Annotated in this window: 34 protein-coding genes, 1 tRNA gene and 4 pseudogenes (1 of these 39 running past the window's edge); 29 read left to right on the top strand and 10 right to left on the bottom strand. The window is 42.8% G+C overall.

The features are described 5' to 3' along the window. The first annotated feature begins 588 nt into the window (after positions 1-588). The 9 genes and pseudogenes from IEY34_RS15530 to IEY34_RS15490 form a co-directional block, all read left to right on the top strand. Positions 589-1,461 (top strand): HAMP domain-containing sensor histidine kinase, encoded by an 873-nt coding sequence (locus tag IEY34_RS15530; RefSeq protein WP_308423021.1) that lies wholly within the window; start codon positions 589-591, stop codon positions 1,459-1,461. 69 nt (positions 1,462-1,530) lie between these two features. Then, on the top strand, positions 1,531-3,300 hold the full coding sequence (locus IEY34_RS15525) for a sensor histidine kinase (RefSeq protein ID WP_189012784.1): 1,770 nt from the start codon (positions 1,531-1,533) through the stop codon (positions 3,298-3,300). Next, positions 3,293-4,702, top strand: coding sequence for a response regulator transcription factor (locus IEY34_RS15520; protein ID WP_189012783.1), 1,410 nt, complete (start codon positions 3,293-3,295; stop codon positions 4,700-4,702). Before IEY34_RS15525 ends, IEY34_RS15520 begins: the two co-directional genes overlap by 8 nt. Before the next feature lie 191 nt (positions 4,703-4,893). Then, on the top strand, positions 4,894-5,844 hold the full coding sequence (locus IEY34_RS15515; RefSeq protein ID WP_189012782.1) for an ABC transporter permease: 951 nt from the start codon (positions 4,894-4,896) through the stop codon (positions 5,842-5,844). Positions 5,845-5,860: 16 nt separating this feature from the next. Then, positions 5,861-6,748, top strand: a complete 888-nt coding sequence (locus tag IEY34_RS15510; protein ID WP_229757664.1) for a carbohydrate ABC transporter permease — start codon at positions 5,861-5,863, stop codon at positions 6,746-6,748. Between the two features lie 39 nt (positions 6,749-6,787). After that, the gene (locus IEY34_RS15505; protein ID WP_189012781.1) at positions 6,788-8,434 is read left to right on the top strand and encodes an extracellular solute-binding protein; all 1,647 of its coding nucleotides are present in this window, start codon (positions 6,788-6,790) and stop codon (positions 8,432-8,434) included. 21 nt (positions 8,435-8,455) lie between these two features. Next, the gene (locus IEY34_RS15500) at positions 8,456-10,525 is read left to right on the top strand and encodes a family 20 glycosylhydrolase (RefSeq protein WP_189012780.1); all 2,070 of its coding nucleotides are present in this window, start codon (positions 8,456-8,458) and stop codon (positions 10,523-10,525) included. 571 nt (positions 10,526-11,096) lie between these two features. After that, on the top strand, positions 11,097-13,955 hold the full coding sequence (locus tag IEY34_RS37545) for a family 16 glycosylhydrolase (RefSeq protein WP_189012779.1): 2,859 nt from the start codon (positions 11,097-11,099) through the stop codon (positions 13,953-13,955). A gap of 244 nt (positions 13,956-14,199) precedes the next feature. Further along, positions 14,200-14,361 (top strand): annotated as a pseudogene (locus IEY34_RS15490) (RNA polymerase subunit sigma-70); the annotation flags it as partial. A gap of 752 nt (positions 14,362-15,113) precedes the next feature. Here IEY34_RS15490 and IEY34_RS15485 read toward each other — a convergent pair. Genes IEY34_RS15485 through IEY34_RS15475 form a run of 3 tightly spaced genes read right to left on the bottom strand, consistent with a single transcriptional unit; the run spans position 15,114 to position 18,378 of the window. Beyond that, positions 15,114-17,150, bottom strand: coding sequence for a serine hydrolase domain-containing protein (locus IEY34_RS15485; RefSeq protein WP_189012778.1), 2,037 nt, complete (start codon positions 17,148-17,150; stop codon positions 15,114-15,116). Between the two features lie 59 nt (positions 17,151-17,209). Further along, a complete protein-coding gene (locus IEY34_RS15480) occupies positions 17,210-17,893 on the bottom strand; it encodes a zf-HC2 domain-containing protein (protein ID WP_189012777.1) in 684 nt (227 codons plus the stop codon). Continuing rightward, positions 17,878-18,378, bottom strand: a complete 501-nt coding sequence (locus IEY34_RS15475) for an RNA polymerase sigma factor (RefSeq protein WP_189012776.1) — start codon at positions 18,376-18,378, stop codon at positions 17,878-17,880. The genes IEY34_RS15480 and IEY34_RS15475 overlap by 16 nt, the downstream gene beginning before the upstream one ends. Before the next feature lie 683 nt (positions 18,379-19,061). Between IEY34_RS15475 and IEY34_RS15470 the strand changes: the two genes are divergently transcribed. From IEY34_RS15470 to IEY34_RS15460, 3 genes are all read left to right on the top strand, one after another. Then, positions 19,062-19,139, top strand: a tRNA-Ala gene (locus tag IEY34_RS15470). 316 nt (positions 19,140-19,455) lie between these two features. Continuing rightward, on the top strand, positions 19,456-19,968 hold the full coding sequence (locus IEY34_RS15465) for a hypothetical protein (protein ID WP_189012775.1): 513 nt from the start codon (positions 19,456-19,458) through the stop codon (positions 19,966-19,968). 490 nt (positions 19,969-20,458) lie between these two features. Further along, complete coding sequence (locus tag IEY34_RS15460) at positions 20,459-24,445, top strand: S-layer homology domain-containing protein (protein ID WP_189012774.1); 3,987 nt, start codon at positions 20,459-20,461, stop codon at positions 24,443-24,445. A gap of 558 nt (positions 24,446-25,003) precedes the next feature. Here the strand turns inward: IEY34_RS15460 and IEY34_RS36825 are convergent. Both IEY34_RS36825 and IEY34_RS36820 read right to left on the bottom strand, forming a co-directional pair. Further along, positions 25,004-25,225 (bottom strand): S-layer homology domain-containing protein, encoded by a 222-nt coding sequence (locus IEY34_RS36825; RefSeq protein ID WP_229757672.1) that lies wholly within the window; start codon positions 25,223-25,225, stop codon positions 25,004-25,006. Further along, a complete protein-coding gene (locus tag IEY34_RS36820) occupies positions 25,225-25,422 on the bottom strand; it encodes a hypothetical protein (protein WP_229757674.1) in 198 nt (65 codons plus the stop codon). Before IEY34_RS36820 ends, IEY34_RS36825 begins: the two co-directional genes overlap by 1 nt. Here IEY34_RS36820 and IEY34_RS36815 point away from each other — a divergent pair. The 6 genes and pseudogenes from IEY34_RS36815 (at position 25,348) to IEY34_RS15435 (ending at position 28,696) form a co-directional block, all read left to right on the top strand. Next, a complete protein-coding gene (locus tag IEY34_RS36815) occupies positions 25,348-25,674 on the top strand; it encodes a recombinase family protein (protein WP_229757671.1) in 327 nt (108 codons plus the stop codon). The two genes, IEY34_RS36820 and IEY34_RS36815, sit on opposite strands and share 75 nt — an antisense overlap. Beyond that, the gene (locus tag IEY34_RS36810) at positions 25,652-25,798 is read left to right on the top strand and encodes a hypothetical protein (RefSeq protein WP_229757673.1); all 147 of its coding nucleotides are present in this window, start codon (positions 25,652-25,654) and stop codon (positions 25,796-25,798) included. Before IEY34_RS36815 ends, IEY34_RS36810 begins: the two co-directional genes overlap by 23 nt. Positions 25,799-25,860: 62 nt before the next feature. Beyond that, entirely contained in the window at positions 25,861-26,814 is a 954-nt protein-coding gene (locus tag IEY34_RS36805; protein WP_229757663.1) for a hypothetical protein, read from the top strand. A 110-nt stretch (positions 26,815-26,924) separates the two neighbouring features. Then, positions 26,925-27,128: pseudogene (locus tag IEY34_RS15445) on the top strand (RNA polymerase subunit sigma-70); the annotation flags it as partial. 434 nt (positions 27,129-27,562) lie between these two features. Beyond that, complete coding sequence (locus IEY34_RS15440) at positions 27,563-28,141, top strand: hypothetical protein (RefSeq protein WP_189012773.1); 579 nt, start codon at positions 27,563-27,565, stop codon at positions 28,139-28,141. Between the two features lie 261 nt (positions 28,142-28,402). After that, positions 28,403-28,696: a glycoside hydrolase family 25 domain-containing protein gene (locus IEY34_RS15435; protein ID WP_189012772.1), complete on the top strand. Its 294-nt coding sequence runs from the start codon at positions 28,403-28,405 to the stop codon at positions 28,694-28,696. A 60-nt stretch (positions 28,697-28,756) separates the two neighbouring features. Here IEY34_RS15435 and IEY34_RS15430 read toward each other — a convergent pair. The 3 genes and pseudogenes from IEY34_RS15430 to IEY34_RS15420 all read right to left on the bottom strand — a co-directional run bounded on the left by IEY34_RS15430 (position 28,757) and on the right by IEY34_RS15420 (position 30,436). After that, positions 28,757-29,495: pseudogene (locus tag IEY34_RS15430) on the bottom strand (IS6 family transposase). Next, positions 29,420-29,671, bottom strand: coding sequence for a hypothetical protein (locus IEY34_RS15425; RefSeq protein WP_189012771.1), 252 nt, complete (start codon positions 29,669-29,671; stop codon positions 29,420-29,422). The pseudogene IEY34_RS15430 and the gene IEY34_RS15425 overlap by 76 nt, the downstream one beginning before the upstream one ends. A 36-nt stretch (positions 29,672-29,707) precedes the next feature. Further along, positions 29,708-30,436 carry a hypothetical protein gene (locus IEY34_RS15420; RefSeq protein ID WP_189012770.1) on the bottom strand — a complete coding sequence of 243 codons (729 nt, stop codon included), beginning with the start codon at positions 30,434-30,436 and terminating at the stop codon, positions 29,708-29,710. Between the two features lie 226 nt (positions 30,437-30,662). On the opposite strand from IEY34_RS15420, the gene IEY34_RS15415 reads away from it, so the two are divergent. Further along, complete coding sequence (locus IEY34_RS15415) at positions 30,663-31,283, top strand: type 1 glutamine amidotransferase family protein (protein WP_189012769.1); 621 nt, start codon at positions 30,663-30,665, stop codon at positions 31,281-31,283. 22 nt (positions 31,284-31,305) lie between these two features. Here the strand turns inward: IEY34_RS15415 and IEY34_RS15410 are convergent, their stop codons facing one another. Next, positions 31,306-31,887, bottom strand: coding sequence for a TetR/AcrR family transcriptional regulator (locus IEY34_RS15410; protein WP_189012768.1), 582 nt, complete (start codon positions 31,885-31,887; stop codon positions 31,306-31,308). A 571-nt stretch (positions 31,888-32,458) separates the two neighbouring features. After that, entirely contained in the window at positions 32,459-33,394 is a 936-nt protein-coding gene (locus IEY34_RS15405; protein WP_189012767.1) for a glycoside hydrolase family 43 protein, read from the bottom strand. Between the two features lie 191 nt (positions 33,395-33,585). Between IEY34_RS15405 and IEY34_RS15400 the strand changes: the two genes are divergently transcribed. The 10 genes and pseudogenes from IEY34_RS15400 to IEY34_RS15355 all read left to right on the top strand — a co-directional run. Further along, complete coding sequence (locus IEY34_RS15400; protein WP_189012766.1) at positions 33,586-34,266, top strand: FadR/GntR family transcriptional regulator; 681 nt, start codon at positions 33,586-33,588, stop codon at positions 34,264-34,266. A gap of 145 nt (positions 34,267-34,411) precedes the next feature. Further along, complete coding sequence (locus IEY34_RS15395) at positions 34,412-35,758, top strand: ABC transporter substrate-binding protein (RefSeq protein WP_189012765.1); 1,347 nt, start codon at positions 34,412-34,414, stop codon at positions 35,756-35,758. Between the two features lie 70 nt (positions 35,759-35,828). After that, positions 35,829-36,731 carry a carbohydrate ABC transporter permease gene (locus IEY34_RS15390; RefSeq protein WP_189012764.1) on the top strand — a complete coding sequence of 301 codons (903 nt, stop codon included), beginning with the start codon at positions 35,829-35,831 and terminating at the stop codon, positions 36,729-36,731. Between the two features lie 3 nt (positions 36,732-36,734). Further along, positions 36,735-37,574, top strand: a complete 840-nt coding sequence (locus IEY34_RS15385) for a carbohydrate ABC transporter permease (protein ID WP_189012763.1) — start codon at positions 36,735-36,737, stop codon at positions 37,572-37,574. Between the two features lie 45 nt (positions 37,575-37,619). After that, complete coding sequence (locus tag IEY34_RS15380; protein ID WP_189012762.1) at positions 37,620-38,786, top strand: trans-sulfuration enzyme family protein; 1,167 nt, start codon at positions 37,620-37,622, stop codon at positions 38,784-38,786. Positions 38,787-38,885: 99 nt separating this feature from the next. After that, positions 38,886-40,570: pseudogene (locus IEY34_RS15375) on the top strand (glycoside hydrolase family 2 protein). A 92-nt stretch (positions 40,571-40,662) separates the two neighbouring features. Beyond that, positions 40,663-41,400 carry an IS6 family transposase gene (locus IEY34_RS15370; RefSeq protein WP_189012816.1) on the top strand — a complete coding sequence of 246 codons (738 nt, stop codon included), beginning with the start codon at positions 40,663-40,665 and terminating at the stop codon, positions 41,398-41,400. 181 nt (positions 41,401-41,581) lie between these two features. Beyond that, positions 41,582-42,472: a hypothetical protein gene (locus IEY34_RS15365; protein WP_189012761.1), complete on the top strand. Its 891-nt coding sequence runs from the start codon at positions 41,582-41,584 to the stop codon at positions 42,470-42,472. A 138-nt stretch (positions 42,473-42,610) separates the two neighbouring features. Further along, entirely contained in the window at positions 42,611-42,784 is a 174-nt protein-coding gene (locus tag IEY34_RS15360; RefSeq protein ID WP_229757662.1) for a DUF5131 family protein, read from the top strand. Positions 42,785-42,966: 182 nt separating this feature from the next. Beyond that, on the top strand, positions 42,967-43,228 hold the 5' portion of the coding sequence (locus IEY34_RS15355; RefSeq protein WP_189012760.1) for a hypothetical protein. Its footprint extends 2 nt past the window's final position; the window shows 262 of its 264 coding nt (coding positions 1-262); it begins with the start codon at positions 42,967-42,969; the stop codon is cut by the window's right edge — 1 of its three bases falls inside, at position 43,228.

The raw sequence follows: 43,228 nt of genomic DNA, 5'->3' as shown, positions 1-43,228 counted from the left end.
GGAGATTTAATGAACTGAATTGGCGCTATCGAGCAGATTTTAGGCGGAAAGGTGGTCGTTTGCTTGTAATAGAGCTTCTGGGGTTCATTAGATTTTCAGAATGGGCGATTTTGAGCGAATAAAGGGCATTGAGTTCGTAAGGGGTTGGGGCTTGTCCCAAGGTTCGTTGACTTGGCCCGGCTTGACTTGACTTGACTTGATGACCTAGCCGCCAGGCTAGGTTTTTTCTTATTGGCGTCCACGGCAGACTTCTCTGCTGTGGCGGTTTTCGGTTTCAGAAGGCCTAATGAACTGTAGGATGCTTATACAGGAGAAATTGGCTACTTTGGAGATTTAATGAACTGAATTGACGCTATCGAGCAGATTTTAGGCGGAAAGGTGGTCGTTTGCTTGTAATAGAGCCTCTGGGATTCATTAGATTTTTTGAATGGGCGATTTTGAGCGAATAAAGGGTATTGAGTTCGTTAGGGGTTCGGGCTTGTCCCAAGGTTCGTTGACTTGGCTTGACTTGATGACCTAGCCGCAGGCTAGGTAGATAGTTCTCCTGAATTTTTGTTTGTTGGACTAGGCTATGTGCTCCTTTATAGTGTGACAATAGTTCCTTTTGCATACAAAAGGCTAAGCCTGTCCCAACAGATCATCACAGGCGTCCAGCAGATGGCTGCCGGTAATTTGCACGATGTCATTCCGGTGAAAGGACGGGGCAGCATGGCTGATCTAGCTGGGCATTTGAATCAGATGCAGATTGGCTTCAAGACGCTTCTGGATAAGGAAATGCGAATCGAGCGCTTGAAAACGGAGCTCATTGCCAACGTCTCCCATGATCTCAAAACACCGCTCACCTCCATCATCAATTATGTGGATCTGCTGAAACAGAAGGATTTGCCGTCGGATACAATAGAGTCCTATGTCCAAGTCGTAGATCGAAAAACACAAAGGCTTAAGGTGCTAATTGACGATTTATTGGAGGCTTCCAAAATGTCGAGCGGCGCCGTCGAGCTGCACATGGAAACGGTTAATGTGTCTTCCTTGCTGAGCCAGGCGTTAGCCGAATTCAGCGACAAAATAGAAAACTCGGAAGTGTCTTTCCGCGTCCAAATCGAGCATCCTCAGATTACTGCGGCTTTGGACGGTCGGAAGACGTGGCGCATTTTTGAAAATTTGCTCTCCAACGCTTTGAAATATGCTATGCCGCATACCCGGGTGCATCTCAATTTGCGCGAGGATCATGATCATGTTGTCTTCACAATCAAAAACGTGTCCGCGTACGAGATCGATTTTGAAGTGGAGGAATTGTTTGAGCGCTTCAAGCGCGGGGATCAATCCCGGCATACGGAAGGCTCTGGCCTAGGACTGTCCATTGCCAAAAGCATCGCCGAGCTTCAAGGGGGAGACCTGCAGATTGAGATGGATGGGGACTTATTCAAAGTGACGGTTAGGTTCAAACGTAAACCAGACTGATTGTATTGCGTCATCACATCTTGAACTGTTAACATGATAGTTGAAATAACTGTGAAAGGGGGAGTGAGGGTGCAGTGGTTTAGTAAATTCACAATCAGGAATCAGCTCGCGGTTCTGGCAGCTTCAACGCTTATTCTGCTCGTCCTTATTTTTAGTGTGTTTTATGCCCTAAACAAAGATATTAGTAAGAAGAAAAATAACGAATACACATTAAATCTCCTTTCCCAATTCCAGCAAGATGTGGCTGCCAATAGTAATGGCATGCTTAAAATACTGATGAATATTGCCTATAATCCTGACATGCAGTCCTACATGCTGGAGAATGAATACGATAAAAGATATGAAAATAGCAAAAAAATTAGCACGGTCTTAAATAATGCTAGATTAATGAAAGACGGGATTGTCGATGTGATTGTTGTGGGAAACTCAGGTTCTTTCTTCAGCACGTATGGAGGGAATGAATATGTGAACAGGTATCAAAACTTATTTGGCAGTCTCCCCTTTATCACAGGTCTGAAAGAAATTAATTATGGGTCCAATATACCGGGGAACCAATTTTTTATTGCCGGTGTATCTGTTTATGGTATTTATGATCCCGATTCTATCGGCAAGCAAATAGGTTATTGCTATTTAGTCATAGACGCCCAAAAAATCACTTCACTTTCCTTCCCTAAGCTAGGTAAAGAAGAAATGAAGTTTTATTTCTTAGATCGCGATCAGCAGATATTCTCATCGAATGATCCAGCTTCTGTGGGAGGGAATGCTAACTTTCTTGAAGCAGCGGCAGCATTAGATGAACCCTCCACGCTCACATTACACGGTGAAAGACAAATTGTTCAAACAAAAAAGCTTCCAGAAATTGGGGGTACCCTTATTAGTACGATCCCTGAGAAAGTCTTATATACGGAAATTAGAGATTTGCGATTAAAAGTGCTCTATATGCTGCTCACCGCTATATTCATCCTCATCGTTCCCTTTACACTTATCATGAACAACCTGATTAAACCGATTCGCCAAATGACGAATTTCATCTTAGGCATTCGAACCCAACAAACCGTAACGCCTAGACAAGAGATTAAGCTCAACGGCTATTTCGAAATGACGATTCTTTCTTCCAAATTAAATAGGATGTTCGATGAAATCGACTCTCTAACGCAAGATCTGATCGATGCGGATGTGCAGCTATATAAAGCTGAGCTCGATAAAAAACAAGCGGAGTTGGCTTTTTTGCAAAGCCAGATCAATCCGCATTTTCTGTATAACACGTTTGAAACGATTAAAGGAATGGCGTCTATCAAAGGCGTTCATGAAATCAAAGACATCGTACAGGATTTAAGCCGTATTTTTCGCTACAGTATCAAAGGTTCAGAGGAAGTTTCGCTCCGGGAGGAGCTGGATATGGTAGGCGCGTATTTGCGCATTCAAAAAGCCCGCTTTAAAGATCGATTTGATATTGAAATGGATATTGTCCCCCTTGCGATGAAAGGCAAAGTACCCAAGATGATCCTTCAGCCCATCGTTGAGAATGCGATTATCCATGGTCTAGAGCCCTTATCCGCCAAAGGTAAGCTGCTTATCAAGGCTGAAATTGATGCCTATAAGAGACTGGTTATTACTGTCAAAGATAACGGGGTTGGCATGAGGGATGAAGTGCTTGAAGCAATGAACAAGAATCCAGACGAGACGAACAAGCTTAATCAACATTTAGGCATGAATAACGTGGCGAATCGGATTAAATTCATATATGGCGAACCCTATGGCCTAAGTCTCCATAGTGAGGAAAATCAAGGTACAGAGGTGATTTTTCATCTACCTTTTAAGGAGGAAGCTTATGTTTAAAGTGTTATTAGTGGACGATGAAGAGTGGGTTGTACAGAGCTTGAAGCATAGCATAAACTGGGAGGAATTCGGGTTTCAAATTATTGGAGAAGCGAATAGCGGGGATGAGGCGCTTGATTTCATAGAAACGAATAAGCCGCATTTGGTCATTACCGATATTAAAATGCCTGGCATGAATGGTCTTGAATTGATCAAAAAAGTAATAAGCAAGGATTCGGCGGTACAATTCGTTGTGGCCAGTGGACATGCGGAATTCGTGTATGCACAGAAAGCGCTTCGTTATGGAGCAATCGGCTACTGCTTAAAGCCGTTTGAAGAACATGAAATCGGTGAGTGTTTAGTAAAAGCGAGATTAAATCTCGAAGCTAGAAGAAAAAACGATGATCTGGAATTCATCGATCTACTGTTTGGACAAAGCGAGCCCGACTATGAGAAAGTGAAGGGCATCTTGCACAGTGAAGGCGTACAGGCAGATAGAAATGAAATGGCTGTTATTCAAATTTTAGACAAGAAACTTGTCCCCCTTGAAGTGAAAGTTCCATTTTGCAGTTTGAAAACAGGACCCCGCAAAATGGTTTTTGTAATCAACCAATCCGATTTTCAGGCTTTTATGGAGACTGTGAAATCCTTCCCGCATAGCGGAGCAGGCTATTCAACCAACATTAAGCTGCATGAACTCAAAGACGCCGTGCAGGCAGCCAATATCTCTGCGTTCCATCATTTTGTAACTGGCTCTAAGGACTGCTATCACATTGTGCCAACTTCTACTAACTTCCGAGGCTATTTGAGCGATATGGCAGATGCCATGGCGAAGAAAGATCTGAAATTGATTGATTATGCTTTTCAGGAACTAACGCATTGTTTTGCAGGAGGGCAGTGTACGGTCAAAGATGCTTATTGGGTCTATTGTCAAATCGTGTATTATGCGAATGACAGACTTGCCATGCAAATAGAGGTGGAAATTGATAATTTCGAGCAGCTTTGCTCTGTTTATATGAATGTGAATGACATGCTGGCCGATCTTGGGCGTCAAGTAAACCAACATATTATCTCCTTCACGCAAGCTGTCCATATGGAAATTGAACATCAAACGATCCGTGAGATTGCTCAATATGTGAATGAAAACTTTTATAAAGACATCAATTTGAGCGAGATTTCTAAATTATTTTATGTAACGCCGAATTATGTAAGTTATTTATTCAAAAAAGAAATGGGCGTTAATTTCACGGAATATATAAGCAAATTGCGAATTGATTACGCGGGAACGCTACTGCATAATGCCAATCTAACCATTCAACAGGTGAGTGAGAAGTCAGGCTTTAATGATTATTTTTATTTCACTCGCATATTTAAGAAAGTGACAGGCTTGACCCCGTCTGAATTCAAAAAGAAAAATAAATAACTGTTTCTGAACAAATCCAAAATGATATGAACGATTTCATGATTTGATATGTAGGAATCTACGAATAGGAAATAGGGATTTCCTGGAACCTGAAACTGTCTATAGGATAGTTGGAAATCGTCTATACTTCCTTTGCGTTTCTTATATTAAAGTTATGTTAAGAAAACGTTTGCATCTTGAGGAGGGTTCCTATGGAAACAACAACGAACTTAGTCGTGAACAGGCAGGTTCGTAAACGATCCAACTTATGGGAAAGGATACGTTACCATAAGTATTTTTATATCATGTTAATACCAATAATTGCATGGTATATCATATTTTGTTATGTTCCGATGTATGGTGTGACGCTAGCGTTCAAGACCTACGATTTTAGCAAAGGCATTACAGGAAGTCCCTGGACCGGTATTCAGAACTTTAAGGATATTCTGAATGACAGTCAGTATCTAAGTTCTCTAAAGAATACGATCATCATAAGCTTTGGCAAATTGATTTTTCATTTTCCTATTCCGATCCTGCTCGCTTTTCTCATCAATCAGATTGCCGGGCAAAAAATGAAAAAGCTGTACCAGACTGTATTTACGTTTCCGCATTTTATTTCTTGGGTCGTATTAGGAGGCATTATTACTAATATCTTGGGCTCACAAGGTGTTTACAACCAAATTATCGGTCTTTTCGGATTCGAATCTTCATCGCTGCTGACGAGCCCGTCGTTCTTCCGTCCGCTCATCTATATCACGCATATTTGGAAAGAAATCGGATGGGATTCAATCATTTATTTGGCAGCGCTTGCAGGCATCAATCCAGAGCTGTATGAAGCTGCTGATATGGACGGGGCTAGTCGGCTCCAGAAAATAGGCCATGTCTCTTGGCCTGGCATTAAATCGACGGTGGCTATCCTATTTATTTTAACCGTAGGTCTCATGATGAATGTTAGTTTCGATCAAATCTACAACTTGTACAGCTCGCCTGTTTACGATGTAGGCGACACCGTGGACACCTATATTCTAAGAACAACGATGTCCGTTGGAAGCAATTTTGGATTATTAGCGGCAGCTGGTCTTATCAAGTCCGTTGCGAGCATGTTTCTACTGCTGTTTGCGAATTTTGTTGTGAAGAAATTTGGGGAGCAAGGTCTTTTTTAAAGGAGGAGAAGAAGCAGTGAGGGCATCACCCACTTCAATGAGTCAACGATCATGGTCGAGTATGATACCGAATATTATTTTAGGATTTTTTGCAATCCTCTCGATATTTCCTTTTTATACGGTTCTTATTTCCTCTTTCGCATCCTTTGATGCGATTACAAGCAAGAAGGTTTATCTATTTCCAACATCTTTTGTTTTGAGCAATTATAAAACGATTTTGAGTCAGGAACAATTTTTCAGCTCCCTAGGCGTTACTGTATTTATTACCGTGGTTGGCGTCTCGCTCAATATGTTCCTTTCCGTAACTGGCGCCTATGCGCTCTCCAAAAAACAACTGCCTGGCCGCAATTTATTTTTATCTATGATTATCTTCACGATGTTTTTCAACGGAGGCTTGATCCCGTGGTATTTGCTGGTTAAGAACTTGGGCTTAATTGACAGCCTATTCGCGATGATTTTGCCGGTTGGCATCAACACGTTCTATCTCATCATTATGAAAAACTATTTCAACTCGCTGCCTGAAAGCTTAGAGGAATCAGCCAAAATAGATGGTGCCAATGATATTTACATTTTAATCAAAATTATTATTCCCATCTCGGCGCCTTTCATGGCTACTTTTGCTTTATTTTACGCGGTAGAACGATGGAATGAGTGGTATAACTCCTTATTATTCATCCATTCGCCTTCTAAAGTACCTTTACAGATCCTGCTTAGAGAGCTGTTGATTAATTTCAATACGGATATCGGCTCTATCGGCGCAGCCATCAGGGACAGCAAAAGCATCTATGTACAGGGTGTACAGATGGCATCTGTCGTGGTGACAAGCTTACCCATCCTGTTCGTCTACCCGTTTCTTCAGAAACATTTTGCCAGCGGTATTATGGTAGGGTCCTTAAAAGAATAGGACGACAATTCGTATAAAAAATACAGGGAGGCTTTAACGATGAAAATGTTGAAAAAGAATGCTGCTTTTTTGATGGCGGCTATGCTGGTCACCACTTCGCTAACTGCATGCAGTAAATCGAATACCGAGCAAAAAGCAGCAACCCCAGTACCGACTGCTGAAGCTGGAGCAAGTACGGCAAAGCCTGATGAAAGCAAGTACAAAGACACAATCGAACTCTCACTTGCTCTATGGGATGTTGAATCCGGCTTGGCCAAAGCGAAGGACGATGCCATCTATCAATATTTGTCCAAGAAATTTAATGTAACTTTCAAGCCGGTGGGAATTACTTGGGATGACTACGCCCAGAAAATTAATCTGTGGGCAGCTTCCGATTCACTGCCGGATATCTTCTCCATAGATGCGATTGGAACGCCAACGTTCTATAACTGGGTCAATCAAGGCATTGTTAAGCCGATTCCAAAGGATTTAACGAAGTATCCGAATTTGTCCACCTACTTGGACGTTAAGGATATTCGAGCTACGCAAATCAACGGCCAATATTATGGGATTCCTCGCCGTACGTATTCATCACTGGATTATAATGCCAATGACCGGGTCATCTTCTACCGCTGGGACTGGGCTCAGGCCGCTGGCGTAACCAAAGAGCCGGAAACCTTTGACGAGTACAAAGACATGATGGTGAAGATCGTTGCTTCGAATCCCGAAGGGAAAAAGCCGGTTGGCTTAACGGGGCTCGCCAAAACAGCGCCGGATGTTCTATGGACCTACAGCAATCCGTTAGCTTCATCCGATGGCAGCGGAGCGGACTCCAAATGGATCAAGGAGGACGGGAAATACATCCCTGCTATTTTTAGCAAAACGTCCATCCCGACCTTGAAATTAGCACGAGACTGGTTCGCATCCGGAATTATAGATAAGGATTTGCCGTTGTTAAAAGGAGAGCAGCATTATGAGAAGTTCGCATCCGGTAAAGCAGCTTCTATTGTTGTCAGCGGTGGTTATGTGAACGGCTATAAGAAAATCGAGAAAGACAGATTCAACAAGGTGTATCCAGATAAAAAGTTTACGGATGTCGTGAAGTCGTTGAAACCATTGGTAAGCTTGGATGGCAACCGCTATCACCCGGTATTTAAAACGTATTGGTCGGAAAGTTACTTTAACGCGAAAATAGATGATAAGAAATTGACGCGAATTTTGGATTTATATGACTATCTGCTGAGTCCAGAAGGTAAACGACTTGTGAATTATGGATTTGAAAATGTGGATTATAAATTGGACGGGCAAAAAATCATCCCGACTGATCCGAAAACGGTTATTGGCGAGAAATATCCAAGCACATTAGTCTTTAACACGCTAGCTACCTGGGAAACACCTTATGCGATGGACGATGCTAATGATCAAAGCTGGTTGAATAAGGATCTTCAAAAGGATGCCATCGCTTACATGAAATTTGTGAAAGCAAACACCAAAATTCCTGAATTTTCACCGGAGCTAACCCTTGTATCCACACCAGCCAAAGATAAATTCTCCGTCATTAATTCGGATTTGCTGATCAAAATTATGGCGGGTAAAGAAGATGTAGAGCAAATGTTCAACAAAGAAGTGGATGCTTACAAAGGCAAGGGACTAGATAAAGTGATCGAAGAAGTCAATGCCAAGGCCCAACAATTGGGCATGAAGTAAGGTTCTGAGGAGCGATAGATCATGAGTAAAGCAGACAAACGGCCGTTTTTCCCAGAAGTTAAGCAAGTGCAGCAGAATCCGGGAGCTTGGATTATTCCTGAAAAAGGGCTTGTCATTTACGCGGGTGCAAATGCCATGCAGGCAGCGAAATTCATGAAGGAAGCTCTAACGGAAAGCTGCAGTTGGGATATTCAGCTTGTCGAGGATGAATATGAGCGAATTCTATTAACTTGTTCAGGTGTGGATATGCAGCACCAAATCCTCGATGTTCCCCAAGAGGCCGAAGGGTATGCTTGCTCTGTCAGTGAACAGGGCATGCTGATTCAAGCAAATGCGTATCGCGGATTTCTCTATGGCTGGTTTGCTATGGAACAATGGCTGAAAGCCATGAGCGAAGAGAAGGAAGGCAAGCTTGCTTTACCTTATGTGACGTGCAGGGATTGGCCTGATGTTGCTGTTCGCGGGCATCACTTTGATTTCAAGGGCAGCGTCCCCCTCATGTCCTATGTCCAAGAAACCATGGAGAGGCTGGCGCGATTGAAAATCAACACCCTTTTAATCGAATATGAGGACCAGTTCCCTTACGCAAGCATCCCTCATGTTCACAAAAAAAATGGCTACACATCAGCAGAAATCAGAGACATGCTTGATTATGTGGAGCTTTATGGGATGGAAGTAATCCCCTTTATACAATGCTTGGGCCATGTTGATTACATGCTTAAACATCAAGAATATGCCCATCTGCGTGAAGATGGACTGACGTTTCAGCTATGTCCTTGTCATCCAGGGTCACTTGAACTTGTGAAGAAGATGATCGATGAGATTGTGGCATGGCATCCCGCAAGCCGTTATATTCACATTGGTGTTGATGAAGCGATGGCTCTAGGTAGATGTGAGAGGTGTCAGGGTTGGCTGCAAGAAACAGCTTCGGCTAGGGGGCGGGAAGATCGCTCCAAGGTGGATTTGTTCATCGACTATGTGAGCCAAGTAGCCGACTATGTGGTGTCCAAAGGGAAGAAGCCCATGCTTTGGGATGATATGTTTCATTCGGAGAAATGCGTGTATCGACTGAAGGAGCTGCCGGAAGGAACTGCAATCTGCTCATGGAGCTATTATGATAACGGCAGAAGCAATTGGGTGTGGTGGGCAGGGAGCTACTACTCGTCCAAACAATGGCTGGAGAAGGACCCCGGAGCGATTCCCAAATTGAATTGGTTGGAAGATTTGCCGGAACTCGAGCAGGACAAAATTCGTGCCTACTGGGACGCCGGAGAGTATCCCTTGTATGGAACGAATAATATCCCATGGATTAGGGAGTACCAGGAGCTTGGTGTTGAAGTTTTTGGAGCGTCCTGCGCAAGAGGAGCAGATCATTCGAATCAATGGTTTGCGAATCAAAATGAAAGAATCGAGAACGTATTATTTTGGGCGAAATATGCCAAGGATTCAGGGTTATCCGGGGTTATTTCTTCCGCATGGACCCGATTTTATTCGCTGTCCCCCTCTATTGAGCCGTGGGAAACCGGTTGGCTGCCGCAGGCCGCACATGCGTGTTGTGCTTGGCAGACATCAACGAGCCGGGATGACTTTGAAGCGCTGTGGACATACCTGTACGCCGAGGGAGATCCCAACTTGCTGAAAGCGATACATCTGATGGAGCAAGGTGTGAATTCGCTTAAATCACACTATTACTTTGCTGCGCAGCTGCTGCTTCATCAGTGTGAGATGAAGAATCCCCAGATGCAGCGCTATGTGGCATTTCTTAAATCGGCAGCGAAGTTCTCAGAGCTTGTGATTCTGCTCGACATTGCGCTCAGGGAAGTGGAATGGGTGATGTATGACTTGACCAACCAACCTTTGGGCTCGGATGTGATTATACAGCGCGGAATGAAAGCGTTGGATGGCTTATTGGCGGATGTAGGGAAATGGGAGCAGCATGCGCTGGCGATTTGTTCAGATTGGATGCTGCGCTCAGAGGCGGAAGAGATGGTTATGTCCAAGCTGCATCCATTCAAAGTGCGAGCGCAAGTCGTCAAAAAGCACAGAAGTGGGCAATTGCAAGTGGAAGCAGAAACGCTTGAAGTGCGTTAGACCATAGGCTGTAGAAAGTATAAGTTTTATACTTTTGCTTCGCATCTACCTGGACAAACGCGTTCGTCCTCAAAGGACGATGAAGTCGTTTATCCTTGAAATATAAGAGCTTATATGTTTTGGAGTGAACGCGGAGTTGCTCGAGCTGCCTCACGCGGAGGGAACTACGGTGCGCTATTCTAGTCAAAAGTGTCATTTTCGGGAGGGTGAGGGAACTACAGGTCTCTATTTTGCTGTTTCATGGAAATTTCAGCGCTTTTGTGGAAATAAGACCCTGTAGTTCCGCTAATACCCTCGCATCCCTACTTTTTGCCTATTTAGCGTCCCCTAGTTCCCTCTTACTAGGTTTTGCCGCTAAGAAGAGACTGATGTATCAGAGCAGCGATGCCGTTTTTCTAATCATGAAATTTGTTTAACAAAAGTTTAGGCCTATTGGGAAGGGAGGCGGTTATCACGTAAAGAGGCGTGGTGTTGATTAGGAAAGGTGGCATCTCAGTAAATGATGGGTGTACGAGTTAAATTCACAAGCAGAAAGGGACGATAATTGATGATGCGGCAGGTTTTAAAGAAGATGACTACCAAGAAAGTGACTGCAGAGAATACGATTGCAAAGAAAAGAGTTACAGAGAAAACGATTGCAAAGAGAGCGACTGCTAAGAAAGCAGCTTTACTTGCTCAAGCAAGCTTACTAGTCATGCTATCTTCGTTATTCAGCAGCCTGCTTCCGCAAGAACGTGCGCATGCTTACGACTATTACGGGCACGAAAGCACCGACATATTCAGGGAAGATTTTAATGGGAATACGTTGGATCCTAAGAAATGGCTCATCGCCGCTAAGCAATGGGGCGGGATGAATAACAACGGCGTCGTGCCTGAGAATGTTAAAGTTCAAAACGGCAACCTAATTCTTGAAGCGCACGGTGATTTGTACAATGGTCCGGTCAAGGGCTTATACAAACCAAACAAAAACAAGGAAGACATCACCCCCTATCATCTCCCTTACAATGTCGATACGGTGGAGCGAAGCAATAAAAGGGTGGGTGCAGCCATAGCTAGCAAAGCTTATTTGGGCTCAGGCAGATATACGATGTCCGCGAAGATTGTGCCTGATCTCGGCGTAGCTTCTACCATGTGGAGCTTTCATTATCAGGAATATTACGGATCGGTAGCCAATAAGAATGGCGTCAATGTCGCGAGTGGGGATCCAGAATACATTCGAGCCTTTAATGAAGGTCGACTGCTGCCAGAAGCTGGTGGTACCTATCCGGAATACTACGCTTATAATCATGAAATTGATATTGAACTTCCGGGCAGGCCGGGAGGGGCTCATACGGGGCAAACTTACGACAGAGCGCTTTTGAATACATTTACAGGCGAAGCAGACAATGAATATACAACAATTTATGCCAATCTGGGCGCCAAAGGGATTCATGTTGCGGACGGCAACTACCACAAATTTGAATATCGTTGGCATACGGGAGGCAACGGAGAAACGCCTAGGGTTGACTACTATATTGATGATCAATACATCGCAACCAATACTACAACACTTCCAACGAATGCAGGACGTCTATGGTTGGGAGTTTGGTTCCCTGACGCCTGGGCTGGCGCTTCGGCCAACTTCGATGTGAAGCAAATGGCTGTCGATTATTTTGAATTCGAGCCCTACCATGAACCTAACGACACGTGGGCGCCAGAAACATTTGCTGACGACGGCTGGGAGGATTCTGATTTCCGCCCGATGACAGCGAATGCTATTAACACGAGATGGGGCACCACTACAGGTGAGTTCCGTGACAACTTCGATGGCTCTTGGCTGGACAGCAGCAAATGGAAAGTTGCCAAAAAGAACTGGGGAGGCATGCTCGGCAATTCCAGAGTGAACGGGCAAAGCTGGAACGGCGGAGTACATCCAGACAACGTTAAGCTCGACGGTCAAGGGCACTTGGTGCTCGAGGCTCATGGTGACTATTACAATGGACTGCCTTTAGGCATAAACAGCAATGGCGTTCCGCGAAATGACGGTAAACGAGTGGGTGCAGCGATTGCTACCTCTCATTACTACGGCTCTGGCGAATACGAGATTCGCATGAAAATTCCAAAGGTGATTACAGGGCCAAACAATGAAGGCTTGCCGCATGGCGCCGTACCTGCTCTGTGGACCTTCCACTACCAGGAGATGGATGCTACGAGTCCCGAAGCCCAGCAATTTCACGCAGATCCTAATGCGGACTATTGGGTAAGCAATAACGAAATTGACATGGAATTCCCGGGACGTCCTGGGCCAGCGCATACAGGAATGACATTTAACAAAGCATTGTTCAATACGTGGCAAGGTGAAAATGAGACGGAATATCATACGAATTACACAGATTTAGGTTTGAATGTATCGGATGATCAATGGCATACGTACAAAATTATTTGGCAGATTGCCGACCCGGCTCATCAAGTTGCTCCCTATGTGCAATTCATGGTTGATGGCGTTACCAAATATACGGCAGCTGCACAGAATTTCATTCCCACCAAGCCAGGGCGCTTATGGTTAGGGTATTGGTTCCCCAAAAATTGGGGTGGAAAAGCGAATTTTGACAAATCCCAGTTGCTCATTGACTATGTGAATTTCAAACCGTACAGCACGTCTGGTGCCATGACCCAACAAGAGTCTTATCCGATGACGGGGTGGGCGGCGAACGAAGAGTATCCCGGATATTGCGTTTTTCCATGCACGTCAACTCAAGGACCAGTGTTAGATTCGCAAGCGCCGACAGCACCTACGAACCTGACAGCCACTTCAACGACGAATACGAGCGCCAACTTGTCATGGACGGCTTCGACGGATAATGTAGGCGTAACGGCATATGAGGTATATCAGAACAATGCCTTATATGCGACAGTGACGGGAACAACCTATGCGGTTTCTGGCTTGACTGCGAACACGACGTATAGCTACTATGTGAAAGCCAAAGATGCGGCAGGCAACACCTCCCCAGCCAGCAGCACGGTGAGCGTCACGACCTCTGGCGGAGCAATAGTGAACTTGCTTCTAAACGGCAATTTTAGTTCTGGACTTGTCAATGATTCCACGCAAGGATGGAAAACGATTCAAACGGGTGTTGCGGATGTTATTGGAGGAACGTTGAATTTACATCCTACCCCCGCGGATATTGCCGAAGTGGAGCAGCTCGTAACTGTTACGCCTGGCCAAGCCTACAAGCTAACGGGTAATATCTGGAGCACAGGCGACCCGACATATGGCTACATTTATGTGTACAGTGGGTCACAAATCATTGCCCAGGATTATACGAATTCCTCCAAAATACTAAATCTTATCCTGACTCCTTCGAGTAGTCAACTGCGCGTTGTGCTTAGTACGTATAAGCAGCAAACAGGAATCATCCATGTTGATAATCTAAGCTTAGCAACAAATTAAAAAAGCACGTATTGGGAATGAAAATAAGTAGAAATAGGCCATTGGGGGTTACCCCGTGGTCTATTATACGCCTCGTGGGAGGACTAGCTTAAGCAGTATGTGTGAGCCAGACTCCATCGAGGAATTCATCTAAAGTAATACGTACATGCACTTCTAGGCATCCACCCACATAGACTAATACTAATCACTAAGCGGAGGCTTCCAAAACAGCAATGATCCGCAAACACTGAAGGGGGTGGCTGGAGTGCCTGGAATTTTTAGTGCAATTGCAATCTTGATTAAGCAGCTGACCTTGCTCGTATCCTATGTGAAGAATAATGCCTTTCCACAACCTCTCACCAATGATCATTCGAGGAATAAATTAATTGAGCACAATTTAAGATTAGTTGCCCATATAGTAAAGAGGTTGTGAACACGAAGCTATGTAGATTTGTGGGACAGGCAATGTTTACACTATTTAATAATTTGGAATAATACTCATTAATTGTCAGTAAAGACTAAAAAGTGAATAGATTTAACTGTGCATGATCTTTATTGGACAGGGGTTCGACTCCCCTCACCTCCATACTGAAAACCCGCTCACAGAGCGGGTTTTTTGCTTTTAAGGGGCAGGAAAATAGACATCTTGTAGACAAGCAAAGAGTTAGGTCTTCTTTTCATGGAGATATGGTAGACATTTTGTCTATTATCAAGCCTATTCTTTATGTTCTGACTAAACGTGGGGAATGTATAAAGCTAACCTAGTTACTTACTCGAAACATGTGGAGTGCTTAATATTGATGGTTTTAAGAGAATAACAGAGATGTGACAGTTTGCTCAAAAGTATTGTTTATGTTAGTAGGCGGCTTAACTCAGTTGGTAGAGCGCTTCGCTGGCAGCGAAGAGGTCAGGGGTTCGATCCCCCTATTTTCCATAAGAGATTGGCGAGAAAACGACAGGAATGTCGTTTTTTTTGTTTTTTTATCCACTACTTCACACGTTTCCAAACATGTGGAGTGCATAAAGAAACTAGCAGCTATTTTTAACTAAAGATCACTCCTCAGTCATATCTCCACACTACTCAAGCAAAATCTCCCCCTACACAGCTCCCTTACTGCTGTTCTTCGCGGTCAGTAAAAAAAGATCACCCGAAAAAAGCTTCGGCGTGATCTTTTTTGTCTAAACGTTCGGTACCAGCATGTTGTACAGCATGGCGGATTCTTCTTGTTTCGTCAAGGCTCGTTTTGAACCAAAGTCGATTGTACCATCGATTGTTGTCACTTCGGGACCATACAGCTTTAATGCAAGTACTGTCTGAATATCAGCAAGAGCCCAGTCATCCGTACCAGACGTTAATTGCAAGGCCGCAGTTGGCACCTTGATATCAGATAAATGATGAATGATACGTGACAAGATGACGGCAGCTTCCTGCCTTAGGATAGGGCGATTCGGTTCGAATAAATCAGTACTTACTCCAACGACTAGTCCAAGATTGGCTGCGGACAGGATGTCATCTTGATAGACGGAAGCGCTGATATCTGTAAAGGATGCTTTTTGACTTGAATGGCGAAAATGGAACTGTTGCACAATGTCATGGATGAACTGTCCACGAGTAACCGTCTTCAACGGCTGAAAGGGTTGAGACGCAACATCACTTAACAACGACAACGATTGCAAGCCCTGAATATATGCCGCGTAAGGATGATCATTAGTGATATCGGGATATCCTAATGCCTCAGGGACCTTTGCCGAATAACTGAGGGGATTGTTGTATTTCATATAGGTAATATTGTCCTGTGAATCGGTTTGGAAGGCGAGGGGACGGCCTTTCACATCTACGAACAGCTTATCGTCTACTTGTGTGACTTGCTCATGGTCAACCCATGGCGTGTACACATCCAATCGGCCATCGCCAACAACGCTTACTTTTATGATGTCCGAATCGGTTCTTAGATCGGTATACAGCCCGGCAAATTTATGTAATTCGCTCGCGGATTGGAGCATGAAGTCGGCCTTCCCGAATTGCGTTTTTTGACTGGGATAATAGTGATCCATGAAAGCGGTAAAAAAATCATCGCGCAAACCGCCAGTCGCCGTGTACGAAATAAAGACTCCGGTCTGGCTGTCAGGCAGCATCCATAGATACGAACTGAAGCCGGGGATATCTCCGCCTTTGGCAATGACGTGTTGTCCGTTCGTGTCCTTCAGCATAAAAGGAGCTTCAAAGCCGTAACTGACATCCGCAACTTGCGGGTGGATCGCCACCTGGTAGGTTTCCATCGCTTTAATGGAAGCAGGGGACACAATCGATGTGCCATTCGGTAACTTTCCGTCGTTCAGGAATGCTTGCATGAAACGAACTATGTCATCCGAGGTGGTGACCATACTGCCCTGAGGGATGATTTCCGGTGATAAGCGGTAGACAGGACGGGGTTTTCCTGACGCATCGTAAACTGTAGCAAGACGTTTGGCCAGATCCGTCGGCAGCCTAAAGCTGCTGGATGTCATACCCAGTGGTTGAAAAACGTGCTTCTCCATATAAGCGTCAAAAGCTTCGCCGCTCACTTGTTGCACGATGTAGCCTAACAGAGCATAAGCGAAATTATCGTACATATAGGAGCTTCCGGGCTTGCGTTTGACAGGCGGAAACTGTTTAAAGACTTCATCTTTCAAAGAAATAGGGGTTAGACTGGCATCGATCATAAAACTGTTTGAAGACGGATCGCGAACTTCAAAGCCCGTCGAATGCGTTAATAGCATTTCGACCGTAACGGGAGTTGCAAAGGGATTGTTGACTTTGTACCCATCCAAATAGTTCTCGATATTGTCCTGTAAACCTATCTTTCCTTGATCGACCAACTGCATGATGGCCAGTGCCGTAAACACCTTGGAGACCGAAGCGACGCGGAACACGGTTTGATCGGTCTGGACGGGGGTGTTGGTGCTTCGATCCGTAACACCATATCCCTTCCTGGCCAGCACTTGGCTATTCTGTACGACGGCGACAGTGAGTGCGTTTATTTTCTTTTTGATTGGATCTTGGGAAAAATAATCGTCTAGGAACTTTTCCACCTCCGTAGCAGATTGCGGACCTCTGAACGTATTTGCTAGGGCTGAGGCTGTTGTTCCCGCAGTCGAGGCTGCTAGATTAATAGACGTACTTAAAAAGAGAAGGGTTAGCATGAGAATGGAATACTTGAGGATCAATTTCTTCATCAATCGTAGGCCTCCTTTTGAAACATTTGTCAAGATTTCATCATGATACACCTAATTTCCTACTTACTATCTCGGAAGTTTTTATAGTTGGCTTCTTGCTCCGCAGTCGCCTTGGGAATATCCATGCCTTTCATCCAAACAATAATCTTGTCATTCTTATCTGTCCCTTCGTAATAGATAACTGTTTTTTCTTTATTCGCATTAGAATCAGGCAACGACGACCATTTCTCTGGCAATAAGACAATGCCTTTACTTTGATTTGAAAAAAGCCGCCTATGCTCATAAATGCGGATTATTTCCGACTCTCCATCACCTGAGGGGAATATGCGGCTTATATAGCTTATATAGCCTTTCACGTTGGCAGAGACACTGTAATGAATTGAACCGTCATTCATTTGATACACTTGGCTGATCGTGACGTTAGTACTTGAAACGGGGAAGTCTCTGTTACTAACGAAATATAATGCGCCAAACAAAACGATGACTGATATAAACACGTTAATGCCAGCTATCTTCCATTGTTTGCGTTTGATTTTTTTTAGAAAGTTGATCTGTTTTTGCTGGACTACTTTCATTCCTTTCGTCTCTTGCATCTCTCTCGTCATGCTATCCAATGCCTTCCTGCAATCAACGCAAGTAGCAAGGTGTTCTTGGATGGCCTTGTTCGTTATATCGCTTGTCAAACCTTCAATATAGTTGGGGAGGATATCCTGCACGAAATTGCAATTTAATCTTTGTTCCATTCGGATCTTCCTTTCATCATTTGTTGTTTGCCGCGATAAAATGTCACACGGGCCCAAACTTCGCTCTGACCCAGAATTTCTCCAATTTCGGAAAAACTCAATTCACCGGATAGGCGCAAATACATGACCTCTTTTGTTTTCTCTTCTAATCGATTCAGCATGCGATACAAGGAAAGTTTTTCTTCATTCTGTAAAACATCGTTTTCTAAATTTCTTCTTGCACTTATCGGGATATCAAAATCATCCATAGACACGGATTGCGTTTTCTTATTCTTATTGAGTTCTCTATACCACGTTCGTTTAGCGATTTGGCATAACCAGACGGAAATTTTACATTCGCCACGGAAGTTATGGATGGAATTCATAGCTTGATAAAACGTTTCCTGGGTAAGCTCCTCTGACATATCGGCATTTTGCGTTATGCTGAATAAGTATCGGTAAACCGTTTGAGCATATGTTTCGTAGAGCTGCTCAATACTTTCCATTTATACACCTCCTACTACATAAGTACAAAAAAGCAGAATTTCGTTACATAGTAATGACAAATATTTTAATTGGCGTTTTTGTGGTTCCTTCAATAGAAAAATCCTTATCAACGAAAAGGAAGTTGGTACTTGTCCATATTCCACTGAAAAGGGATCACTGCAAGCTAAGGATACCCTACTATTGTAAAGCGGTAAATGTCTTGCCCAAATGTCGTGTAAAATGTGCGAGTGACACCATCAGCAATAAGTACCATTCTTACCTTGCTCTGCTGCACTCGCTCACCAATAGGAGATTAGCTAGATAGCAGCATTTGATTGCAACAGGAATTCAGAAATTATCAAGGATTTTTTGCTGCAGCTAGCGTTTATAGCAACTTTAATATTTACTTTTCAACTGTTTTTTGCAGAGAAGTCTGAGAGGCGTTTTTTTAAAACGCTCATAGTGGAAGGTTAACAGAGCAGGGAACTTAATTGTGATTTTATGTAAATTAAATCCGTTTGTGCTCTGTTTTGCGGTAGTGTAATACCCCAACGCGGGAGTACGAGCTGGTTGGTTACACACCCAAAAGAATTGCATACCTGAGGAATTAGAATTAGCACGGGGGCTTAGCTCAGCTGGGAGTCCGTGGTTGGGTATTTAACAACCCCAAAAGAATTGAATACCAGAGGATTAGATTTATCACGGGGAATTAGCTCAGTCTGGGAGAGCGCTTCGCTGGCAGCGAAGAGGTCAGGGGTTCGAGCCCCCCTATTCTCCACCATACTTTAAATCAGAAACGGCAGAGATGCCATTTTTTTTATTGTTTGATTGTGTTGTAGCACACTAGACATGTGGAGTGCTTAATATTGATGATTCTAAATCAATAGATGAGATGTGACAGTATTGCTCAAATTGTTTTTGATTGTAGGTGAGTTAGCTCAGCGATTCTATCCCACTAGCCCCAGCAACATCTTAAATGAAAACAGCAGAGATGTCGTTTTTTTTCTTTTCACCTTAAGGTAGACTTCCTGAAAAAAAAGTATTAACAATAAAATAGTAGTATAATAATGTAAAAATATTTATTTACCGGAGGTAAAATGTTCAAAGAGATAAACATTTGGGAACCGATTTCTTTTGATGAAAATTGGTTAAAAGTTTCCGTAATTAAGTTTGATAACATTGCTCCGTCATGGTATAGAAGAAGAGAGGTTCTTAAGAGTAACGAAACCGAATATCAACAATTTTTGGATCGTATCAAAAGGCAACAAGCAATTGAGACGGGGGTTATTGAACGATTATATGATTTAAAAGAAGGAATTACAGAGACGTTTATTAAAGAAGGTTTTGTTGAATCGTATTTGCAGCATGGAGACACAAATATTGAACCGACTCATTTAATGAGTTACTTAAAAGATCATTTTGATGCAATTGATTTCATATTCGACTTTGTCAAAAATAATCGTAGTATTTCTAAAAGCTTTATTCTTGAGTTACACCAGCTTATAACGTCTCATCAAAATCATACGGAAGCCTTAGACCAGTTTGGAAATATAATCCAAGTTAAACTACTAAAGGGTCAATTTAAGCAGTATCCTAACTGGTTACAATAGTCGATGAAATCAAACGCAATCTACTTCCCGTCCGTAAAGACCGACACTATCCAAGAACGAAAGGACTACTCGCAGGAAAATACTCTAACTGGATTTACTATGTTCAAATATCAGAATTCCAAAACTATCACTAACTACATAAAAGCAAATATCTTTAAAAAACAGCGATTGCCCCTTTGTCAAATCTTCCAAAGGGGGCAATCGCTGTTTTTTAACCCGTTAAGTTAATGACATTGTGATAAATAAAGTTTTTTTATGTCGTGGGAGATTCTTGTCTTTTTTTTGCGACAAGAATCTCCCTTATTAGCTAACTCAGAAGTTAAGCAACTAGTAATAAATAGACAATAATTGACGTTAGATAGTACAAATTCTCTTTACAATAATGATATTTGGAGGTGATTTTGTGAAAACAAAATTACGCTATATTAATATATGTGACTTATCTTTTACAAGTCAATAACATTTTAGCTTCAGAGGAGAGTGAAGGTTTGTGAATGATCATCAACTATTTATTAAGAGAATTTTGATCGGAATATTGGTAATGGCGTTTGTTATCCCGTTCATACCAGTATCCCTTTCATCCTCGTCCATCGTTTATGCCACTCCCGTGATTCCTGCGAATCCTAGCGGTGTCGTCATGGTGGAAAATTTCGAAAATGTCGACTTGAGCGAATTATACTTGGACAGTATACGCAATAAAGGCGTCACTCTCGCGCTTGAAACGAATCCGAAATACGTTCGCAATGGGGCAAAGTCCTTACGATTTGATTATGATTTTATTGGAGTTACAGATAATCCCTCTCAATTTGCTGTGGGTGATAAAACTCAAGTAGTACCGTTGCCAGGCGGCAGGGTTCCCAAGAAAATCGGTATGTGGGTATATGGCAATAACGAAGGACATGGTTTAACCGTTAAGTTTCGGAATGCAGGTGGTTCGACTAGAAATTATGATATAAGGGATGAGTATACAGGTATAGACTGGAATGGTTGGAAATATGTAGAAGCTATAATAGGGCCGGATATGTCAGTGCCGGGCTCTCTGTGGTTTTACTTCCAGGTTAAGCAAAGACAAATGAGCAAAAAGAATAAAGGTTCGCTTTGGATTGACGACGTCAGGCTCATTTATGATGAACCGGTTGGTGAAGATATGACCGTGCCCGTGGTCACTCCGACTTCACCAACGCCAAATCAGACTTTGAACGCACCGCTATCTGATATGACCCTGTTTGCGGACGATGTTGGATTGGGCATCGATCCAAACTCGATCCAACTGACCGTGAATGGAAAGTCTGTCACATCGGCGACCTACGCCTATGATCCGGTCAAAAAATTGATTACGTATCATCCAGATGCACCGCTTGATGGCGGCTATTATGAGGTTAATGCGGCAATTAAAGATATATCCGGTAATCCTGCAACGGCAGATTATTCTTTCAACATAGAGCATGGGGCACGGCTTACCATGGAGGCACCGGAAGAATCACTTAGCAGCGACATTTACCGATTACAGCTCGGAGCGAAGGGTGTAGGCGCGGCAAAGAGCGTACATACCAAGCTCAAGTTCGACCCGGCGACTCTGCAGGCGAAAGTAATAACCGGGCGTTCCGACCTGAGCAACGTGCAGACCACTATCGATAATGTAGGCGGTTATGTTGAGTTTAGCGCAGATGGTTTGCAAGGAGACAACGTGAATCCTTTGGCAAGTATCGATTTCGAATTCACTAGAACGGCCAAGATGGAACGCGGCGAGACATTTAAGCAAATTCGCATGGCTGAAGGCAGCTTCGGTTATACAGGCGGCACTTCGGTGAGTTCCTTTGCAGCTCCGGTAAAGTATAAGATCGCGTTTCCGTACAACTTGGCAATCAAGGGAACGGGTTTGCAAACGCAGAGCATAATCACCGTTACCAATCATGCTGGAGCACCTGTGGCAGGAGCGGCGATCGAGTACATCGATGCAAACGGTCCTCAGACATATGTGACCGTGACAGCAGCGAATTCCAATATATATAGAAACGCCGACGGCACGACATCTTTGCTATCGGTAAAGAAAGATCAGCAATTTATCGCAACAACAGGAAGCACCTCCGGATTTGTAACTGTGTATATGCCTGATGGATCCAGGAAAGGTTATATATCTACTGCTGATGTTCAGCAGAATGATCTTAAACTAGGCATTGGCTTAACGGATTCAAAAGGAGAAATTCATACGCCGCTCTTAACCCTTGGGATAGGCACTTGGACACTGCAAGCGGTCAAGGACGGCAGCACCACCGAGAGTATGAACATGGAAATTGTTAATCAGTTTGGTAATGACGATCCGCAATATGTGCAAACCTTTGTTGCCGAAGATATGAGAACAATGATGAACGTAGGATGGCAGACGGCACCTAGAGTTCAACAAACCTCTATTCAGTACATGAAGGAAAGCGAGCCCACGAAATCCATCGTGCAGGACGCGCTTACGGAAGTGCAAGTGATCCATCGTGAAAAGAATGGACCCTTAGTCGAAATTAAGTTCCATCAGGCATCGGTTACTGGTCTTGAGCCGGGTACGAAATATCGTTACAGGGTTGGTTACGAAGGACATTGGAGTACATGGTACGATTACAAGACAGCGGATCCCGCGCAGGATAAGCCCACTTCTTTCGTATTCATATCCGATTCGCATGCCAATAGTGATAATGGCATTGCAAACTTCCAAAAACTGATGAAAGACGCTTTTACAAATTATCCGAACACCCAGTTCATTATGCATGGCGGTGACATTGTTGACGACGGAAATTACTTAGATGAGTGGACCCAGATCTGGAAATCTACGTCGATCTACGCAACCTCGATTCCTTCGGGTTACACGATGGGTAATCATGATGTTGGAGGTGATGGCAAAGGGATTTTCGCCAAGGGATGGGAGCTTCCTAAAAACGGACCGGATTTCATGAAAGAATACGCCTATTCCTTCGATTCAGGCGAGGTGCATTTTATCGTGATGAATTCCGAAGGTGACGAAGTAACCATGGCCAAGCAAGCAGAATGGCTGCGCGAGGATATTCAGAAGAGCAACAAAAAATGGAAAGTCGTTATGTTCCATAAGCCTGTTTATCATACCGAAAAGGGACGCGGGGATTTGATCGAAAATACAAAAACCTATTTCGGACCCATACTAGAACAATTGGAAGTAGACTTGGTGCTGGAAGGCCACGATCACGTCTACTCGCACACGTATCCGATGAAAGCGGGTAAGCCATTGAAGAATGGAGAGCGTGGGACTGTCTATTTGGCAGGAGGAACATCTGGTTGGAAGTTCTACGATGGAACAAAGTATGATTATCTCGATTTCATGTATGATGAACACGTTCCGATATACTCTGCAATTCAAGTTAGCCATGATAAGATCTCGATTCAGGCTCGTACGGAAAGCGGAGAATTGGTTGACGACTACTCGATTGAGAAGAAGGATGCTGCAGTAACAGAAGTAAACGTAAGTCCAATAACAGCAAATGTGGTTCAAGGAGCAACGCAACAATTGACAGCTACAGTAACAGCAGTAGGTGGAGCTGACCAAACCGTAACATGGACAAGCAGTAATTCGAAAGTAGCTGTTGCTGCGAATGGATTAGTGACGGTAGCAGCAGATGCAGTGCCAGGTAACTATACCATTACAGCAACATCAACCTTTGATTCAAGTAAAAAAGGTACAGCAACGATTAAGGTAACATCAACATCAACGGGAACACCATCAACACCAAACAATGAAACACCAACAACACCAACAACACCAACAACAACACCAACAACAACACCAACAACAACACCAACAACAACACCAACAACACCAACAACACCAACACCAACAACACCTAAGCCATTCTATAATGGAAAGGTAAATATCGATGTAATCAAGATTCTAGTTGAAAAAGCAAAAGCAGCACCTTCCGTAACATTCATGGATGTACCCACAGATTCTCCAGTTGTTAAAACAATCGAGTTAGCAACTAAGCTTGGAATCGTAAAAGGGTATGAGGATGGTTCATTCCGTGCTAATGCTATGGTAACTAGAGCAGAATTTGCAACAATGCTAGTTAAAGCCCTTGGTTTAACGTCCACAGGTAATTCCAGTTTTATGGACACCAAAGGTCACTGGGCGGCAGACGCAATTGCTTCATTACATGCAAGCGGTATTATTAATGGTTACGAGGACGGAACGTTCAAACCCAATCAGACAATCTTCAGAGCGGAGATCGTGGCTATGCTTTCCAAAGTAATAAACACTACTTTTGTGAAAAATAGTAAGTTCAAGGATGCTTCGGGTAACTGGGCAGAGGCTGAGATTGATAGATTATCCGAAATGGGTATCGTAAAAGGTGCAACAGATGATTCATTTAAACCAAATGCTAAGGCTACGAGATCTGAGTCGTTACTTATGATTTTGCGTATGCTGAATGTCAGTCTTGGTCTTTCATTGGATGTAGAATAGAAATTTAAAGTTACTTGAAAACGGTAGGTACTGGTAAAACAGTATCTGCCGTTTTGTGGCTTCTTTTGAAAGTGCTCACAACTCTATTCAATCATGTGAAGTCAACATTTCGTTATCCTCGGAAATTAGTCATAAGGACTCTATACACCTCTCGCTTAATCCGATTCATGGACATGGATAGGGTAGTCGCGAAGTTGTAGGTCAGGTGTGCATGAGATGCGAGGGGATAAAGCATACAATTGGCTGTAAGGGTTTACGTTGCAAATAAACGTGTTCTTCGAATCGAGCAAGTAAGAACTGCCGCTGGTAGCAATAATAATATTGAAAAAGTTCCTAAGACACCCAAGAGTAGAAGGTCATTATATATTGTTGATGGGATCTATGATATCTTATCGGCACATAAAGTGAATATCCAGAATGGATACGTTTCGCCTTTTTTTTCTACAACTAACTAATTAACATTAAATACTTTTTTTCAGCCTCAGTAAGATACTTTTGTGGTTCTCAACAAAAGCGACTAACTAGTAGAACTAGACTCAATCTTTTAGGATAGAAAATTTAATTTAAGAAATCAAACAACGTTTTGATGTCGGGGTTAAGGTTCAAAGCATTAAGGATGACTTGCAGAGCTTCCGCACGGGAAGAGTCTGCTTTAGGGTCAAACTCGGAAGCGTCCTTCGTTACTGCGTTGAGGTTGATTACTCGGGACAAGATGATTGCCATTTCTTCACGGGATATCGTTTTGTCTGGTTTGAATGAACCGTCTTCATAACCACCGATTACCCCTGCTTTGGCAAGAGCTTCGATAGCTTGCTTAGCCCAATGGTTACCAACATCTTACAAGTCAGCATTGTTAGTGCCAGTTGAGATTGCGAATACGCGAAGGAGCAAGTGGCGAGGACATTGAACGCCCACAGCTTAACCGGCTTCGGCAGGATATAGCGGCTGGGCTGATAACTCACGTCTTTGTTACTCATCCTGATCGGCTCTCTCGGGATCTTACAGATAAGCTTTTTATTTGTCGAGAGTTCGAGTCCAAAGGAGTTGCATTGCTTTTTGTTGATACAGAATATTCTTCAACACCGGAGGGCCAGCTGTTCTTTAACTTAATGAGTGTTATTGCTCAGTACGAGCTAGCACTAATTAAGAAAAGAACTGTGCGCGGAAGGCTTAAAGCAGTTGAACGTGATAAGAAGATTATGCCAAATGCGCGTTCCACCGTTTGTTGAGCCTATCGTTGATTCGGCACTTTTTGAATTAGCAAAAGAGCAAAAAGTGAAAAACACTACAAGATCTGGAAATACAAAATATGAATATCTTATAAAAACCCAAAGCGTTATGGAAATGCAGTGACAGCTTGTCCTGCAAAGACTTTGAGAGCTGATTTGCTTGAGGAGTTTATATGGAATCTCATAATGTCAGTGATATCTGACCCAAATGAGTATATTGCACAATTAGATGTGATGACGGAGTCAGTTGTTAGTGAGATTAAACAAGCCAGCGAGTTGGTAAGAAATCAACTAAATGAAGAGGGGAATTTGAATGCTGAAAAGATTACATTAACTACAGAGCGCATTAAGGAGTTCATTGGAAGCAATCATTTGAAGATAAAAGAAAAATCGTCGAATGGCTTATTGATGATGAGAATTGAATGGAAGGAAATTGGTGTAGTAAGCAAGTTTCTTTCTAACAAAGAATACGCCTGGGATAAGGAAGCTCTAAAGGAGATGTTTTATGATCTAGGCATTTTGGTTCATGCTTGTTCTATTTGTATAGAAAAGTTAAATGAAGATCAGCTAACTAAATTAATACATAAAAATATGTTAGTAAAAGAGAAGTTTGTTCGTTTTAGCCCAAAAAAACATTTGAAATATACAGACAATATATGGTGGGCTGAAATGGATATTCAGGATCAATTGAGGGTATGGCATGAGTATCATAAAAAATTGGAGAGCTTAACTGCTGAGTGGTATAGACTTAGAAAGCATGCAGGTTCTTCAATAATTCTTCAAAAAGAGAAAAAGGTTGTCTCCAATTATGGGACAATCTCTCTCCTAGAGACGAAACCAACTGTTCTAGTTCAACAATTTCTAAGTATCTTTGGAATAAGTGAATTGTTGGATGTGGTGGTTATAGATATTTCTAAGGTAGAGGAACTTGGGGCCAGAGGATTTATTTGTATGTCAGAAATCAATAAGTATAGAGAGTTTAACGACGTTAAATTGAAGTTTTTTCTTATGGAGATCTCAAAAGAGCAGGCGATGTATGAGTTTCTTCAAAGGAGGCAAAAGTTACTTTCTCATTTAAGTGTAACAAGGTCCCCAAAAGTCAATTTAAATGAGCTAGTTCCAGATGACTTCTTCGTCTAAGTTAATCGGTACAGGCACTTCTAGGCTCCCACCCACATACACTAATACTAAGCTCAAAGCGGAGACTTCCGAACAGCTAAGATCCGCTAACATTGAAGGGGGTGGCTGAAATGCCTGGATTGTTTAGCGCAATAGCTGTATTAATTAAGCAGCTAACCTTACTTGTATCCTATGTGAAGAATAATGCGTTTCCTCAACCTCTTACCGAAGCAGAGGAAGAAAAACATTTAAGACTTATGGCAGAAGGCAATGATCATTCCAGAAACAAACTGATTGAGCATAATTTAAGACTTGTCGCGCATATAGTGAAGAGGTTGTGGACACGAAACGATGTAGTTTTGTTGGACAAGTTATGTTTCCATAGACGACACATGTTGAGTGCTGCTCACTGTTGGTTTGGAAAGGAAACAACGAGTGGGAAGTCAATGTGGGTTGTCCTCTCATAATAAAAGTTAATGTCATTGAGAAAAGTATTCCTTTTATTAGTAACGATACGATAATAACTCAAAATGATGAAAAGCCCTTTTAGAGGGCTCTTTTGCGTTAACAGCAGTATTGTATTACAGAAAAGAGAGGTTTCCGTTATCGATAGAGTAATATCCTGAATTTGTAAATCAGTGATATAATAAAGCGTGATCAGACAACATCTCCATAGATGTTAATTAAAGAATGATTTTTAGTGAGCGAGGGGAAATAAAAACTGACAGCATTTAATTTTATTTACGACAAAGACCAAGTTATTATTTGTATGGACACATTATCATTAAATGAAAAGAGAAAGCCATTTAAATTTGTTAGTAAGATTTTTCCTATTCCTCATCTTAGAAGTGTTATTTGTGGTACAGGGAATCTTGATTTAATTTTGGAATGGGTATTCAGAGTCCAAAGGAACGTTATCGCAGCGGATATAAGTTTCTTGAATAGTATAACAACAAAAAGTCTTCTTGACTTGAATAAGAAATATTCGGTTGACCTAACAAGTACAATTTATCAGTTCGGCTATTCAGAAGTTGAGGGTGTCCTGAAGGGGGCTGCTTTTAGAAGTACTTCAATGTTTCAAATAGAGGAATATTCCTATTGTTCAGCAATTAAGCCCAAAGTGCAATACGATTTATATGAGGAAATCCAGAAAAATGGATTAGATGAAGCATTTATTTCGCTAATGTCTAGACAAAAAGAAGAAGATGATATTAATCCAGAACGTATAGGTGTTGGTGGAGAAATTCATAGGTTTATTATGAATAAGGATACACATCATCTGGATATCATATTTCGCTTTCCTGATTATGGTCAGTGTTATAATGAGATGCTTGATAATCTCAACTAGAGGCACGGATATGAGTACAAGAGATTTACAAGACCATTCAGGATCGAAGAGAAAGCAGATCTTAAGCAACTAAAGTTTTTATTAGATAAGAAGAAGCAAGGCATGCTTGATTATGATGATGAGTTAACCAAATTACAATCTAAAATTGGGTGTTATTATCACATTGATGAGATCATCGAAGATAGCGAACATGTGGAAGTAATTTGGCATGTACATCAAACATAATAAAAACTGACTTGTAATTAGAATCGAGGAATACTCATGATTTTTATGACAGAGCGAACATATTATCACTTGCAGACAAATGAGAATTGGAAAAATCAATGGAGTGTTGGAGATAAATATACAATCGGAACTGATTATAATCCATTCTTTGCTTATTATTACTCTAATAGCAGATCGATTACAATAAATGGACAGAATTATCATGTCAATGATGTTTCAAGGGAGTTGTTGAATAAACATCAAAACGGTAATTGTTATTTTGGCGTGGATTTCAATATTGAGCCTTATGCTATGTTTCAGATGATTCACTATACGCTTGAGCATTACTAAAGGTGGTTCTGGTGCAAGGATTTAAAAAAGTTCGCAGTTACCCGACAAGCTATACTTTGTCTATGCCACTAAACCAAATATCTTATTTAGCCATTCAACAGCAGTGAGGACAGTCGAATTATCATCGGCCTGCCCTTTCCTTATCCATATGTAAAGCCTCAATTCTCTTTAACGTCTGATCCGCTGTAAGAAACGATTTGAAACCAAGCATTGGTTTTGTGATTTTCTTTATGAACCGGTGATCTTGCTCCACAATGTTGTTTAGATACTTTTGTCTGTCTAATCAAGGTTTCTTTTGGTAAGGATTTCTCATTTATTAATTCTTGTATTGCTGGTGGATATGCTGGATTTTTATCCAAGGTGATTACACGTGGGATTTGAGTATGTGAAGAGGTCAAAGCCTTTGTAAAGAAGCGCTTAGCTGCCGGCATATCCCGATTTTCAGATAACATGAAATCAATGGTTTTCCCCATAGAATCAACGGCTCTGTATAAATACTTCCACTGACCTTTAACTTTGATATAGGTTTCGTCAGTCCTCCACGAGTCGTTTGTAGGTTTCAAGAAGGGGCGGATTCGTTTGTCGATTTCAGGTCCAAATTCATGGACCCATCTCATGATCGTCGTATGGGATATCCTTAATCCTTAATCCTTAATCCTCGATCACTCATCATTTCAACTATATCTCGATAGCTTAAACTATATTTCAAATACCATCTCACCGTTAGTAAAATGATTGCCGATTCATATTGCTTCCATTTAAATAAATCCAATTTCGTTTCCAAAGCAAGTTTCTCCATCCCATGACTTCATTATCAATTACGTTATTATGAATTAGAGCTTTGCACCACAACCCGCCTTTGTACATTGCCGGATTCTCGTCTTCTAGAGCTACTTCAGCTTCAATCTGAGTTTGCTCATCTTCTTTTAATCGTATAGCAGCCACAACGGCGATACGTACATAGCGTTGTTTCACGACCTGTTTTCCTTTACGATTCATAATGAGATGGGGTTATTTCATATAAATATCTTGAATTGCGATCGACATTAATCCAGATGACGCCCCGCGAGTCAAGTCTTTGAATACTTCACGGATGAGCATAACAGGCGTCAACGGTTCGTAACGCTCTCTGCCAGTGGGCTGTTCGATGATCTTACGAAATAATGAAGTATTTCGCTTCGCTTTTGTAACCCAATCAAATTGGTGTTCCTCCAGAAATGCAAAAAACTCCTTACATAAATACCAACGATCCATGGCGACCCACAAACGGCAAGCTGTAGATTCGCGCAGCATGAGAAGCATTTGTTTAGCCAAATCGATCTTTGTTATGCCTTCACCTTTTGTTTCAAGCTTATGCCAGACACGATAAAACAAGGGATACTCTAGGCCACTTTGTAACACGGCCTGCAGGACAACTAGGTTCATCGCCCACACATAACTTTTCTTCGATGAATCAAATAACCAGGCTAGAAAGGGAAGCTGCTTGGCATAAGGATGCGCAAGATGCGTATCGTCCAGATTAATGACATCGCCATCTTGAAGCCTAGTGGTGTCATCCTGCTGCAAACGTTCCACACGTTTTTTCCCAAAGGTCGTCCACGCAAAGAATTCGTAAAGAAGCGATTTATCGTATATTGAGCAAGCTTCCATGGCTGAAACATTTCTTTGAGCAAAGCGTCTTTGTCTGCTAACTTCGCCATGATTTAAATCCTTAAATTTCGGTTTTTGTAACGCTGACATTGGAAACCCACCTATAATCTTGAAGATATACCTTGTTTAAATTATTAGGGGCATTCTGTAATGTCAAGTATTTTCTTTTGTAACGCCATACATTTGAATTACCAGTTAATTACTTCAACTGCATAGGTCATGTTTCATAATAAGGCTAGGAAATTCCTGTAAAAATCAATTTAACTCTATTCAAATCGTAGGGCTTGGGAATGAAATATTAATTGGAGTGGACATCTTGTTAAGCCGTTTGGAGGAAATCGACCTATTGGGGGCCACAGACGCTATTCCGATTGATGCAAGGGTCGTCGAAGATAGTCCCCGTTTCGTGAGCGGAGGAGGCGTGACTTCGGGACTTGATGTGGCTTTGTATCTAGTAGAGCGCGAGCTAGGACCTCAAATTGCGCATGCAGTTGAGAAGTTATTCGAGTACGAACGAAGAGGAACGATATGGCTGGCCCAAGGTATCGTGCCTATTGACTTCGGTATGGACTCGGATGAGGTGGACGAAGAGCCGAAGTCTCCTAATTCCAATCTAGACACAGCATTAGGAGGGATCGAAGCTTTTCTTGGGGAGTGGGAAACAACTATCTCGACTCCGATTGGCAAAATGTCAGTCCTACTTCATATAAATAGAAGAAATGGGATCATAGAAGGGACAGCAAAGCAGGGGGATGAAACGGTTGAGTTTCTTAACCCTGTGTGTGAAGGGACTCGGATGGAATGGACACAACGACTCAAGAAACCAATGCGCCTAAATTTGAAGTTTGAGGTAACCGTATATGGAGATGTCATGAGAGGAACCGCCAAAGCAGGTGTGCTTCCTGCATCAACGGTTGAGGGTAGAAGAGTCCATTAGTGATTTTACTGTAGGACGGCTGCTAATGAGCCTTGTAGGCCATGAGCAGCCGTTTGATATTTTCTATGGCAAAGGCAACATGGCGATTTCTGCTAGCCATAATCCCGCCTTCAATAGATGAAAAGATAAAGGAAGCAGTCGATTCTGTATCTATCTCAGCTCGAAACTCACCTGAATTCACACCTTGAAGAAGCATGGATTGAATGAATCCAAGCATTTGTGTATAAGCTTCCAGTGCATGATCTCTCAGCATAGGGAAGGAGTGATCACTCTCAACAGCCGTGTTCAAGAAAGGGCATCCTCCTTGAATGGGAGGGTTATGAACTGTATCTTTGTAAACATCGCACATAGCTATAATTTTGCCGATAGCAGTGTCCTGACTTTCAACTGCTGCCGAGAAATGAATCCATAATACTTGTCCGGCATATTGGAAAGCTTCGATCGCGATTTCATCTTTACTGGCGAAGTTACGATAAATTGCGCCTTTTGTTAAACCTGTAACGTCTATAATATCCTGCATCGTCGTACCCGTATAACCTTTATTATTAAACAATACGGCGGATTTCTCAATAATTCGAAGCTTTGTTAGTTCGCCTTTACGCATAGTTTGAATTTCCTTTCGACGAAACTTGGGATTCTAACTAAAAAATAACACAAAAGTGCCACCCATCGATGTCGTCGCAGCCCGGCTCTTCGACGAGAACCGAAGAAGGGGGCTTATAAACTCGCCGTTACTGGAAGGCTTCTGGGGATCACCCGCCAAAAAAAACTACCCTTCAAAAAAGGGTAGTTTTGGGGCTTCTGCATCCAGAGATGAACTCAAATGACAATGGTTTACTTGGCTTAACAACAAAAACGCAGCCATCGCGGTGAAATGCATCTCCAATTGTTAGGCTCTGTATAACAATTGGTGTACAGTTCAAATCGCTGGATCCGTCAATTAATTCTGTGATTCTCGTCTCACTTATATAGGATGTTCCGTGAACGCAAAAATTCTCACTCGAAGAACTCAAATCTTCGAACGTTTGTTTATCGTCTTTCGCCTGTTGTAGCGTGGTCAAGAACATTTCCTCAGATAGGGCACCCGGCAAGGAAAAATTGCGAGTAAAGTAGTATAACGGAACGCCGCGTATCCCAAAAAAACCGCTATACGACTCTTCCAGTATCCGGCGCTTTTAATCTGATGTTTGCAGCGGCCGACGAGGGACGCCCTCGGAAGTGAGCTCTACTGGTAGAATGCGATCCTCCTCAAAAAATATCCGGTCGATACAGATAACGCGATAATGGGGATCGGTTTCGGACACGGGCCTTCTGTGATATACCATATACCATTCGTCTGTGCCGGGAATCCGGATGACTCCGTGATGTCCAGCGCCTACGCCGATGTCAGGGTTTTGTTGTAGAATTTTTCCTTCCCGATTGAACGGACCCAGCGGAGATAAGGCTGCCCCATATGCGACAGAGTAATCAGGCCCGCCCCAACTGCCTTCAGCCCACATGAAATAATAGATACCATTTCTTTTGATCATGCAGGGGCCTTCGACAAAACCGTTGGGCGTGATCTCCTTATAAATCTGGCCGTCCTCGAAAGGCTTCAAGTTGATCATATCGTCATTCAGCTTGACGACGTTACAATGGCCCCACCCACCGTAATAAAGATATGCGGTATCGTCGTCATCAATAAAGACGTGAGGATCGATCGGCTGGGCGCCGTTATAAAATTGAGCGATCAGTGGTTTGCCAATGGCATCCCTAAAGGGACCTTCCGGCCGATCGGATACGGCAACGCCGATTCCTCCGAGCTCCTCATTGCTCTGAATATCGTTAGCGGCAAAATAGTAATAATACTTGCCGTTACGCTCAATGGGTGAAGGGGCCCACATTGCACGCTGCGCCCAAGAGACGTGCTTCCGTTCCATGATTCGCTCTGCCTTGTGCCAATTAACAAGATCTTCTGACCAAAATGCGTCAAAAAAGAGTTGATCGTCATAGGGAGCCGAATAGGTTGGGTATATCCAATAGCGGTTTTCAAAAATTCTGGCTTCCGGGTCGGCGTAGCAGCCGGGGAAAATCGGATTTCCTGATAAGTTTCGGTTGTGATTTGGATGCATATACGATATAACGCCTCCCTAGAATTGATTATGCAGACAGCCTGTCTGATAGGTTGAATATATATCAAAGTGGAATCGTTTTCAAGACCTAAATTATCTTGTCGCGTTTGACGGCAGGAGGATAGACAAAAAAGGAGTATTGGATTATGATTTACCTATCTGACAGGAAAATAGGTGGAAAGGGTTGTCCAATGAAAAAAATACAGAAAATGCACGTTCATGAGCTTGTATCCCAAGAAATTCAAAATTATATCCAAGAGAGCAAGCTTAGAGCAGGTGATAAGCTTCCGTCCGTAGAAGAGCTGGCGCGAATGTTCGGTGTCGGAAGATCTTCTTTGCGAGAAGCGTTACGTTACCTGGAAGCGATTGAAATCGTACGGGTGGAAAATGGCAAAGGAATATTTGTTCGCGATGTCGATATTTTTCGGTTTTCCGGGAAAATAAAAGTAGAGAACGAGAAGCGGTTTCTGCTTTGCATTCTCGATGTACGGCGCGCGTTGGAAGGAAAAGCGATTGAACTGGCGGCCAAGCGGATTACGCCTGCCCAATTAGAAGAATTGGCGACGTGCGTAAAGGAGTACCGCAAAATGAAGGAAAGCGGCTTGGATACTTCGGAGATTGACCTTGCTTTTCATCGCCAAATTATTAAGGTGGCTTCGAATCCTATTTTGGAAGGCATGATAGAGTCGATAGCCGACCTTTACAAGAAGTTTTTCCAAGAACCGCTTGGCAATAAACATCTATTTGATGCGACTTATCCTTTTCACTTGACCATGTTTGATGCAATCGCTGCGAACGATCCGGACAAGGCGTTGGTCGAATTGAATAAACATATGGATTGCTTAGAGGAATTGATCAAGTCGGTACTATAACAGGCATGCTTCGGACTCGGCAAGGTCCGAAGCACGCAACTAAAATTTGGTTGACAAAATAAAAGGACTAGTTTAACCTTTACCTATCAGACAGGCTTACTGTCTGAAAATAAATCCGAGGAGTCGGATTAAAGGGGGATTTCATATGAAAGGTACCAAGCGTTATCTGGTTTTATTGAGTTGTTTATTCTTGATTACATCTCTTGTGAGCGCTTGCTCAAGCACCTCCAACAATGCGAATGGGAACAAGCCCAGCGAAAGTCAGCCAAGTGGAAGTCAACAAAATGAGAGCGCATCCAAAAACGATGGCAACAAAGTTTCGATTACTTTCTGGAATATGTTCGGAGGTGGAGACGGCGCCATTATGACCGAGATTGTCAAAAAATTCAATGAGGAGTATAAAGGGAAAATCGAAGTGAAGGCAATGACCCAGGATTGGGACCAATTCTATACCAAATTGCAAACCGCTGTCGCTGGGGGAACTGCTCCCGATCTAGCGATTTCACATGCTTCCAAATTATCGGAATTGGTAGAAGCGGGTGTCATTGAACCGATGGGTGCATCCGCCGATGCAAATGGTGTCGATTGGAGCAGTTTCAATCAGAACATTCTGAATTCAACGATTTTCAATGACGTTCATTATGCGATCCCGTTAGATGCGCATCCGCTTATTTTTTACTACAATAAGAAAATTTTGCGAGATTTAAACTTACTGATTGACGATAAGCCGGCCATTGAACCCGGGCCTAACGGTTTCGTGAACTTCTTGAAAAAGATAAAAGAAGGAGCTCCCAAAGGTGTTTCCAATTTGGGTCTGAATTCGAAAGGAGAAACCCCGTATAGGTTCTGGTGGGCTTTGTACAACCAGTTGAACGGCCCGCAAATGATTGACGCATCCGGTACTAAAGTGATGTTAAACAATGAACAGGGAAAAAAGGCTGCCGAATTCGTGAACGGACTATTTAACGACGGTATCGTTCGGAAAAACCAGGACAAAAGCTCGGAAGAGTTCCAAGCAGGCAAAGTGGCGCTTTTGCTGGATGGCGTATGGTCCACCAGTTCATTCGAAGCGACAAAAGATCTGGAATTCGGCGCGATGCCAGTGCCGCAAATCTATGACAAACCTGCTACTTGGATTGATTCCCATACATTCGTGCTGCCAAAGCAAAAGAAAGGCGAGGATCAGAATAAGATTAACGCCGCAATCGTATTTGCGAAGTGGGTAACCGATCATGCGGCCATTTGGTCCCAAGCAGGTCATATTCCAACAACAACAGCGGCAATCAATTCTGATGCGTTCAAGAAAATGCCGCTTCGTCAGGATTATTTGCAGGCCGCTTCCGACGGGAAATACTTGCCGAAGACACCGAAGATGTGGCCGATCAAAGATCAGTTGGTTCAAGCGCTTGAAGGAATTTGGCAAGGACGATCGTCGGTTGATCAAGGATTGGACAGCGCGGTAAAGAACATGGAAAAACTCCTTAGCAGGTAAACTAATGAAGTTCATGATGGAGTTACATAAAGTAACTCCATCATGACGATATTGGAGGAATATTATGCATATGGCGCACCAAAATCAAAGGAGGAAGCGCAAGCATAATGGGGTGGCCGCAATTTTTTTAACCCCTTACTTTGCTTTCTTTATTGTTTTTTCGATTGTACCTATTTTCTATGGATTGTATGTCAGTTTTCATAAGTGGACGTTAGCTGGGAAAGAAGGATTTGTGGGCTTGGATAATTACCTTTATGCTATCAAGGACCCAGATTTCTGGGCATCTTTGGGGCATACTGGATACTTCGTACTTTTGTCGACTCCATTGCTTATATTGGTTCCGTTTGCGCTCTCGCTCATTCTGGATGCCAAGCTTAAAGGACGAACATTTCTGCGAACGGTTTATTTCATGCCTAACATTTTGTCTGTTTCGGTCATCAGTTTTGTGTGGATCTTCATTCTTCGATCAGATGGTCTACTCAATACCATATTGCGTGATATCGGTATACTGGGCCAAGAGCAGGAATTATTTTGGTTGGACGAGCCGAGACTTGCCTGGATTTCCATCGTACTGATAACAACGTGGTGGACACAGGGCTTTAATATGATTATGTTTCTGACCGGACTTCAAGACATTCCGGCTGATCAGTACGAAGCTGCAACGATAGATGGCGCTAACGCTTGGAAGAGATTGTTTTATATCACCTTACCAGCGATGCGGGATTTAGTGATTCTCATCACGGTTCTGACGGTGATCGCTTCATCGAAAGTGTTCAGTCAGGTCTTTCTCGTCACGCATGGCGGACCAGCCAACGAAACAAGGACGATGATTCAATATATTTATGAAACCGGGTTTAGATCGAACGAGCTGGGATTATCTACGGCCATGTCTTTTATGTTCTTTGTCATGCTGATCGTTGTGTCCTTCTTGCAATTTAAATTTTTCAATAGAAAAAGTGATAGGGGGGAATGATACATGCCTGAACATGCCAGCAGAAAGCTGAGCTTGCCCGTTCTATTTCTTTATATCGTAGCGTTTAGTCTGGCCGTCATCTATATCGTTCCGATATTGTGGATGGTTGTCACTTCCCTCAAGCCGGAAGGGTCGGTGATCGGAGAGATCGGCAGAAGGTTTTTGCCGCCGTTCACTTTTGAGAACTATCAGTATATTTTTGATCATGCGCCGATCGTCAGATGGACGATGAACAGTTTATTCGTTTCGGTGGTTGTGCCTATCCTTAGCATAATCAATGCGTCGCTGGCTGCCTACGCCTTGTCGAGAATCGACTTCAGTTACAAGAAAATCGTGTTCTGGGTCATTCTTAGCGGGATGATGCTGCCGGGAGAAGCAACAATCGTTTCATTATATATGGTCGCTCACAAATTGGAAATATTGGATTCCTATTACGCATTAATATTGCCAGCGCTGGCAGGTCCTCTCGCTGTCGTCATTGTCAGACAGTTCTATGACGGCATTCCGAACGAACTGGTGGATGCGGCCAAAATCGACGGCTGCGGCCTGTTTAAAACCTGGTGGAACATTTTTCTTCCGTTGTCCAAGCCTGTTATGGCTGCATTGTTTATTTTTTCTTTTCTGGGAACGTGGAACGACTTCCTGTGGCCCTTTTTGTCGATTCAATCGGAAGAGCTGTATACGTTGCCGATCGGCATTTCTTTCTTCATGAGCTCGTACAATCAGGACGAAACGATGCCGATGACCGTAAATGCATATGCATCTATTCCGATTATTATCGTGTTTATATTCTTCCAGAAATATATTGTCAAGGGAATTACATTCACAGGCATTAAAGGTTAAGCTCAAGTGCATATGATGCATTGATGGAGAGAAGGAGTGTGGCATATGAGCGTAAAAGAAAAGAGAAAGTCGCTATATACCGCTGTAGCAACAGATGAATATGATGCAAGGCATCACGGAGCAATTAATTATCCTCTATATCAAAACAGCCTGTTTGCGTTCAAAACCCATGAAGCATTCGATAGGGCCATGGCGGATGCGGGAAGCCAATATCACATTTACTCGCGGGGCAACAATCCAACAGTCCGGCATCTAGAAGAGAAAATGGCGGAATATGAAGGAGGTGAGAGCGCCAAATGCTTCGCTTCCGGTATGGCTGCGATTTCGGCTGCGGTAATGTCCATCGTGGCGCAAGGCGACCATATTGTGTGCGTGAATCAAGCCTATGGACCTACACGTGAATTTCTTGGCTCATACTTGCGGCGCTTCGGCATTGAAACGACATTCGTGTACGGCAGCTTGTCGGAAAACTGGCGAAATGCGGTACGGCCAAACACAAAGCTGTTCTATTTAGAAAGCCCGACAACGATGATGTTCGAGTTGCAGGACATTCCTGCCTGCACGGAGTTGGCAAAGCAAATCGGCGCAGTAACGATTATCGACAGTACATGGGCGACTCCATGCTTTCAGCAGCCGCTTAATATGGGGGTCGACCTCGTCATTCATTCGATTTCAAAATATTTATCCGGACATAGTGATTGTATCGGTGGTGTCGTTATCGGTTCCAATCGTTGGATGGATCGTTTATCGCGCACGGAATATATGCTGTTTGGCGGAGTAATGACGGCACATACGGCGGCGGCGGTTATAAAAGGGCTGCGTACGCTACCGCTCCGAATGGAAAGACACGAGAGCAGTGGTCTTCGAGTTGCTATGCATCTCTGCAACCAACCTTTTGTCACACGCGTCAATCATCCCGGTTTGCCGTTCCATCCGCAGCACGATTTGGCGCGCCACCAACTAACGGGGTACAGCAGCATATTTTCTTTCGAGTCGAATGAACCACCCGAGAGGTTGAAGGAATTCGCGAATCGACTGCGCTTATTTAAAATCGGGGTCAGCTGGGGGGGCTATGAGAGTCTGATTACGGTGAATAGAATTCATCCGGATCAGTCTTCTGAAGAAAAGGTTGTGGTTCGTGTTTATGTCGGATTGGAAGATCCAGATGATCTCATTCAAGACATCGACGCAGCATGGGCTTCATTGAACTAAAACATATAATAGAAGCAAAGGAGCAGAATTGCCATGTCATTAACAATGTACAGACCCGATTATCCCTGACCGCAATTCGTTCGCGAGGACTGGCAAAATTTGAACGGAGAATGGAATTTCCGATTTGATGACGAGAATCGGGGGAGTCCGAGACCGATCTTGCGATTCAGGTGCCATTTGTTTATGAGACGAAAGCAAGCGGCATCGAAGATACGAGTTTTCATCCGAATGTATGGTACCAGCGTCATTTTTCGATTCCGGTCGAGCAGAGCAACAAGCGAACGCTGCTGCATTTCCAAGCCGTCGATTACACAGCTAAAGTGTGGGTTAACGGATCTTATATCGGCTGTCACGAGGGCGGTTATTCGGCATTTTCCTTCGATATCACTCCTTATCTTGTGAACGAAGATAACCTTCTCGTCGTGAAAGCGGAGGATAGCGAAGATTGTACACAGCCTCGAGGCAAGCAACGTTGGAGAAAGGACAACTTCGCTTGCTGGTACGTTCAGACGACGGGAATATGGCAGACCGTATGGCTGGAATATGTCAGCGAGCAATATGTTCAGTCGGTGAAAATCACCCCGGATCTAGATGCAAACGCCGTACGTTTCGATTACCGCGTCGGCGGACTTTCGCCTCAAGGGTTCGTTCAGCACAACGGAAACTATTATTTGACAACGAAGATCACGCTTGATGGGCAGCTCGTAAAGGAAACCGGGATGGCGGTCGACCGTTCGGCTTTGTCACTTACCATCGAGCTTATTAGCGAAACTTCGGAGTGGCGGATTGAAACCTGGAATCCGCAAAATCCGAAGCTGTATGAGGTCGAATTCATACTTGACGACGGAAATGGGGCGATCGATCGCGTCCATTCTTATTTCGGTCTTCGGAAAGTGTCTATCCAGAAAGGCAAAGTATTACTGAATAACTCACAAATCTATCAACGTCTGATTCTGGATCAAGGCTATTGGACGGACAGCCATTTGACTCCGCCATCGGAAGAAGCAATCATCGAAGATATTGATAAAATACTGGCGATGGGATATAACGGCGTACATAAGCATCAAAAAATCGAAGTTGATCGTTTTCTGTACTGGTGCGATGTTAAAGGCTTGCTGGTATGGTCCGAGATGGCTGCGACCTATGAGTTCAACTATCTTGCGATAAACCGCTTTACACGGGAATGGCAGGATATCGTTGAGCAGCATTACAATCACCCATGCATTATTACATGGGTCCCTTTCAACGAATCCTGGGGAATTGCCAACGTATTCACAAACCGCAAGCAGCAGAGCTTCACGGAAGCGGTTTATCATTTGACGAAAGCAATCGATCCGTACCGTCCAGTCGTCGTAAATGACGGCTGGGAGCATACGATCTCGGACATTATTACTCTGCATGATTACGAGGAGTCCCGAGACAAATTCGCAATGCGCTACGTGAACAAGGAAGCAATTACGAACAACGAAATTTCTCACATGAATTGGAAATATGCGATGGCGCAAGGCTATGAATATAGGGGGCAGCCAATTATCATCAGCGAGTTCGGTGGCATTGCGTTTCAGTCAGAATCCGGCTGGGGCTATGGAGATCAGGTTGCCTCGGTATAGGCGTTTATTGAGCGTTTTCGTAATATCACGCAGGCGATTAAGAATACCCAATATATATGTGGTTACTGCTATACGCAAGTCACCGATGTACAGCAAGAAGTGAATGGGCTGCTGTACGAGGATCGGACACCCAAGATCGAGATGGCTAAAATCAAGGAGATCAATTTGGCCTAGTGCAAGAAACGTTGTTACGCGAACAGCACGCCTCCCAATTGATTGCAGAAAGGTTGTGGTGCAAAGTTCTAATACATGATAACATGATTGAAATGAATTCATGGGATGGGGCAATTACGTTGGAAACGGGATTAGATTTGTTTAAGTGGAAGCAGTATGAATCAGAAGTTATCTTGCTAACAGTAAGATGGTATTTGAAATATAGCCTAAGTTATCGTGATCTAGTGGAGATGATGGAAGAACGAGGTCTTAGGATGGCTCATACAACCATCATGAGATGGGTTCATGAGTTTGGACCGGAATTAGACAAGCGAATTCGTCCCTATTTAAAGCCGACAAATGATTCCTTCCGAACTGATGAAACCTATATTAAAGTTAAAGGACAGTGGAAATATCTTTACAGAGCAGTAGATTCAAAAGGAAACACGATTGATTTCATGTTGTCTGAGAATCGAGACGCTCCCGCTGCCAAACGATTTTTCAAGAAAGCATTGACTTCAACACACAATCAATTGCCTCGCGTGATCACTGTCGATAAGAACCCAGCTTACCCTATCGCAGTTCAGCAATTAAAGGACGAGAATGCTATGAAACAAAAAACATTACTACGACAAAAGAAATATCTTAACAACATTATTGAACAAGACCATCGGTTTATTAAGAAAATCATAAAACCAATGCTGGGATTCAAGTCTTTTGAAACTGCAGAATATACAATCGCGGGAATCGAAGTCATGCATATGCTAAGGAAAGGGCAGGTCGTATGCATTCATTCGTCTGTCCTTTCTTCAGTTGAATTAATCAACAAATTGTTTGGTTTGACAGCATAATCAGACAACGAAATCGTAGATATCTTTGATCAATATTAATTGTTGCACCAAAACCCTTTTTTCCTCATTTTCACTCATCGATAAAATTATTATCGTCGAATGCAACATTTTCCATGACACTCTCGTTAAGATGTTCAGGAAAGACAAAAATCACCAAAACCAAAAATGGAGGAAACACCTTATGAAGAAAAAATTAATTACTGCATCGCTTGTACTCAGCCTGTCAGCTTCAATGCTATCAATCCCGGCTTTTGGCGCATCTAGTTCGAATCCGATCAGCATCATGCCGGTTCCATCATCTGCGCCCGTTCAGATTGCTCCTGTAAACCCATTCGATGAAGTAAAACAATATCTGCCTAAATCCATTAGCCCATTTGACTTGGTAAAAATGGAGGCTCTCTTTAATCAGATTCAGAAGTTGCAAGATGAGCTTGATGGCTTGAACAGACAATATAACGACCTTCTTGGTAAATATGAAGAATTCCCGTCTTTTCAGGAAGTGAAGAAAGATTTCCCAAGTATTCTAAACAATGACGAGTTGAAGAAGTTGGAGGTCTTGTACAATCAAATCGCTAAACTCAAAAAGGAGGGGAAAACATCTCAGACCAATCCATTGTGGGAGCAATACTATAAAATCTTGGATTCATACAGTTCAAAAGAGCCTGCCCCTATTCTCGAGTATGGATCAATAGAGCCTGCTCCGACTGTAGATTATGGATCAAAAGAGCCAGCCTATATTTTCTCGATAAACTCATTCGATGAAGAAAAACAATATCTGCCTAAATCCATTAGTTCATCTGACCTGTCAAAAATGGAGGTTCTCTTTAATCAGGCTCGGAAGTTGCAAGATGCAATTGATAGTTTGGACAAACAATATAACGACCTTCTTGGCAAATACGAAGAATTCCCATCTTTTCAGGAAGTGAAGAAAGATTTCCCTAATTCTCTAGACAACGATGATTTGAAGAAATTGGAGGCATTGTACAATCAAATCGCTAAACTCAAAAAGGATGGAAAAACATCTCAGACCGATCCATTGTGGGATCAGTACTATAATATTTTATATAAATAATGTATTTGTTACATATAGTTTTTTCGAAAAAAACAAACTGTGATGTAAAAACAAAGATCGCTTCTTCTCATCTGTATAGATGGAGAGCGATCTTTTCTACAAAAATTCTTAAAACAAACTAGCTGACAGCTGTGTTTTTTGCCATCCCACCATGAGTGGCTAAGTAATGTATGGCAAGGTGTAAGTGTTGAAAATGAATCCTTAATACATCGTATCGATGATTTAAGGAAAGTATCGGCAAAAGTACGTTTTCTTTCGATCGAACCATTGCTTGGGCCAATGGATAACTTAAACTTAGAAGGGATTCATTAGGTTATTGTAGGTTATTGTTGGTGGTGATCAGTGCATAAAACAAAGTGTTGACAATTGCGGCAGCTTACTGAAAATTTTTTTAGGGAGTCAAATTTCTTGCAACCTTTTTTTGGAACGATCCGTTTGTAGAGGTGAAATGAGGAAAAATAATAACCTGTGAAAAATAAAGGGAGGAGTTTTAAATGAGAAAAGAAATGGCAAAAGGATTATTGTGCATGTCGCTGGTTGGTTCGGTTTTATTCGTCCTAACAGGCAATTCGATCGTTTCAGCAAAAGAACCAGTAAAAATCCAACCAGTTGCTCCTAAGGAAGAAATGCGATTTCAACTGGTTACCCCTAAGAAAGAAGTACGATTTCAATCAGTTGCTCTAAGGAAGAAATGCGGATTCAGCCGGTTACCCCTAAGGAAGATCAATATCTTGCTTTACCAATCGAAGATAAAGT

The sequence above is a fragment of the Paenibacillus marchantiophytorum genome (assembly GCF_014640555.1).
Lineage (GTDB): Bacteria > Bacillota > Bacilli > Paenibacillales > NBRC-103111 > Paenibacillus_E > Paenibacillus_E marchantiophytorum.
This window is presented reverse-complemented; position numbering and strand designations above follow the sequence as displayed.

Excerpts from the sequence above, each read along its gene's own strand:
- IEY34_RS15400 (WP_189012766.1), top strand. The coding sequence starts at position 33,586 with ATGAAAAAAATACAGAAAATGCACGTTCATGAGCTTGTATCCCAAGAA.
- IEY34_RS15475 (WP_189012776.1), bottom strand. The coding sequence starts at position 18,378 with ATGGAAAGTATTGAGCAGCTCTACGAAACATATGCTCAAACGGTTTAC.
- IEY34_RS36810 (WP_229757673.1), top strand. The coding sequence starts at position 25,652 with ATGCGCGTTCCACCGTTTGTTGAGCCTATCGTTGATTCGGCACTTTTT.
- IEY34_RS15465 (WP_189012775.1), top strand. The coding sequence starts at position 19,456 with ATGTTCAAAGAGATAAACATTTGGGAACCGATTTCTTTTGATGAAAAT.
- IEY34_RS15435 (WP_189012772.1), top strand. The coding sequence starts at position 28,403 with ATGATTTTTATGACAGAGCGAACATATTATCACTTGCAGACAAATGAG.
- IEY34_RS15485 (WP_189012778.1), bottom strand. The coding sequence starts at position 17,150 with ATGAAGAAATTGATCCTCAAGTATTCCATTCTCATGCTAACCCTTCTC.
- IEY34_RS15410 (WP_189012768.1), bottom strand. The coding sequence starts at position 31,887 with ATGCGTAAAGGCGAACTAACAAAGCTTCGAATTATTGAGAAATCCGCC.
- IEY34_RS36820 (WP_229757674.1), bottom strand. The coding sequence starts at position 25,422 with ATGAGTAACAAAGACGTGAGTTATCAGCCCAGCCGCTATATCCTGCCG.
- IEY34_RS15515 (WP_189012782.1), top strand. The coding sequence starts at position 4,894 with ATGGAAACAACAACGAACTTAGTCGTGAACAGGCAGGTTCGTAAACGA.
- IEY34_RS36805 (WP_229757663.1), top strand. The coding sequence starts at position 25,861 with ATGTCAGTGATATCTGACCCAAATGAGTATATTGCACAATTAGATGTG.
- IEY34_RS15405 (WP_189012767.1), bottom strand. The coding sequence starts at position 33,394 with ATGCATCCAAATCACAACCGAAACTTATCAGGAAATCCGATTTTCCCC.
- IEY34_RS15505 (WP_189012781.1), top strand. The coding sequence starts at position 6,788 with ATGAAAATGTTGAAAAAGAATGCTGCTTTTTTGATGGCGGCTATGCTG.
- IEY34_RS15365 (WP_189012761.1), top strand. The coding sequence starts at position 41,582 with ATGAAGAAAAAATTAATTACTGCATCGCTTGTACTCAGCCTGTCAGCT.
- IEY34_RS15520 (WP_189012783.1), top strand. The coding sequence starts at position 3,293 with ATGTTTAAAGTGTTATTAGTGGACGATGAAGAGTGGGTTGTACAGAGC.
- IEY34_RS15500 (WP_189012780.1), top strand. The coding sequence starts at position 8,456 with ATGAGTAAAGCAGACAAACGGCCGTTTTTCCCAGAAGTTAAGCAAGTG.
- IEY34_RS15395 (WP_189012765.1), top strand. The coding sequence starts at position 34,412 with ATGAAAGGTACCAAGCGTTATCTGGTTTTATTGAGTTGTTTATTCTTG.
- IEY34_RS15370 (WP_189012816.1), top strand. The coding sequence starts at position 40,663 with ATGAATTCATGGGATGGGGCAATTACGTTGGAAACGGGATTAGATTTG.
- IEY34_RS15385 (WP_189012763.1), top strand. The coding sequence starts at position 36,735 with ATGCCTGAACATGCCAGCAGAAAGCTGAGCTTGCCCGTTCTATTTCTT.
- IEY34_RS15380 (WP_189012762.1), top strand. The coding sequence starts at position 37,620 with ATGAGCGTAAAAGAAAAGAGAAAGTCGCTATATACCGCTGTAGCAACA.
- IEY34_RS15480 (WP_189012777.1), bottom strand. The coding sequence starts at position 17,893 with ATGGAACAAAGATTAAATTGCAATTTCGTGCAGGATATCCTCCCCAAC.
- IEY34_RS15440 (WP_189012773.1), top strand. The coding sequence starts at position 27,563 with ATGGACACATTATCATTAAATGAAAAGAGAAAGCCATTTAAATTTGTT.
- IEY34_RS15390 (WP_189012764.1), top strand. The coding sequence starts at position 35,829 with ATGGCGCACCAAAATCAAAGGAGGAAGCGCAAGCATAATGGGGTGGCC.
- IEY34_RS37545 (WP_189012779.1), top strand. The coding sequence starts at position 11,097 with ATGACTACCAAGAAAGTGACTGCAGAGAATACGATTGCAAAGAAAAGA.
- IEY34_RS15420 (WP_189012770.1), bottom strand. The coding sequence starts at position 30,436 with ATGTCAGCGTTACAAAAACCGAAATTTAAGGATTTAAATCATGGCGAA.